The following is a 56,514-nucleotide window of genomic DNA, read 5'->3' as shown; positions in this document are numbered from 1 at the left end:
TGATGCTCTTCACCGTGCATACGTAAATGCGCGCGTTATGTCTGCAATCCCTCTAAAAGGCGTATGTGACGACTATAATTGGGCTGATGCGATCCGTGAGCTTCGCCAAGGCCGAGTTGTCATCTTCTCTGCTGGTACTGGTAACCCGTTCTTTACAACGGATTCTGCTGCTTGTTTACGTGGTATCGAAATTGAAGCGGATGTTGTACTAAAAGCGACGAAAGTTGATGGTGTATTTACTGCTGACCCTGTAGCAAACCCAGACGCAGAGCTGTATGATAAGCTATCTTATGCAGAAGTTCTGGATAAAGAGCTGAAAGTTATGGACTTGGCGGCGTTTACGCTAGCTCGTGACCACAAAATGCCAATCCGCGTATTTAATATGAACAAGCCAGGCGCACTACGTCGCGTGGTAATGGGCGAAGCAGAAGGCACGCTCATCAACGAATAAGCTTGGCTTAAGGTGCCACTCCAAAGCGTTAGGGTGGTGCTTGCTTTGCTCAACCGTTTTAGGCTTTCTTCAGGAAAGATGACATTTTTAAGGTGAAACTGTGATTAACGAAATCAAAAAAGACGCGCAAGAGCGCATGGATAAAAGCGTTGAAGCGCTTAAGAACAACCTTTCTAAAATTCGTACAGGTCGTGCACACCCAAGCCTACTATCTGGTATTTCTGTAGAATACTACGGTGCAGCAACACCTCTAAACCAAGTAGCAAACGTTATTGCTGAAGATGCACGTACACTTGCAATCACGGTTTTTGATAAAGAGCTGACGCCGAAAGTAGAAAAAGCGATCATGACGTCTGACCTTGGTCTAAACCCTATGTCAGCTGGCACTATCATCCGCGTTCCACTTCCACCGCTAACGGAAGAACGTCGTAAAGACCTAGTTAAGATCGTCCGTGGTGAAGCTGAAGGTGGTCGTGTTGCTGTTCGTAACATCCGTCGTGACGCAAACAACGATCTTAAAGCGCTTCTAAAAGATAAAGAAATCTCTGAAGATGAAGATCGTAAAGCACAAGACGAAATTCAAAAGCTAACTGACGTTGCAGTTAAGAAGATCGATGAAGTTCTTGCTGCAAAAGAAAAAGAGTTGATGGAAGTTTAATACTCCCACACACATCACTGTTGGAAAACGCTGTGCTCACAGCTCAGCGTTTTTTTATGTTAGTCTATCCAACTGATGGAACTCAATTAACTCCCTATGCAAAATTCTCAAGCCTTCTCTGATTCCCTTCCTAAGCATATTGCCATCATTATGGACGGTAATGGCCGTTGGGCTAAGTCCAAAGGAAAACCTCGCGTATTTGGTCATAAAAAAGGCGTTAGTGCCGTTCGTAAGACCGTGGCTGCTGCTTCAAAACTAGGCATTAGAGCCATGACGCTGTTTGCTTTTAGTAGTGAAAACTGGCGTCGTCCGGAGGAAGAAGTGGGTCTTTTGATGGAACTGTTTATCACGGTCCTGTCTAGTGAAGTAAAAAAACTACACAAAAATAACTTACGGTTGCGCGTGATCGGTGATACCAGTCGATTTAGTGAGCGTCTACAAAAGAAAATTGTAGAAGCAGAAAACCTAACGGCAGATAACACGGGTATGGTGATCAACATTGCAGCCAACTATGGCGGTAAATGGGACATCACAGAAGCTGCTAAAACGTTAGCGCTAAAAGCACGTAACGGTGAAATTCGTGTAGAGGATATCAATGAGCAGCTAATCACTGAGCATTTGACCATGGCAGACCTACCGGAAGTGGATCTTTTAATTCGCACCAGTGGAGAGTGCCGCATCAGCAACTTTATGTTGTGGCAAATGGCTTATGCAGAAATGTACTTTACACCAGAGTACTGGCCAGAATTCGATGAAGACAGTTTGGTAGAAGCTGTGACTTGGTTTATCAACCGAGAACGTCGTTTTGGCTGTACAGGTGAACAAATAAAGGCATTGATGGCAGCTCAATAAGGACTAGTTAGTTTGAAACAGAGAATAATAACAGCACTAATTTTAGCTCCCCTGGTTATTTTAGGCATTTTTAAATTACCGCTAATGGGCTTTATTGCCGCTTTAACTGCAATAACGCTATTAGGTTTTTGGGAGTGGACTCAGTTTACAGGAAGCAACTCTCGCATTGCTGCCCTTGTGCCGGCAATCATTATTACCGGACTTAGTTTTCTATACATCTCGCCTGATGCATATAGCCTCAATCACTTAACGACACCTCATTATGTCGTCTTGGGTATTGGTTTTGTTTGGTGGATTATTGCTAGCTTAATGGCGATTACTTACCCCAAAACGACGAAATCTTGGCAAAGTAATTTTGTTTTACGTCATGTATTTGGTTTTCTGACATTAATCCCATTCCTTTGGAGTGTGATTATTCTCAGAGCGTATGACATCACTGTAGATCCATACCACGGCGCAAAGCTTGTGTTGTACGTTTGTTTCTTGGTATGGGCTGCAGATAGCGGCGCCTACTTTGCAGGCAAAAGCTTAGGCAAACGTAAGATGGCTCCTCATGTAAGCCCCAATAAAACTATTGAAGGGCTAATTGGTGGCATTATCACGGCATTAATCGTAGCGTGGGCATTTGCTGATTGGTTCGACATCCAGTTCACTAGCCCTGTCCATATGGTGCTGATTACGCTGGTTACTGTCGTTATTTCAGTGCTTGGTGATCTGGTTGAAAGTATGTTCAAACGTGTCTCAGGCATTAAAGACAGCAGTAACATTATCCCAGGGCACGGTGGTGTGCTAGATCGTATCGACAGCCTAACCGCAGCATTCCCAGTTTTTGCTCTTCTTTACTACGTATTCTAATTTATCAGGAGCGGCGTCGTCGCTCCTGAGCTTTCTAACGGTCTTACAACATGCAAAAGTTAACGATTCTTGGTGCTACTGGATCAATTGGTGCAAGCACGCTTAAAGTGGTCGAACAAAACCCAGATCTGTTTTCTGTCGTTGCCTTAGCGGCAAGCACTAACGTTGAAAAGATGATCGGTCTATGTCGTCAGTGGCAACCTAAATATTCGGTCATGGCAGATAAAGCTGCGGCGTCTCAACTTCAAGCTGAGCTACACTCGGTTTCGCCAGGTACCGAAGTGCTAGGTGGTACTGATGCGCTATGTCATATAGCTTCGCTGGACGAGGTCGACAGTGTAATGGCTGCTATTGTAGGAGCCGCTGGCTTATTGCCTACCATGGCTGCCGTGAAAGCAGGTAAGCGAGTCTTGTTGGCAAATAAAGAAGCACTTGTAATGTCAGGCCAGCTATTTATTGATGCTGTAGAAGAATTTGGCGCAGAGCTACTTCCCGTCGACAGTGAACACAACGCCATTTTCCAATGTTTACCACAGCAAGTACAAACCAATCTAGGTCGTTGCAATTTACAAGAACATGGCATTTCTCATATTTTGTTGACTGGATCTGGTGGTCCTTTCCGTTACACTGACATCGCAGAACTGGAGCAGGTGACACCCGCTCAGGCGATTGCTCATCCAAACTGGTCGATGGGGCCAAAAATTTCTGTTGACTCTGCCACGATGATGAATAAAGGCCTTGAGTATATCGAAGCTAAGTGGCTATTTAATGCTGCTCGCGAACAACTGAAGGTGGTTATTCACCCTCAATCGGTAATTCATTCTATGGTTCAGTATCGTGATGGTTCGGTCTTGGCACAAATGGGAGAAGCGGATATGGCGACGCCAATTGCGCTCACCATGTCATACCCGTCAAGAGTGGAAGCTGGGGTTAAGCCGCTAGACTTCACGAAAGTTGGTGAGCTGACGTTTTTGCAGCCTGACTTTGCTCGTTACCCATGTTTAAAACTCGCAATTGATGCCTGTTATGAAGGTCAACACGCAACAACAGCATTGAACGCAGCTAATGAAGTCGCTGTTGATGCATTTTTAAATAACAGACTAGGTTTTACCGATATTGCTCGCATCAATGAGTCTGTGTTGAATAAAATCAACGCAAGCTGCAAAGCTGAGAATGCGAATAGCTTGGAAAGCTTGCTCGAGCTAGATAGAATGGCACGAACTATTGCCCTAGAAACCATACGCGAGCGTAGCTGATGACTGGTATATTGTGGAATCTCATTTCTTTTATCGTCGCACTGGGCATTCTTGTTGCCGTGCACGAATTTGGGCATTTTTGGGTTGCTCGCCGTTGCGGCGTTAAAGTTGAAAAGTTTTCAATCGGTTTCGGCAAGTCTATTTGGAGTAAAGTAGGCAAAGACGGAACGGAGTACAGCATCTCAATGATCCCTCTCGGCGGCTATGTGAAAATGGTTGATAGCCGTGTCGATGAGGTGCCAGAACATGAGAAGCACCTAGCGTTTGATAAGAAGCCGTTATGGAAACGAACCTCTATTGTTGCGGCTGGCCCCATCTTTAATTTTCTTTTCGCAATTTTTGCCTATTGGCTGGTATTTCTAATTGGTATCCCAGCAGTTAAGCCTGTAATTGGTGAAGTTACGCCCAATTCGATTGTTGCGGAAGCTGGAATTGAATCTGGAATGGAACTTAAATCGATATCTGGTATCAAAACTCCGGATTGGGAATCAGTAAATATGGGATTGATTTCTCATATTGGCGATGATTTGATGACGGTAACACTAACGTCAGCGAATGAAGTTGGTTCAGAAGTAACGAAAACGCTCGATTTACGTGAGTGGAAGTTCGACCCAGAAACTCAGTCAGCGATGCAGTCGTTAGGTTTTGCTCCGTATACACCGGAGGTGTATCGAGTTATCGAGCAGGTCTCGCAAGGTGGAGCGGCGGAAAAAGCCGGTGTGCTTCCAGGTGATGAGGTTGTCGCAATTGGTCAACAACGCGTGACCGAATGGAAGCAAGTGGTTGAAGCGATTCGTTCTAATCCTGATACACCGCTTGAATTGACGGTGTTACGTCAGGGTTATGAGCAAACATTGACGCTGACGCCCGGTAGCCGTGAGCTAGCTAACAAAGAAGTCGTTGGTTTTGCAGGTATTGCACCTAAAGTCGCAGAATGGCCAGAAAGTTATCGCTTCGATCTTCAGTTTGGTGTATTCGAGTCAATAGGTAAAGCAGTAGACAAAACTGGCCAAGTCATTGGTTTGACAATCAGCATGCTTAAGAAGCTGATTGTTGGAGACGTTGGTCTGAATAATCTGAGTGGACCAATATCAATAGCCAAAGGCGCAGGCGCGACAGCAGATTATGGTTTGGTCTACTTTTTAGGTTTTCTCGCTCTAATTAGTGTTAACCTAGGTATTATTAATCTCGTTCCTTTACCAATGTTGGATGGCGGTCATTTGTTGTTTTTTGCAATTGAAGCAGTCATTCGACGTCCTGTTCCTGAGAAAGTGCAGGAAATGGGCTTTAGAATTGGTGGTGCGATCATCTTCTCGCTCATGGCGTTAGCGCTATTTAATGATTTTACTCGTCTGTGATAGTTCAGAGACAAAAGCAGTAGCAAGGAATAATTAGAACAAGTATGGCGATTAAGCGAATTCTATTTGCAAGTTTACTGGCGACCAGTGTATCTGCAAATGGAGCAGAGAACTTCGTAGTTCAAGATATTGAAATCGATGGATTGCAGCGTGTAGCACTGGGTGCTGCATTGTTGAAAATGCCTGTACGTGTCGGTGATACCATTGGCCAAGGCGATGTTGCAGAAATTATCCGCGCCCTGTATGCATCTGGTAACTTTGAAGATGTGAAAGTGTTGCGTGACGGTGGTGTTCTGATGGTTCAAGTCAAAGAACGTCCTACCATTGCAAGCATCTCTTTTTCAGGTAACAAAGCAATCAAGGACGAGCAGCTACAAGAAAACCTGAACGCGTCTGGCGTTCGTGAAGGTGAAGCGCTTGACCGCACCACGCTAAGCAACATTGAAAAAGGCTTAGAAGACTTTTACTACAGCGTAGGTAAATACAACGCAACAGTAAAAGCGGTGGTGACTCCACTACCACGTAATCGTTCTGATCTTAAGTTTGTCTTTACTGAAGGTGTGTCGGCAAAAATTCAGCAAATCAACTTTATCGGTAATGAAGTGTTCAGTGATGAAGAACTGCTTTCGCGCTTTAACTTAAATGTTGATGTGCCGTGGTGGAATTTCCTTTCTGATGAAAAGTATCAAAAGCAAGTCCTTGCAGGTGATATTGAGGCACTCAAATCATTCTACCTGGATCGTGGTTACTTAAAATTTAACGTTGATTCGACACAAGTTGCAATCTCTCCTGACAAGAAAGGGGTATACATTACTCTTGGTCTAGAAGAGGGCGAGGTTTACACCGTTAAGAACGTGAAGTTCCGTGGTGATTTGATTGGCGAGGAAGCGACGTTCGAAAGACTTGTGCCATTTGAAGACAATGAGACATACAACGGCTCGTTGGTTACTTCAATGGAAGAAGGGATTAAGCGTGTGCTTGGTGAGTCTGGTTATGCTTATCCTCAAGTGAATACCATTCCAGAGTTTGACGACGAGAATCAAGAAGTTTCTTTGGTCGTTAACGTAGACCCGGGTAACCGAATTTATGTTCGTGACATTCGCTTCACGGGTAATAACTCAACCAAAGATGAAGTCCTTCGTCGTGAAATGCGTCAGATGGAAGGCAGTTGGTTGAACTCGAAATCGATTGAAACGGGTAAAACTCGTCTAAATCGTTTGGGCTACTTTGAAAATGTTGAAGTACAGACGGTTCGAGTTCCTGGTAGTGATGATCAAGTTGACCTAGTTTACTCTGTCAAAGAAGCGAACTCTGGTAGCGTTAACTTCGGTGTTGGCTACGGCACAGAATCGGGTGTGAGCTTCCAGGTTGGCCTGCAACAAGATAACTTCATTGGTAGTGGTAACCGTGTTGGTATCAACGCGATGATGAATGACTACCAGAAAAACATCAGTCTAGATTACCGTGATCCGTACTGGAACTTAGACGGTGTAAGCTTAGGTGGTAAGGTTTTCTATAACGAATTTGAAGCGAAAGAAGCCAATATCGTTGACTATACCAACGAAAGCTATGGCGCGAGCTTAACGTGGGGTTTCCCATTCGATGAGTTGAACCGTTTTGAATTCGGTGTCGGTTATACGCACAACAAGATCGGTAACTTATCGCCTTACTTACAGGTAGAGCAGTTCTTACGAGCACAAGCAGACAACATTGATTCTAGTGGAGCGTTGAACACAAACGATTTCGACTTCAATATCTCTTGGACACGTAATAACTTAAACCGTGGCTACTTCCCTACGGCAGGTAACCATCAGCGTGCATTCTATAAAATGACCGTACCTGGCTCTGACGTTCAATACTTCAAAATGCAGTACGATGTTCGTCAGTATGTGCCATTGACTAAAAAGCACGAGTTTACCCTCTTGTTCCGTGGCCGCTTAGGTTACGGTAATGGTTACGGTCAAACGGATGGCAACGATAACTTGTTCCCATTCTACGAAAACTACTACGCAGGTGGCTTTACATCGCTTCGTGGCTTTGGCTCAAACTCTGTTGGTCCTAAAGCGGTTTACCGTGATACATCTGGTTCAAACAATGGCGCAGATACAGCAACAGATGACTCTGTTGGTGGTAACGCCGTAGCGCTAGCAAGTGTTGAGTTGATTGTCCCAACACCATTTGCATCAGAAGAAGTACAAAACCAAATTCGTACCAGTATCTTCTTTGATATGGCAAGTGTTTGGGATACGGAGTTTGACTACCGCGATTCAGGTGCGGAATATGGTGACCGTTACTACTACGATTACTCAGATCCAACCAACTACCGCTCTTCTTACGGTGCGGCGTTGCAGTGGATGTCTCCAATGGGGCCACTAGTATTCTCACTAGCGAAACCAATTAAGAAATTTGATGGCGATGATGAAGAGTTCTTCACATTCACTATCGGTAGAACTTTCTAAAGAGGAAAATATTTTGAATAAAATGATCAAAGCGGCTGGGATTGGCCTTCTTGTACTGAGCTCTTCAATGTTTGCAAATGCGGCAGAAGCTGCACAAAAAATTGCTTATGTAAATACAGCTCAAGTTTTCCAAGCTCTTCCTCAACGTGAAGTTGTACTACAAAAAATGCAGAAAGACTTCAAAAGCAAAGCTGATGAACTGAAGTCAATCCAAGCACAAGCTAAAACAAAGATTGAGAAGCTACAACGTGACGGCGAGCTTTTGGGTCAAGACGAAGTTGAAAAGCTACGTATCGATATCGCGAAGCTAGACAGCGAGTACAAAGTGAAAGCACAAGCACTTGAAAAAGCAAGTGCGCGTCGTGAAGCTGAAGAAAAAGCGAAGCTTTTCAAAACGATTCAAGATGCAGTTAAGAAAGTCGCAGACAAAAATGGTTACGATCTTGTGATTGATATCTCTGCTTTGCAGTACGGCAAGCCAGAATACAATATCTCTGAAGACGTAATTAAAGCTCTAAAATAAGAAGTTATGAAGACATTAACATTAGCCGAATTGGCGACAATTACCGGGGGTGAACTGTTTGGTGACGAGTCTCTCGTTGTAAGCCGTGTTGCCCCAATGGATAAAGCACAAGAAGGTGATGTAACCTTCTTGTCTAACCCAAAATACGCAAAACACCTTTCTGAGTGCCAAGCTACCGTTGTTATGGTAAAGGCTGAGCATAAAGATCAATGCGTTGGAAATGCGTTAGTGGTTTCAGACCCTTATGTCGCATTTGCTCGTGTGGTTCAAGCGATGGATACCACACCAAAGCCGGCAAACGATATTGCACCAAGTGCTGTGATTGCCGCTGACGTTAAGATGGGTGAGAACGTTACAATCGGCGCTAACGCTGTGATTGAAACGGGCGTAGAACTCGGCGATAACGTAAGCGTTGGAGCTGGTTGTTTTATCGGTAAGAACGCCAAGCTAGGGAATAACACCAAGCTTTGGGCTAATGTCACTATCTATCATGAAGTGTCATTGGGTGATGACTGTCTCGTTCAATCGGGTACCGTCATTGGCTCTGATGGCTTCGGTTATGCGAATGACAAAGGCGAGTGGATCAAAATTCCTCAGCTTGGTTCAGTGCGTATCGGTAACCGCGTTGAGATTGGTGCTTGTACTACGATTGACCGCGGTGCACTCGAAGATACTATCATTGAAGACAATGTCATTCTGGATAACCAACTTCAAATCGCGCACAACGTGCAGATCGGATATGGTACCGTGATGCCTGGTGGTACTATTGTCGCGGGCAGTACAAAAATTGGTAAGTACTGCCAGATTGGCGGCGCGTCTGTTCTGAATGGCCATATCACTATCGCAGATGGTGTGGCTATTACAGGTATGGGCATGGTAATGCGCAGTATCGAAGAAAAAGGCCTTTACTCATCAGGTATCCCACTACAAACGAACAGAGAGTGGCGTAAGACCGCGACTCGAGTTCACCGTATTGATGAGATGAATAAGCGCCTAAAAGCGGTTGAAAAACAGCTGGAACAGAAAGAAGAAATTTAGAACAAGTTATCTTTCGCTCTGTATTTAACACGAAGGCTAACAAGCTCTAGTTCCATATTCTGTAAGAAGACTCGCGAAATGCGGGTCTTTTTCTTCTATAATGACGCGCTCTAAGTAGATTTAACTCCAAGATGGTGCGTATTTTGCTAGTATATTGCAAAGCGATTCGGCTTTACGACCTGTTGCCACGTTTGCCATCTTGGCGGCAAAAAATTGATATAGGAAGACGACTTTGACTACTGAAAAGAAAACGATGAACATCTCTGAAATTCAAGAGCTACTACCTCATCGCTACCCATTCTTATTGATCGACCGAGTGATAGACTTCCAAGAAGAGAAGTACCTTCACGCGATTAAAAACGTGTCGGTTAACGAACCTCAGTTCACAGGTCACTTTCCTCAACTACCAGTATTCCCAGGTGTTTTGATTTTAGAAGCAATGGCTCAGGCAACAGGCTTACTTGCATTTAAATCATTTGGTGCACCAACAGAAAATGAACTGTACTACTTTGCAAGCGTAGACGGCGCGAAATTCCGTAAACCAGTGGTTCCGGGCGACCAATTGGTTATTGAGGTAGAATTTCTGAAAGAACGTCGCGGCATTGCTGCATTTAGCGGTGTAGCAAAAGTTGACGGTGAAGTGGTATGTTCTGCAGAACTGAAGTGTGCTCGTCGAGAGTTTTAATATGATTCATGAAACCGCTAAAATCCACCCGGCAGCGGTGGTAGAAGAGGGCGCCAAAATTGGTGCTAACGTAACAGTAGGTCCTTTTACGTACATCACCTCTACGGTTGAAATTGGTGAAGGCACAGAAGTGATGTCTCACGTTGTGATCAAAGGTCACACAACTATTGGCAAAGATAACCGTATTTTCCCACATGCTGTCATTGGTGAAGAAAACCAAGACAAAAAATACGGTGGTGAAGACACAACTGTGGTTATCGGTGACCGTAACGTCATTCGTGAAGCGGTCCAAGTTCACCGCGGCACAGTGCAAGACAAAGCAACCACGATCATTGGTGATGACAACTTATTGTGTGTGAATGCACACGTTGCGCATGATGTTGTTATTGGTAACCACACTCATATCGGTAATAACTCGATTCTTGGTGGTCACGTTACTGTTGATGACTATGCCGGTGTGATGGCACTGTCTGCGATTCATCCGTTTTGTACAGTGGGCGCTTACGCATACATTGGCGGCTGTTCAGCTGTGGTGCAAGATGTCCCAGCTTATGTACTCGCGCAAGGTAACCACGCTACTCCATTCGGCTTGAACCTTGTTGGCTTGAAGCGTAATGGCTTTGAGAAACCAGAGATTCGTGCGCTACAAAAAGCGTATAAAGAAATCTACCGTTCAGGTAAGACGCTAGAAGAAGTGAAGCCTATTCTGGCTGAAATGGCTCAAGAGTGGCCGGCTGTGAAGCGTTTCTCAGATATTCTGGAAACGACGGAACGTGGCATTATTCGTTAATTGGCGAATGAACCAATAAATAAAAAGATCGTGACCAAATTTGAGGTTACGATCTTTTTGTGTTTTATGGATAAGGCAAACCGTTATCCATAGCGCACAGGAAAAATAGCGAAGTAGATATGGAAAGACCATTACGTATTGGCATCATTGCCGGAGAATTGTCTGGCGATACGCTAGGTGAAGGCTTTATCAAAGCAGTAAAGCAACAATATCCAGACGCAGAGTTCGTAGGCATTGGTGGTCCGAAAATGATAGCCCAAGGTTGCGAGTCTCTGTTTGATATGGAAGAGCTTGCGGTGATGGGATTAGTCGAGGTTTTAGGCCGCTTACCGAGACTTCTTAAAGTGAAAGCTGAGCTCGTTCAGTATTTTACTCAGAATCCGCCTGATGTTTTCATCGGGATCGATGCTCCTGACTTCAACTTACGCCTGGAGCTTGACCTCAAGCAAGCGGGCATTAAAACCGTTCATTACGTGAGTCCGTCTGTTTGGGCTTGGCGTCAGAAGCGCATCTTTAAAATAGAAGCGGCAACGAACTTGGTGCTAGCATTTCTTCCGTTTGAGAAAGCGTTCTACGACAAATTTAATGTACCTTGCGAGTTCATTGGTCATACCTTGGCTGATGCCATCCCACTAGAATCAGAACAAGCGCCTGCACGTGAGTTGCTTGGTTTAGAACAAGATAAAAAGTGGCTTGCTGTCCTGCCAGGCAGTCGTGGTAGCGAGTTAAAAATGCTCTCAGAGCCATTTATTGAAACCTGCAAGTTACTCCATAAAAAATTTCCAGAACTGGGGTTTGTTGTCGCGCTTGTTAATCAAAAACGCCGTGAGCAGTTTGAACAAGCATGGAAAGAGCTAGCGCCAGAGTTGGACTTCAAGTTAGTTGATGACACCGCACGCAACGTCATCACCGCATCCGATGCCGTGATGTTGGCCTCCGGTACCGTAGCGTTGGAGTGTATGCTTCTCAAGCGTCCAATGGTGGTGGGTTATCGTGTGAATGCATTTACTGCTTTCTTAGCTAAACGTCTATTGAAAACGAAGTATGTGTCATTGCCGAATATCTTGGCGGATGATGAGCTCGTCAAAGAATATCTACAAGATGAGTGCACACCAGACAATTTGTTTACTGAGGTTTCTCGCTTATTGGAAAGCGACAATAAACCGATGTTAGATAAATTTACGGAAATGCATCATTGGATTCGTAAAGATGCGGACCAACAAGCCGCAAACGCAGTTCTAAAACTGATTGAGAAATAGATATTTATCATGGCTGTTAAACCAAAAGCGACCAAAACCAAAGTTGAACTCCCTCCGTTTGAATATCCGCAAGGTTATCAGCTTGTGGCCGGAGTCGACGAGGTCGGACGTGGCCCTTTGGTGGGAGACGTCGTCACCGCTGCGGTTATCCTTGATCCTCACAATCCTATTGAAGGGTTGAACGATTCGAAAAAATTGACCGAAAAGAAACGCATGGCGTTGCTTCCTGAAATCAAAGAAAAAGCATTGGCGTGGGCGGTCGGGCGTTGTTCTCCTGAAGAAATTGATCAACTGAATATTTTACAGGCGACTATGGTTGCGATGCAGCGTGCAGTGGCGGGGTTACAGGTTCAACCTGATTTGGTGTTGATTGATGGTAACCGTTGTCCGGAGCTGCCAATGGATGCTCAAGCTGTAGTAAAAGGCGATCTACGTGTTGCCGAAATCAGTGCGGCTTCCATTATTGCCAAAGTCGTGCGTGACCAAGAGATGGAAGAGTTGGATAAACTTCATCCACAATTTGGCTTCGCGAAGCACAAAGGTTACCCAACTAAAGCGCACTTTGAAGCGATTGAGCAGCACGGAGTGATCAGTGAACACCGCAAGAGTTTCAAGCCAGTAAAAAAAGCGTTAAGCATAGAATAATCAAACGATCTAATTGGTGTTATAAACCCAACCTCTTTAGGTTAGAATCCCCAACAAAATAGAGTTACACGGTACCTGTTAATGTCAGATCCCAAATTCATCCACCTGCGTGTTCATAGTGACTTCTCGATGGTGGATGGCCTCAACAAAGTTCCGCCAATCGTAAAGAAAGTTGCTGAGCTCGGTATGCCCGCAATGGCGTTGACCGACTTTACCAACCTATGTGGTTTGGTGAAGTTTTACGGTACGGCGCATGGCAGTGGTGTTAAACCGATCATTGGTGCTGACTTTAAAATGCAGTCGGACGAGTTTGGTGAAGAGCTGACACAAGTGACTTTGCTTGCGGCGGATAATGTAGGTTATAAGAACCTGACGTTATTGATATCAAAAGCGTACTTACGTGGACATGTTCAACACCACCCAGTGATTGACAAAGCCTGGTTGGCTGAAATGTCTGAAGGCCTGATTGTATTATCCGGCGGTAAAAGCGGAGAAATTGGTCGCGGCCTTTTGAAAGGCAACCGTCAAATAGTGCAAGGGTGTGTTGATTTCTATAAACAGCATTTTCCAGATCGCTTTTATCTTGAGCTACTTCGTACCGGTCGTCCAGATGAAGAAACTTATCTTCACTTTGCGGTTGAATTGGCAGAGCAGCAAGACTTGCCAGTAGTGGCGACCAATGAAGTTGTATTCCTGAGTCCAGACCTATTTGATGCTCATGAAATACGCGTAGCGATTCACGATGGTTACACATTAGAAGATCCGCGTAGGCCAAAAAACTACAGTCCGCAGCAATATCTTCGTACAGAAGAAGAAATGTGCGAGCTGTTTGCTGATATTCCTGAAGCGTTAGAAAACAGTGTCGAGATAGCGAAGCGTTGTAACGTGACTGTGCGCTTAGGGGAGTACTTCCTACCAGCTTTCCCAACCGAAGGGATGAAAGAGACTGAGTTCCTAGTCATGAAATCCCGAGAGGGGTTGGAAGAGCGTTTAGAGTTCCTATTTCCAGATGAGGAAGAGAGAAAACGTCGCCGCCCTGAATATGATGAACGTCTTCAGATAGAGCTAGATGTTATCAACCAAATGGGATTTCCTGGTTACTTCTTGATCGTAATGGAGTTCATCCAGTGGTCAAAAGATAATGGAATTCCTGTCGGTCCTGGACGTGGTTCCGGTGCTGGTTCTTTGGTGGCTTACGCACTAAAAATCACCGATCTGGATCCACTAGAATACGACTTGCTGTTCGAACGTTTCTTGAACCCAGAACGTGTTTCGATGCCCGATTTCGACGTCGATTTCTGTATGGATAAACGTGACCAGGTTATTGACCACGTTGCGGAAATGTACGGTCGTGACGCGGTGTCTCAGATCATCACGTTTGGTACCATGGCGGCAAAAGCGGTAATCCGTGACGTTGGCCGCGTATTGGGCCACCCATTTGGTTTTGTTGATCGTATTTCAAAGCTGATCCCGCCCGATCCAGGTATGACGCTAGATAAAGCGTTTAAAGCTGAACCTGCACTACCTGAATTGTATGAGGCCGATGAAGAAGTCAAAGAACTCATCGACATGTGTCATATTTTGGAAGGCTGTACGCGAAACGCCGGTAAACACGCTGGTGGTGTTGTAATTTCACCTACAACAATTACCGATTTTGCGCCAATTTATGCAGACGCTGAAGGTCACTTTCCGGTTACTCAATTTGATAAAAACGATGTTGAGACCGCTGGCCTAGTTAAGTTTGACTTCTTGGGTCTACGTACCTTAACCATTATTGACTGGGCGTTAGGGCTGATTAACCCACGTCTAGAGCGAGAAGGTAAGGAGCCGGTTCAAATTGAATCGATACCGTTAGAAGACCCTGCCTCTTTCCGTTTGTTGCAAAACTCTGAAACGACAGCAGTATTCCAGCTTGAATCTCGAGGCATGAAAGAGCTGATCAAACGACTTCAGCCAGACTGTTTCGAAGACATCATCGCATTGGTAGCACTCTTCCGTCCGGGTCCTTTGCAATCGGGCATGGTAGATAACTTTATCGACCGTAAACATGGTCGAGAAGCGATCTCTTATCCAGATGAAAAGTGGCAACACGAGTCGCTAAAAGAGACGCTTGATCCAACCTACGGCATCATCCTGTATCAAGAGCAGGTAATGCAGATTGCGCAGATCTTAGCAGGTTACACGCTAGGTGGTGCGGACATGCTTCGTCGTGCAATGGGTAAGAAAAAGCCAGAAGAGATGGCAAAACAACGTGCTATCTTTGAAGAAGGTGCGATAAAGAACGGTATCGATGGCGAGTTGGCGATGAAAATCTTCGACTTGGTAGAGAAGTTCGCCGGTTATGGTTTTAACAAATCGCACTCTGCTGCTTATGCATTGGTTTCTTATCAAACTCTTTGGCTGAAAACACATTATCCTGCCGAATTTATGGCTGCGGTAATGACAGCCGATATGGATAACACGGAAAAAGTCGTTGGCTTGGTCGATGAGTGTTTCCGTATGAAGCTTACCGTGCTGCCACCAGACATCAACTCTGGCCTATATCGCTTTAATGTTGATGAAAATGGCGCAATTGTTTACGGTATTGGTGCGATAAAAGGGGTTGGTGAGGGCCCTATCGATGCGATTCTTGAGGCGAGAAATAAAGGTGGTCACTTTAAAGACCTATTTGATTTCTGTGCTCGAGTTGATCTAAAACGTGTCAATAAACGAGTGATAGAGAAGCTGATTTACGCGGGCGCGTTGGATCGACTAGGCCCACACCGCGCGGCGATGATGGCGTCACTCAATGATGCGGTAAAAGCAGCAAGTCAACATCACCAAGCTGAGGCGTTTGGTCAAACGGATATGTTTGGTGTGCTAACGGATGCACCTGAAGAAGTAGAGCATAAGTATACGCAGGTTCCGCCTTGGCCAGAAAAAGTGTGGTTAGAGGGCGAGCGTGATACCCTAGGTCTATATTTGACAGGGCACCCAATTAACGCCTACGTAAAGGAACTAAACAAATACACCAGTTGTCGACTAAAAGACGCAACGCCCACTCGCCGCGATCAATCTGTCACGGTAGCCGGCCTGGTTATTGCCGCTCGTGTAATGACGACCAAGCGTGGTACACGAATTGGTATTATGACACTGGATGACCGAAGTGGCCGCATGGAAGTGATGTTGTTCTCTGATGCGCTGGATCGATACGCTGAACTTCTCGAAAAAGACAGAATTTTGGTCGTTTCTGGACAGGTCAGCTTTGATGACTTCAACGGTGGCCTTAAAATGTCGGCGCGTGAAGTTATGGATCTCGGCAGTGCGCGCGAGAAATACGCTCGTGGTTTGTCGGTATCGATAGATGCAAATCAGATCAACGATCAGTTTTTTGAGCAGTTCAGCCGTATTTTAGAACCGCACAAAGCCGGAACCGTACCCGTCAATGTATACTACCAGCGTGCCGACGCCAGAGCGCGGTTAACATTGGGCACCGAGTGGCGAGTTACGCCAAGTGATACATTACTCGACGATTTAAAACAGTTGCTTGGCAAAAGCCAGGTAGAACTCGAATTTAACTAAAAATTCAGCGCAATATGTTAGACGCTGAGTAAACAAGGATTCATAGATGAGCCTAAACTTTCTTGAATTTGAAAAGCCAATTGCAGAACTAGAAGCGAAAATTGAAGCATTACGTGATGTCTCTCGTCACGGTGGTGATTCTGCGATTGACCTGGATAAAGAAATCGAACAGCTTGAGAAGAAAAGCTTAGAGCTGAAGAAAAAAACCTTCAGCGACCTAGGCGCATGGGAAACAGCTCAACTGGCTCGTCACCCACTACGTCCTTACACGCTAGATTACATCCAACACGCTTTTGAGGAGTTTGATGAATTAGCGGGTGACCGCGCGTTTGCAGACGACAAAGCGATTGTGGGTGGCATGGCTCGCCTTGAAGGCCGCCCTGTGATGATCATTGGTCACCAAAAAGGTCGTGAAACCAAAGAGAAAGTGAAACGTAACTTTGGTATGCCAAAACCAGAAGGTTACCGTAAAGCGCTACGTTTGATGGAAATGGCAGAGCGTTTCAACATGCCGATCATCACATTTATCGACACGGCTGGCGCGTATCCAGGTGTGGGCGCAGAAGAGCGTGGTCAATCTGAAGCTATCGCGAAAAACCTAAAAGTGATGTCTGGTCTTAAAGTGCCAGTAATCTGTAACGTTGTTGGTGAAGGCGGTTCAGGCGGCGCACTAGCAATTGGTGTAGGCGACTATGTGAACATGCTTCAGTACTCTACGTACTCAGTAATTTCTCCTGAGGGTTGTGCTTCAATCTTATGGCGTGATTCAGACAAAGCGCCACAAGCGGCAGAGGCAATGGGTCTAACTGCTCCGCGTCTTAAAGAGCTTGAACTGATCGACGAAATCATTGAAGAGCCACTAGGCGGCGCTCATCGCGATCATGTTCAAATGGCAGCGAATATGAAAGCGACATTACTTCGTCAGCTAGAAGATCTAGAACAATTGGATGAAGAGGCGCTACGTGAGCGTCGTTACCAGCGTCTAATGAGCTACGGTTACTGTTAATTTCGGTGATTGCTATTAAGCGTTAGCTGATATCTCAAGTGATAACAGTTAAAATAGAAAGGGTTGGATGAGAGTCCAGCCCTTTTTTGTACCTATCGGATCGCTTATGGAATCGCTTTACCCGCATTTTGCTCAAGTTCTCGACCGCTACTATCAATTAGGCACTAAGGTTGTCTTGGCGTTTAGCGGAGGAGTGGATTCACGTCTTTTACTCGAATTACTCAGTCGCTACCAACAAGCGCACTTTGTAGAGTGTCACGCTGTGTATGTGCACCATGGTTTAAGCTCGAATGCCGATAATTGGGCCGATAAATGCTTACTTTGGGCACAACAAGTGGGGATATCGTGCTCGATTGAGCGAGTGAGCTTAGACATCAGCAATGGTGAAAGTATTGAACTTCTTGCTCGTGAAGCTCGCTACCAAGCCTTAACTAAGTACATTCAAGAAGGCGATATACTGTTGACTGGTCAACATGCCGACGATCAAATAGAGACTTTTCTCCTTGCTCTTAAGCGCGGTAGCGGGCCAAAAGGGTTATCTTCGATGGCGGAGAGTATGCCGTTTTCTTGCGGATCTCTAGTTCGACCATTGCTTACTATCAAGCGGAAGACCATCGAAGAAGCCGCTACTAAATTAGGCTTGGAGTGGGTGGAAGACGAAAGCAATCAAGATACCCGTTATGATCGTAACTTTCTTCGTCATTGTGTTATTCCTGAATTGTCTGGTCGCTGGCCGAGTATCCATCAAGCGGTTCAGCGCAGTGCAAGTTTATGTGCTCAACAAGAAGCGCTATTGGATGAACTATTGAGCGCGGTGTTTGAACGCGCTTTACAAACGGATCTTAGTTTGAGTATTGAAGAACTGGCTAAGCACAGTGGATTAGCGCGTGCGCGCTTGATTCGTATGTGGCTGGCTAAGCTTAATACTAGTATGCCGACTCAGGTACAACTCAATCTTATCTGGAATGAAGTGGCATTAGCTCAGCAAGATGCCAACCCCAAACTACAACTTAAACAAGGTGAAGTGCGCCGTTTTCGAAATCGTCTCTATTGGGTAACGGAAACGGCTGATGTCACTAAGTGGCAAAGTACGATTCAAGTTGATGCGACTTTGTCGCTGCCTGAGGGACTCGGGGAGCTGACCTTAACGACGAGTTCTAGTAACGCAACGATTGCGCTACCGAGTCAGCCAGAATTGCTTCGCGTGACCTTCAATCCGGAAGGCTTATCAGCGCATCCAACCACGCGTAATCACAGTCGAAAACTGAAGAAGTTATTCCAAGAATACAATGTGCCAAGCTGGCTGCGTCGTCAAATTCCGATTTTAATGTACCAAGACCGAGTCGTTGCTGTGGCAGATCTGTTCGTTGATCAGGCGTTTAATGGTCAAGATTGTGAACTTATTTGGCGAAGGTAATGAAAATTCATGCCACAATGTCGATTATAAAATATAAAAATCCTTAAATAATAATTGATTAGGTGAAGCAATGAAGAAAACAATCATGGGTGCAATGGTGGCGTTAACCATGTTCAGTGGGCAGGCTCTAGCTGCGGGAGATGCTGCAGCAGGTCAAGCAAAGTCGGGAGTATGCGCGGCGTGTCATGGCGCTGATGGTATTGCTGTCATTCCGGGTTACCCAAATCTGAAAGGGCAAAATGAGCAATATATTATCAGTTCAATTAAAGCTTATAAAAATAAAGAGCGAACAGGTGGGCTTGCTGCTGTGATGCAAGCTCAAGCTTCATTGTTGTCTGATGAAGATATCGCTAACCTAGCGGCTTACTACGCAAGTTTGAAGTAAACGCGAGTCTGAAAAAGCTTGGACGATTGGGCATTGAGCAGTCCTCATTGGGTTTTATCAACTCACGATATTCGCTATGTTAATTTGCTCAGCCTGGATTTTCGCTGGTGGATCAGAGACAAACATTGAATGTTGCGAAACGCTAAACGATAATAAGCGCAATCGATTGAAGCTTAAGGGATGAACATGAAAAAAATTGAAGCGATTATCAAGCCATTTAAACTGGATGATGTTCGAGAAGCGCTAGCTGAAGTTGGCATTACAGGGATGACCGTCTCTGAAGTGAAAGGCTTTGGTCGCCAAAAAGGTCACACCGAGCTTTACCGTGGTGCAGAGTATATGGTGGACTTTCTACCTAAAGTGAAGCTCGAAATCGTTGTAACGGAAGATGTGGCTGATAAATGCGTAGAGACAATCATTGAAACCGCGCAAACTGGTAAGATTGGTGATGGTAAAATATTCGTCACTGATATTGAGCGTGTGGTTCGTATTCGTACTGGTGAAGAAGACGAAGACGCGATCTAAGGTTTCTTGTCACTTGTTTCGTATTTATTATGCTAAAAGGGAGCCAAGTGGCTCCTTTTTTGTTGTTTGCTTATTAGTGAAATCATTTAACCCGAGATTTGTTGTTCTAGATTTCGGGTGCCTACATTCAGGTTTGTCGTATGTTTAAGCGTTTTTTTCTGGCGTTAGCTTTTCTCGTAATGGCGGTATTGGTTGGCTTCCAGGTTATTTTCACCGTACCAGATCAGCCGCAAATTATTACTCAAACAGGTACCGAGCTGACACAAGATATCAGGTGCATCGAATTTAGCGATTCAAAAGCTCTCGATCATGACGGCAAAATCAATGTGCTTGTCTGGAATATCTACAAACAGAACCGGGCTAATTGGCAACGTGCACTCGATGAGTTTTCTGCTGATAAGCAGTTACTGTTATTGCAAGAAGCCAGCATGACACCATCATTTAAACAGTGGTTGGTGGATGGTCGCTGGGTTAGTAATCAAGTGAGTGCTTTTAAGGCGCTGGGTAGCGGTGCCGGTGTAATTAGTATTGCTCAAGGGCAACCAGAAAAAGCCTGCGCTTACACCTCTAAAGAGCCGTGGCTTCGCTTACCTAAGTCTGCATTATATAGCCAGTATCACTTGAGTAATGGCGAGAAACTCGCAGTGGTGAATGTACATGCGATTAACTTCACCGTGGGTACAAAAGAGTATGTATCTCAGTTAACGGCGCTTGAAATGCTTTTAAAGCATCATGTGGGGCCAATTCTATTTGCTGGAGACTTCAATAGCTGGAGTGAATCTCGCGTTAATGCGATGAGGCAGGCCTTAAAGGCTGCGGACTTACAAGAGGTGACGTTCTTGCCGGATCATCGAGTCCAATTTATAACAGGGTTACCACTGGACCATGTGTTTTACCGAGGTCTGACGCTTAAGTACGCAAAAGCGCCGCAGAGCGACGCTTCCGATCATAACCCATTGTTATTGTCATTTACGTTAAATGACTAGCTTAGGTTACCACAATATAAAGTGCCCAAATAACGTAGAAGAATACCCATGGCAGGCTTGCAATCACCAAAGCTTGGCCACGTTCAAACTCCGTCCACGTCAGTACAACGCCGTAGCCGAGCACAATGTACCAAGGCAGAAGCAAAGGTAACGAGCTAGCGAAATGAGACCATTCGTTAGTAAGAGGCAGCTTTAATAGACCATTGAGGCTATTTAAATCGGCAGCGTAAGTCATTACCTGACCATGCTTGAGTAGCAAGCTCGCGTAGCTTGCTACATCGCCCAATACTGCTGGGAATAAGATAGCACACGATGCGGCAAACCATTTCCAGTAACCGTATTGTTGTTTGCTTGCCTTTGTTGCAAGAAAGAACCAAAGCGCGAGCAATATTAAGGTGGCAAAGCGGTTGAATACATCATTGATGATCGCGCTTGCCATTAGCGTGTTTGGTTCTAATAGCTCAATCTGCTTCGGGTCGATTTGCTGAAATTGCGCAGCAAGTTGGTCACTGAGCCACGTGAAATCGACATTCGAAAAGTAAGCACCCCAGAATAAAAACGGACTAAGCATCAGGAAGATGAACGGTTGCCATCCCCATCCACCGCGTTGATAAAGCGCGAGAAAACAAGATGTTGGAGAACGAAAAATGTCCAACAGCATCACAAGTGGATTGCTTGATGGGTTCATACACTTACCTTCGTTACGTCAACGTACAACTTAAGCTTTTGACCTGGTTGTAAGTATTTTTTCTTGTGTAGCGAGTTCCATTTCACGATGTCGTTCGTTTTTACTTTGAACTTGCTTGCAATGCCGCTAATGGTGTCGCCAGAGCGAACGTTGTAGAAAACGGTACGGATCACAGAACCTTTGTCTGAGTCCTTCCAAATCACTAGCTTTTGACCCACACGCAATGGATCTTTAGGGCCCATACCATTCCATTTAGCTAACGATTTATACGACACTTTATTGTTACGTGCGATTGACCACAAACTTTCTCCAGACTGAACGACATGGGTGAGCTTGAGTTGACCACGAGCACGAGATTGAGTCTTGTTTAATCGGTTTTGTGCCGTTAATGCATATTTTGCATCGTCTTTTGTTGATGTCGGAATCAATAGGTATTGACCAATACGAATGTTGTTATTCGATAGGCCGTTGGCACGTCGAATGACTTTCGTGGTTGTGCCGTATTTATTAGCTAGCACGCTTAAAGAGTCACCAGATTTCACCTTGTAGCGAGCGACCTTCATCCCTTTACCGCGATTTTTCTCCACCTTGGTGAGAAAAGTCTCTTTTTTCTCTACGGGAATCAAAAGTTGGTGCGGCCCCTCAGGCGCTGTCGACCACTGGTTGTATGCTGGGTTGTAACTCTGCAACTCTTTTACGCTAATGCCGGCATAATCTGCGGCAATAGCCAGATCTAACTGCTCTTCTGGATCAACAAGCGTTAGAACAGGCTTGTTTGGAATTGCAGGAATATTAAGTCCGTACTTGTCTTGGTTTGCGATAACGTCAGCCAAGGCCAATAGCTTAGGAACGTAACTGCTGGTCTCTTTTGGTAAGTCTAATGAGAAGAAATCGATAGGTTTACCGAGCTTTTTATTCTTACGAATTGCGCTAGAAACTCGGCCTCCACCGCTGTTATAAGCGGCGATTGCATGTTCCCAGTTACCATCAAAACGCTCGTTTAGTTGTACTAGGTAGTCCAGCGCTGCATCCGTTGCTGCTGCCACATCTCTGCGACCGTCATACCAGTAGTTTTGCTCTAGTCCCATCATTTTTCCGGTGCCAGGGACAAATTGCCACAACCCAGCCGCGCTACCATGTGAGTAGGCAAAGGCATCGAATGAACTTTCCACTACAGGAAGTAAAGCTAGCTCCATTGGGAGTCCGCGCTCTTCGATACGTTTTGTGATCATGTATAGAAAAGGAGTCGCACGCTTAGATACCGTGTAAAGGTGATTTGGGTGCTTTAAATACCACGTACGGTAGTAGTCCACTTTCTTGTGGTTTGGGATATCCATGTCCAGCTGCATGGCGATACGTTGCCACACATCTTCTTGTTCTTGGGGGGAGAGAACTTTAGGCGCGTCGTTAGCGGATTTTTTTGCTAGTGACGATTTATTGCCCGGTTGAGCTTTTACTGCATTTTGCTTTGCAGTCTGCTCAGATTTATTGGTTTCTGGTGTAGAAGACGTTGAATCTGACTGAGTCAATTGACAGCCAGATAATAACAACGCCAACGCCCAAGTATACTTCAAACGCATGGATTCAGCCTATTTAGGGCCTGTTTATCTTCACCTGCCTGTCGCGCAACGTAATGTGCGTGGCAGTCGCAAGATAATAGACATCTTTTAAACACTAACTAATTTATAGAGGCAAAGAGCTTCTAATTATGCAATGGGGAGAAATTCAAATAGATTTATATCAACCCCAAACGTAAGAGAAGCGCCAGTGGCGCTTCTCGAAAAATCAGTCCCTGATAATACTGGGGTCTTGCAAACTTACAAGCAGAAAATGGTTAAAATTCGTTCTTCCACTCGCGTAAAGCAGTAAAAACCGAGCATGGATCGCTATTTTTAATGCGACTAGCAACAGATTGAACCACGTCAGGGTTAGAGGTTCGCAAGAACGGATTAATCCACTTTTCTTTGCGTATTGTTGTTGGAAGTGTCGGAATGTTGAGTGCTCGCAGTCGGTTTACATCGTCGCGATATTGGCGAAGTTGCTCATTGTCAGGTTCAACCGCTAGAGCAAACGCCACGTTACTCGCGGTGTATTCATGCGCGCAGAAGACTTGAGTTTCTTCTGGTAGAGACGTTAGTTTGCTCAGTGATTCAAACATTTGCTCAGGCGTACCTTCAAAAATACGACCGCAGCCAGCAGAAAAGAGCACATCACCGCAAAACAGTTTTCCGTCCCCAACGTAACCGATATGGCCCAAAGTATGGCCGGGTAACCCAAGTACTAAGAAAATCTCACCAAACAACTCCAGCTTGTCGCCTTCTTCCATTGGTGTCGTTAGGGTTGGAATTGGCTCTGATTTTGGGCCCACAACGGCGACGTCAGGAAATGCACGCACTAAGTCTGGAACGCCACCAATGTGATCGTTGTGGTGGTGCGTAATTAAAATCGCTTCTAAAGTTAATTCGTTAGCCTGCAGAAATTCTAATACTGGCTTCGCATCGCCCGGATCAACGACTGCGCAGCGCTTATCGCTATTTTGTATCAGCCAGATGTAATTATCATTAAATGCGGGTATGCTTTTGATCTCTAACACGATTCGTTCTCCGTCACCCATTTTAGTCAGGTGGTTAATGAAACCAGCACTCAGCAACAAAACTATACCACACCCGTCGACTTGGTCAGCAATGAACAACGGTCCGTGGGTGCTTGAGTCAATCCAGACCCGACTTGATGAATGGTGCCCGAAACTCTTCGGCTACCATATGCTCAAACTGGGCGGGTTGAGCTGTGAGCTAACCAGCTGTAATTGTAACATTCAACACCAAGTCAACGTAGATATCCAGAACCCGTTGCATAATGTGATTGCAGATGGTTACGAATTACCCTTTTTGGAAAAAAGCTTTGATGTTGTGATACTCGCTCATCAGCTCGACTATGCAAGCGATCCACACCGTTTGTTGCGTGAAGTCGATAGAGTGATGATGGATGATGGCTATGTAATTATTACTGGATTCAACCCATTAAGCTTGACTGGATTAGCGAGTTTGCTTCCATGGCGTAAACATAATTTGCCTTGGAGTGGACGAATGTTTACGTCGAACCGCATCAAAGATTGGTTAGGGTTACTTAATTATCAAGTGATTCATTGTGATCGTTATGCGCTGTTTCCGATGAAACGTTACCGTACGATGTGGACATGGTTGGAAAATAGTCTTGGTGATTGGGCATCACCCGCTGGGAGTTTGTATTACATAGTCGCGCGGAAACGGACATACCCTCTCAAGCCTATCAAACCGCATTGGCGCTTGAAGAAAAAGCTCACACCACTTGGGGTGATGAATCGAGAGGGTAACACTATGAGGAAAGAATCTCGCTAAGAGGGTTGGTAACCTGTATCTTCCTCAGTTGGGTTTTCTGCAGCAGTCCGGGCTAGCTCATCACACATTTCGTTCTCACGATGGCCCGCGTGGCCTTTTACCCAATGCCATTCAACTTGATGGCGTGCGGTTTCTTTGTCTAGAGCTTGCCATAAATCGGCATTCTTCACGGGTTTTTTATCCGCTGTTTTCCAACCACGCTTCTTCCAGTTATGGATCCACTGAGTAATACCTTGGCGCACATATTGGCTGTCAGTCGTTAAAGTGACTTTACAAGGTTGTTTTAACGTCTGTAGCGCGACGACAGCCGCCAACATTTCCATGCGGTTGTTGGTAGTTAACGTATAGCCTTTGGAAAGTGTCTTTTCTACGTCTTTGTAACGCAATACTATGCCGTAACCACCTGGTCCTGGGTTACCTAAACAAGAACCGTCAGTGAAAATCTCAACGTGTTTGGTCATATTTTTTGGTACTATTAGCCGAAACATTTAATAAAGCATAGTCTGACATACATAACCTTATGAATACCAGCAGCAATTCTGAATATAACCGCATTGTCGTTCTCGATACCGAAACCACAGGTATGAACCGCGAGGGTGGTCCTCACTACATGGGACACCGCATTATTGAAATCGGTGCCGTGGAGATCATCAACCGTAAGCTGACTGGTCGTCACTTCCACGTTTATTTAAAACCCGATCGTGAAATCCAACCAGAAGCGGTTGAAGTTCACGGTATTACGGATGAATTCTTGGTTGATAAACCGGAATACGCGAGCGTGCACCAAGAGTTTCTTGAGTTTATTAAAGGCGCAGAACTTGTTGCCCACAACGCGCCCTTCGATACCGGCTTTATGGATTACGAGTTTGGCATGCTCGATCCTAACATCGGCAAAACGGACGACTACTGCAAGGTGACCGATACCCTTGCTATGGCGAAGAAAATCTTCCCTGGTAAGCGAAACAACCTTGATATCTTATGTGAACGTTACGGTATTGATAACTCGCACCGTACACTCCACGGAGCTTTGCTCGATGCGGAGATTCTAGCCGACGTTTACCTCTTTATGACGGGTGGTCAAACGAGTCTAGAATTTAACGCGAATAAACAAGAGGGTGGGGTAGAAACCATTCGTCGTATTGAAGGAAGAAAAGCGCTAAAGGTTTTGCGCGCAAGTGCCGATGAACTAGAAGCTCACCAAAAAAGATTAGAGTTGGTGAACAACTGTATTTGGCATCAATAGGAGAAGCTATGTTGAGGGCTTTGTTGGTCGCGTTTTTAGCGATATGGAGTAGTCTCTCGAGTGCTGCGAGTGAATCTACAATGTCTTTGTTAGACAATCGCTTTCGAGTTGATCCAACCATCGAGCAGATCACGTTTTTGGTTTATCGTGAGCAAAGTTCTCAGCCAGTTGTTTTAGTCCGTCCTGACGGTAAAAAATACTATGCTTGGGGCTCTTACGACAATGTACGTTGGTATCAAGAAGCCTCACTCGATATTATTTCCGTTGATAACCCTATGCCAGGTCCATGGCAGGCTGTGGGGAAAGTTACGCCTAAAAATAACATCCGCTTAATTTCTCACCTAAAGCTCAGTACGGATCTGTTCCCAAACCGATTATATAATGGGGAAGCGCTTAAGTTTACAGCTCGCCTGACCTCCGACGGCAAACCTCTTGTACTGCGCGACTTCCTTGATCGCGTGAATCTGCGCGTGACATTTACCAAGTTTGTCGAAAATGAAGATGAGCTGATCAAAGAAGCACGTCCAGTGCCGATGGTTGTGGGTGAGTTTTCTGATGACGGCCGAGGCTTGGATGAAAAAGCAGGGGATGGAGTGTTCACGGTTCAGCTCCCAATAGACGTTGAGCCTGGTAAGTACCGTGCGCGCATCACGTCTGGCAATGGCGTATTCTTACGAGCGCAAGAGCAAGTCATCTTGGTTTATCCGAACCCAATCTCTCGTACTTTTATTCAGGCTCGTAATCCCGATAAGCCACACCAATTAGTGGTGAGTGGCGAGCAAGGTATGATTGCACCAGGCTCTATTGCAGTCACAGTGAAAAAGGACGCTCCCGATGGTTTCATTAGTTACAGCCAAGGACAGGTCTCTAAAGATGGAATGAGAGTTACGTTGAACCTCAATAACGATGCTGAGCTTGGTAAGTACGCATGGCGCGGCGAGATCTTTGCCACTGATTTTGCAACTCAGCGCTCGTTGGTGTTTCCTATCCCAGAGCAAACCTTCAGTGTTGTTGATGAAGTTGATCTAGAAGCTGCTCGAATTGCAAAAGAAGCTGAATTAGCCGAACAGCGCCGTATTGAAATGGAAAAGCAAATTATCGCTGAGCGAGAGGCTGAGCGTAAGCGCAGCATGATTATTATCGCGGTGGGTAATTTGATAATGCTGCTGATTGTGATCATTGCATGGATAGTCTGGCGCAAAATTAAAGCGAAGCGCGATGCCATGCCAGAGATGCAATTAGAAGTACCAAAGAAATAGTAGTAACACATAAAGCGAGAAACGGAGCCAATCGGCTCCGTTTTTTTATCAAGTTACCAAGTTGGAAGAAGAAAAATGGATAAATTATGAATATTTAAGTTTACTGTATTCAAATATATGTTTGGGATTTTATATAAATAATATATCATTTTTACTTTCTAAATTGGTTGCATTTTTAATGTGACTAACTTTCAAAACAATCAATTAAAGATAAAGAAATAATGAATAAAATTTTAGCTTTTTTTTGTGCAGTGATAATTGTAGGTTGTTCTTCTATTGATAATGGTGTTAATAATCCAGATTCGGGAAGTAATAATTTAAAATCACTTGATACCTTCACTTTCGATCCCTTAAGTAAAATCCAAAAAGTAGAAATACCAACTTATTATGATGGCTTGTTTGATACAGCAAGACCCTATTTAGATGAAAAGTACCCTTACACCTATGTCAGTAAACCTCAAGCATACATAATTGATGACGAGATTATTTCTTTTGCTCCTTGGTTTCCTGTCGAAGGAAGGTTTACGGTTTTTCCAACCGCTCACTATATAGTTATAACTCAAGAAACCGAGAGTGGCTTAGTCTCCGCACGATTTAATCATGAACAAGTAATTAAGCTGTTAAGTGAAGAGTATAAAATTACTGAGCATACAAGTCCGTTTTTTCATTATGTTCTAGAGGTTTCTCCAAGTGAACAAGCCAATTTTGTAGAAGATATCCATAAAAAATTGAGTAGACTTCCTTCAGAATAAGGATTGTTGGTTGAATTTTGGTCAATAAAGTCAGGGGTTCTGGCTTTATTGATTGCATGGAGTTCTATTTATATTGATTTGGGCTTTGTAATAGGTAGTACGCCATAATAACAAGAGCCGATCTTTTAGGGTTTCTGGATAAATATTCAGCTGTGCGTGATAAATAAGAATAAGTAAACGCGAGGTCTCTGATGAAATACAAAAAGCGTCAGAAGTATAAATACACTCTCCATTCTGAAGAAAAGATTGAGACTCACATTTCAGTGAGTAACGCGTATGACAGCCCTTTTCTTAGTTTGTCCAAACAAGGCGTGTTAACGATTAAAAAGGGCTATGCATGGGATGGAGCGAGTGGGCCAGCGTTAGACACAAAAAACATTATGAAAGCTTCTTTAGTGCATGATGCTCTTTACCAACTCATGAGGGAAGAGGTGTTGCCTCAAAGTGCTCGAAAGCATGCGGATACGTTGTTGAGAGAAACATGTTTAGAAAAAGGAATGTCTAGCTTCAGAGCAACTTATATCTATTATGGCGTCAGAGTTGTCGGCGGGTTCTTTTCTAGACCCGATACTTTGTGTGCTTAATGGGAACATCTTTCCAACGTATAACTGTTTATTTATACAGTTTAGTTATGTAAGCTCCAAGGTGATACAAAGGAGTAGTACATAATGACAATAAGATATGAAGAGCATGTGCCAAGCCCGAAAGAATACTGTGATATGCGTATAAAAGCCGGGCTATCACCTAAATCGTTGAAAGCTGCTGAAATTGGCCTACCCAATTCGTTATATGGCGTATCTGTTCGGGATGAAGGAAAGCTCATTGCAATGGGTCGGGTTGTTGGTGACGGGGCGTGTAACTTCGAAATTGTCGACGTTGCCGTTGATTCTGATTATCAAGGTAACGGTTTAGGTAGAAAAGTCATGGAATACATCGACGGTTATCTTTCTTCTGTTGCACTTGAAGGCTCTTACGTTTCTATGATTGCTGATGAACCGGTCTTTTACGAAAAGCTTGGTTATAGGCTGGTGGCTCCTAAAAGCCAAGGGATGACAAAAAAGTTTAAGCCAAAGGCATAACACGTATTCAGCTGTGAAGATAAGCACTAGAAAACAGGAGTTTAATTTCCTGTTTTCTATATTAAATTTGTATTTAAGCCACTTCTGGAATTGGTTTGGGTGGCTGCTCTAAATCAGGCTCTTTTTGAACAGTAGGAATTTGTCCCTCACCCACAGCACTGATGTAACAGCCACTAAGTTTAATGGCAAGGTACATATCAGCTCGCAGTAAGATGCCTCCTTCACTGGTGCTGATACCAGTAAGCTCACACCATTGACGAAGACGTCGTTTCCTTCCTGCTAGGATTAAGCGTACGCCTCTCTTTTTCAAAGTATTGTGAATATCTGCCAGTGTTGCCATCACACTGAGATCCAAGTGAGTAAAGCTCGACACGGCGTCGATGACAACGCAACTTGCGTCTTTGTGATGCTCTGCCTGCTCTAACACTCTACGTTTAAAGTAAGGAGCGTTGAAGTAAGTTAGCGGTGAGTTAAAGCGGTAAATCACCATTCCAGGAATAGGCGATGCTTTTCCTGAGTCGTCGATGGTCCGAATGGTACCTTTTTCATCCAGGCCAAGTAGCTGATCACTCGGCCGCATGACAATACGTAAAAATTGAAACAGCCCTAGCAGTACCGCCAAAGTGATCCCCGGTATTACACCCACGATCAACACAGAAATAAAAGTAATGATGGCCAGATAAAATGCATCTTTGTCACGAGATTTTAATTTCCAAATTGCTTTAAGATCGAGCAGCGATAGGGACGCAATGATCAATACAACACCAAGTGAAGCGATAGGGATGAACTGCAAAGGCTCGTAAATAAATACCGCAATAATGGCAATAGTGATTGCAGCGACAATCGAAACTAATTGAGATTTACCGCCATTTGCATCATTGACGGCTGTGCGTGAGTCAGCGCCGCTTATCGCGAAACCTTGCGAAAACGCTGAGGCAATGTTGGCAAAACCCAACGCCTGAAACTCTTTATTAGCATCAATATCATAACCGTTTTTAGCAGCGAAACTGCGGGCGGTGAGCATCATGCTAACAAAACTGACAATCGCAAGGTTGAGAGCCGGGACCACTAGTTCACGAACTTCACCTAGCTCAAACTCCGGTGTTTGAAACTGAGGGAAGCCACCTTGAGTGAGTCCGACAACCGATACGCCCATCTCTTGTAAATGGAAAAACCAAACTGACGCAGTAGTTACGAGGATCGCCAGCATGGCAGCAGGCCAAGTTGGTCGGTAGCGTTTGGTGAGCAAATAAACGACAACCGTCACGATACTCAGAGTTACAGTAGGCCAATGAAGCTCGGTTAGTCGTTGTGGAGCTTCCCATAAACGTTCCAGTAAATAACGTTGCTCGTATTTCAAACCGACTACTTTCGCAAACTGACCAACGATAATTGTGAGAGCAACACCGTTGAGTAGACCCAAAAGAATCGGACGAGAAAGGAAATCTGCAAACACCCCTAGCTTGAAACGACTTGCCAGTACACACCAAATCCCCGTCATCGCTGTCATGGTCATAACCAACTGCCAATGTTTTGTGGGGTCACCTGCGGCAAGTGGTGTCACAACAGCAGCGATCACTGCACAGGTTGCTGCATCGGGTCCGACAATGAGTTGCCGAGATGTGCCCATCATGGCGTAAACCAACATTGGCAGTACACACGAATACAGACCGACAATTGCGGATACACCAGTTAACTGTGCATAAGCTATGGCAACTGGCAGTGCAACCGCGACAACAGAAAAGGCGGCTCTAAAGTCGTTAACAAACCATTCTTTTTGATAATGCTTAAGCTGAACAAGCCCTGGGAACCACTGTGCGAGTAATATTTTAGCCAACGGATTTACCATATATGTGAGTGAGTTACTTAAAGTATACACCGCTTAGTTGGAACGTCTGTGAGTTAGTTATCACTGGAAATCGGGGAAAAGATTGGAGTGCGAGGATTTTATTGCGCAGGGGGGCTTTGTAGTGTGAGGTGTTATGAATCCGATTCTGGAAGCAATAAAAAACGGGAGCTGATACTCCCGTTTGTGGTCTCAGATTCTAGAGTTACGCGACACTATCCATCTGAGGGTATAGCGGCTTTGCGGCAAGCAGTTCCGGCTCAAAATCGTCAACGTTGATTGTATCTAGACGATGCTGTTCCGCTTCTCTGAGTAGATCGGCTTCTTCTTGCGTGATAAAGCCTTGCTCTAGCCCTTCCTGAGCAATCATATCCAAACGTAAGAATGGGCGACGCTTACCCTGCGCTTTACATACTTTGTCAAACACAGGCTCAGCTTGAAGAATGACTGATAGTGCAAGTTCAATCTTACCTGCTGCGTTGTGCTCGGTTGGTTCAAGGTATTGACCGCGACCAATGCGTGAGCGCGTTGCACTTGGCGTTTGTAGAATGCGCGCCACTTTACTGTCTAGTTTATCGCTTGGTGCTTTGCGTACGCGACCAAATGGCATGATTAATACGCGTAGCGCACGGCCAATTACTTTGTTCGGGAAGTTTGCTAAGAATTCATCTACTGCCACTTCCGCTTGTTTCAAACTGTCTTGTAGACCCCAGTGTACTAATGGTAAATCTTCGACTGGACGGCCATCTTGCTCAAAACGTTTCAACGTCGCAGAGCTCAAATATAGCTGGCTTAGAATGTCACCAAGACGTGCTGATAGACGCTCTTTACGCTTCAAAGAGCCACCTAGCACTGCCATTGAGATATCCGATAGCAGAGCAAGGTTTGCACTGTAACGGTTCAATTGTTGGTAGTAACGCTTGGTTGCATCTTTGGTTGGTGATGAAGAGCCCAGACCGTCGCTAAAACCAAACCAAATACTGCGCACTAGGTTACTCATTGTAAAGCTCACGTGACCAGCAAGCGCTTTATCAAATTTCTCGACAGCATTACTTGCTTCAGAATACGCCGCGTTCATTTCTTCAAGAACGTACGGATGGCAACGGATTGCGCCTTGGCCAAAGATGATCATTGAGCGTGTTAGAATGTTAGCACCCTCAACCGTTACCGCGATTGGCGCACCTTGGTAACCACGAGCTAGGAAGTTAGAAGGTCCCATACAGATACCTTTACCGCCTACGATGTCCATTGCATCGATGATGCTTTGCTGGCCGCGGTGCGTACAGTGATACTTCACGATAGCTGAGATTACTGATGGCTTTTCACCTAAGTCGATACCCGCAACGGTTAAGTTGCTTGCTGCATCCATCACGTAAGCATTACCACCCAAGCGTGCTAATGGTTCTTCAACCCCTTCCATATGACCGATCGGCTGTTTGAACTGACGGCGAATACGTGAGTAAGCACCGGTTGCCATTGCCGCAGTTTTGATGCCACCTGTTGAGTTTGAAGGTAGTGTGATACCACGTCCAACCGACAGACACTCAACCAGCATACGCCAACCTTGGCCCGCCATTTTTTCGCCACCGATAATGAAATCGATAGGAACAAAGATGTCTTTACCGCGCGTTGGACCATTTTGGAATGGCACATTGAGTGGGAAGTGTCGGTTACCAATCTCAACACCTTTGACATCAGTTGGGATAAGCGCACAAGTGATGCCAAGATCTTCTTTGTCGCCTAGCAAACCTTCAGGATCGCGAAGTTTAAATGCTAAGCCTAGTACCGTTGCGACTGGCGCTAGGGTGATGTAGCGCTTGTTCCAAGTCAGGCGCATACCCAGTACTTCTTTTCCTTCCCATTCGCCTTTACAGACCACACCGTAATCTGGAATAGATCCAGCGTCAGAACCCGCTTCTGGACTTGTTAGGGCGAAACAAGGGATTTCCTTACCTTCAGCTAGACGCGGTAAGTAATGATTTTTTTGATCTTCAGTACCGTAGTGTTGCAGTAGCTCACCTGGGCCCAAAGAGTTAGGAACACCAACGGTAGACGATAGAACGCCAGAAACACCCGTTAATTTTTGTAGTACCAAAGATTGCGCGTATGCTGAGAATTCCAGACCACCGTACTTTTTCTTAATGATCATGGCGAAGAACTTATGATCTTTCAGGTATTGCCAAACTTCTGGCGGTAAGTCCGCGAGTTCATGGGTCACTTGGAAATCACTCACCATGGCGCACACTTCATTCACAGGGCCGTCTAAAAAGGCTTGTTCTTCCGCACTTAACTTAGGTGCTTGAATCGCGTGTAGCTTTTGCCACTCTGGTTTGCCTTTAAATAGTTCGGCTTCCCACCAGACGGTACCTGCGTCTAACGCTTCTTTTTCGGTTTGAGACATAGCTGGCAGCACTTTCTTGAAAAGCACTAACGCTTTGCGGCTAATTAAAGACTGACGTACGCCAGGAACCGCTAGCACAGCTGCGGCGAGAACGTAAATCGCCCAACCAATAACGCCGACAGTACCAGCTACTGTAAGAGCCAGCATGGCTGCGGTGAGTAAGCTAATAGATTTCACGAGAGACATGCGGTGGTAGAGCGTAATGCCTAGCACGATCGCCATCGTGATGATTGAGAGCAAGATGTCCATATGTATTTTCCTTTTCAGACTTTATAAGTTTTGTACGTCTGTATGTTAGGTAAGAGGTCTAACCAGTTGGTTTAAGTGTAATCAAAATATTAAGGAAATGTAAAACATAAGATTGGATAAAAAGTGATCTAAGTAGAGTTAAAATTCTAAAGTTGAGATTTGAGTGATGGTTTCATGAGCAAGTTGACAAGTTTATTACCATCACTAATCTAAATCTGTTGGTTCACTATCGACACTAATTCTCGTTTGTGGGTAAACTCAGAGTAATCAAACCCGAGTTCAGGTTTATGAAATGTCCGATACCAAATTGGTATCAGAACAATTTGCTCAGTGAGTCAAGAGCTGACTGAAGCCGAAATAATAAAGAGAACGTCTTATGTACCATGATCTGATTAGAAGTGAATTAAACGAAGCTGCTGAAGTGCTCAACAAATTTTTAAGCGATGACCATAACATTGCGCAAATCGAAGCAGCGGCGAAAATGATTGCTGACTCATTCAAGCAAGATGGTAAAGTATTGTCGTGTGGTAACGGTGGTTCTCACTGTGATTCAATGCACTTTGCCGAAGAGCTAACAGGCCGTTACCGAGAAAATCGTCCTGGCTATGCTGGTATTGCTATTTCAGATCCAAGCCACCTTTCTTGTGTGAGTAATGACTTTGGTTATGACTTCGTGTTTTCACGTTATGTAGAAGCGGTTGGTCGAAAAGGTGACGTACTGTTTGGTCTGTCGACGTCAGGTAACTCAGGTAACATCCTGAAAGCGATTGAAGCAGCACAAGCGAAAGGCATGAAGACGATTGCGCTAACAGGCAAAGATGGCGGCAAAATGGCAGGCCTTGCAGATATTGAAATTCGCGTGCCACACTTTGGTTATGCAGACCGCATTCAGGAAATTCATATTAAGATTATTCATATCATCATCCAGTTGATTGAAAAAGAGATGGAATAATCGTTTTACGGCCACCGTTTCGAGCTGTGTTGTTAGGGAGTTTTTTAAACCATGTGTGAATTGCTCGGTATGAGCGCTAATGTTCCAACGGATATTTGTTTCAGTTTTACTGGGCTCATGCAGCGTGGAGGTCGAACCGGCCCACACCGTGACGGATGGGGGATCACCTTCTACGAAGGGAAGGGCTTTCGAACCTTCAAAGATCCCAAGCCAAGTTGTGAGTCTAAAATTGCAGAGTTGGTACAAAATTATCCCATCAAAAGTCGTGCGGTCGTTAGTCATATCCGACAGGCGAATCGTGGTGGTGTTAATTTAGAAAATACTCATCCCTTTACACGTGAGCTGTGGGGTAGGTATTGGACGTTTGCGCATAACGGTCAGCTCTCTGGCTATCAAGACTTGCATACAGGTCGACATCGACCTGTCGGTGAAACAGATAGTGAACTGGCATTTTGCTGGTTATTGAAGCAAATGGAAGATCGATATCCTGAGCCACCAAAGGATATGGAGTCGGTATTCTTATATGTTGCTAAATGTTGTGATGAGCTAAGAGAGAAGGGTGTATTTAACATGCTTCTGAGTGATGGTGAGTATGTAATGACGTATTGCACCAATCATTTGTATTGGATCACAAGACGCGCACCGTTTGGAAAAGCCGCGTTGCTTGATGAAGATGTGGAAATTAACTTCCAAGAAGAAACAACGCCACACGATATCGTTTCTGTGATCGCAACTCAACCTTTGACGGGCAACGAAGCTTGGCAGCGTATGAAACCTGGCGAATACGGCTTGTTTCACCTAGGTGAACTAGTCAAAAATAATGCCTCTGAACTGGTAAATGTGCCGTTTGCGGCGGCTAAGCCGGGCAATCAAGCGCCAACCGAACCGTTAGAGTGATGGTCTCTTACTCTGAATATAAAAATAAAGCTCGCTTAATCGCGAGCTTTATTTTTATGCGTTTTAAACCGAGGGCGGATACGGATGAGCATTCTTACTTTCTAGAGTGCTGGTAGTAGAGTCCTAGTCTCGCTAAGGCTTGCTGTAAAGACGTAACTGATAGAAATTTCTCATAAAACATCTCGTCAGTCTGAACGGTGAAGAACGAACCAGATTCAGAATCTACTTTCCGAGTGTTATGTTACTCAAGTGGTTATGGGATTTTTTAGAATGTTGGGTTTTAGGTTTCTAGTCTCACCATGGTTTTCTTGAATCAAGTTTATAAGTATTAAAACAACCAAGAGCAGCCCTCAGGCTGCTCTTTTGTGCTTGGAGTTTATTATTCAGGGCTACTCATCTGAGGCGTACCCATGTACGCCAAGCTCTGCGCCATCTAAATAGGCTTTACCATCCTTCATGATCAACCGCTCGTCTACCAGCCACTTAGCCACCATAGGGTAGATTCGGTGCTCCTGCGCCTGAACACGTGCCGCAAGTACACTAGCATCATCGTCTTCGAACACAGGAACTTTTGCTTGCAGTATGACAGGGCCACCATCAAGCTCTTCCGTTACAAAGTGCACACTCGTACCATGTTCTTTATCGCCAGCATCAATTGCTCTCTGGTGTGTGTGTAGCCCAGGATATTTTGGTAGAAGAGAAGGGTGGATATTGATCATCTTACCCATGTAATGAGAAACAAATGCGCTGCTCAGAATGCGCATGTAACCAGCAAGAATAATCACGTCTGGTTGGTATTCATCTATTTGACTCATTAGCTCTGCATCAAAGCTTTCACGCGAGCTGAATGCTTTAGGGTCGACAAAGTGACCGTCTACATCAAACTTTTTTGCACGTTCTAAACCAAAAGCATCTGCTTTGTTAGAGAACACGGCTGCCACTCGTGCGTTTGGCATGCTGTCTTCGCAAGCTTCCAAGATAGCTTGCAGGTTACTTCCGTTACCCGAGATGAGGACCACAAAGTTTTTTAGGGTATGGTTTTTCATGATGTCGAGAGCGCCTTGGTATTGTAGGTTGGAGTTATGTAGCTTCTAAACTACCTACTAATAGAATGGTTTTTAGTGTTCTAGATAGCAAAATGAGGACCTAGTCATCTAGTGTCCTCATTCTTCTTATCTTTTGAGCTCGATTTGCAAATTATTGGATTTCAACTTGCTCTTCGTTCGCGTCTGCTTGTGCGATTTGACCAATCACCCACGCGTTTTCGCCTTCTTCTTTAAGAAGAGCAACTGCTGCGTCTGCCTGGTCTTTCGGTAGTGCGACGATTAGACCTACACCACAGTTGAATGTGCGGTACATTTCGTGTGTGTCGACGTTGCCTTTCTCTTGTAGCCACTTGAAGATAACTGGCCATTCCCAACTGTTACCATCGATAACTGCTTTCGTGCCTTCAGGCAGTACGCGTGGGATGTTTTCCCAGAAACCACCACCAGTGATATGAGAAATCGCATGGATGTCGTGTTTCTCAATCATCTTAAGTGCTGACTTGATGTAAATTTTTGTTGGTTCTAGTAGGTGCTCACCAATAGTGCGGCCTGCTAGCTCTTCGCTCTTATCTGCACCAGATACTTCTAGGATCTTACGGATAAGGGAGTAACCGTTTGAGTGTGGGCCGCTTGAGCCAACAGCGATAAGTGCATCACCAGCAGCGACTTTCGTGCCGTCAATCACGTCTTCTTTTTCTACTACGCCAACACAGAAACCAGCTACGTCGTAGTCTTCGCCTTCATACATGCCCGGCATCTCCGCAGTTTCGCCACCAATTAGGGCACAACCTGCTTGAACACACCCTTCAGCGATACCTGAAACAACATCCGCTGCGGTATCAACGTCTAGTTTGCCTGTTGCATAGTAATCTAGGAAAAACAGTGGCTCTGCGCCTTGCACGATAAGATCATTTACACACATTGCCACTAGGTCGATGCCGATCGTGTCGTGCTTGTTCATATCCAGTGCTAGGCGAAGTTTTGTGCCAACGCCATCAGTACCAGAAACCAGTACAGGTTGTTTGTATTTAGTTGGCAATTCGCATAGCGCGCCAAAACCACCGATACCACCCATAACTTCAGGGCGACGAGTACGTTTTACCGCACCCTTAATACGATCCACAAGCGCGTTGCCTGCATCAATATCTACACCAGCGTCTTTATAGCTAAGAGAAGAGTTGTTACCACTCACAGGGAAGTCCTCGGTATTAAGTTGGATATGAAAACGGCGCTATTCTAACAGTGCTTAAACATAGATAGCAAACGTTTGCGTCTGTTTTTTTCTTTAGTGATTTATCCTGATATCCCTGTGAAAATCATGTATAATCTGAAGGTTTGTTTAAATATTGCCAACTATAGCCGGAGATGGACATGAAAGTTGTTGAAGTAAAGCACCCTCTAGTAAAACATAAAATTGGTCTAATGAGAGAAGGTGACATCAGCACAAAACGTTTTCGTGAGTTAGCGACTGAGGTCGGTAGCCTACTTACTTACGAAGCAACGTCAGACTTTGAAACAGAAAAAGTGACCATTGATGGTTGGAACGGTCCGGTAGAAGTAGACCAGATTAAAGGTAAAAAAGTAACCGTAGTGCCAATCCTACGTGCAGGTCTAGGCATGATGGATGGAGTTCTTGAGCACATGCCAAGCGCACGTATCAGTGTTGTGGGTATTTACCGTGATGAAGAAACGCTTGAGCCAGTTCCTTACTTCAACAAGCTTGCTTCAAACATCGAGGAGCGTATTGCGCTTGTTGTTGACCCAATGCTTGCAACAGGTGGTTCTATGATTGCTACTATCGATCTCCTAAAAGAGAAAGGTTGTAACCAAATCAAAGTGCTGGTACTTGTTGCTGCACCAGAAGGTATTGAAGCGCTAGAAAAAGCACACCCAGATGTTGAGCTATACACTGCGGCAATCGATGAGAAGCTTAATGACAAAGGCTACATCGTTCCGGGTCTAGGCGATGCAGGTGATAAGATCTTCGGTACTAAGTAATTCTTTGATGTATTACTATGACTGAACAGAAAAAGGCTTGGTGAAAACCAAGCCTTTTTGTATCTACAAGAGGAGAAGAGTAAGACACGCCACCTAATAAAGCGGCGCAAACGAACTATTTCGCGCTTTCTTCTTCCATTTGTGCGTTATCCACAACGTGGTTTTCACCTAAATCGTTTGGTAGCACAAGGTTAAGAATAATTGCCACGATACCGCATAGGCTCACACCTTGTAGACTGAACTCACCAATACCGAAAGCCATACCACCAATGCCAAACACAAGGGTTACGGCAACAATCACTAGGTTACGAGACTTATGTAAATCAACGTTATTCTTGATCAGTGTGTTGAGGCCTACCGTTGCGATAGAGCCGAACAGCAGAATCATGATACCGCCCATGACAGGAACTGGAATCGTTTGAAGAACCGCACCTAGCTTACCTACCAATGCAAGTACGATTGCGGTGATTGCTGCCCAAGTCATGATCACAGGGTTAAATGCTTTGGTTAGCATTACCGCTCCTGTTACTTCACTGTAAGTGGTGTTTGGTGGAGCACCCACCATCGAAGCTGCGATAGTTGCCACCCCGTCACCTGCGATTGTGCGGTGAAGGCCTGGTTTTTTCAGGTAGTTTTTACCTGTAACGTTTGAGATAGCAAGCATGTCACCTACGTGCTCAACCGCAGGTGCGATAGCGACAGGAATCATGAACAAAATTGCGTTGATATTGAACTCTGGCGCGGTGAAGTTTGGCATGGCTAGCCAAGCCGCTTGTTCTACGGGAGTGAAATCAACCACACCGTAGAATAGAGAAACAGAGTAACCAGCAAGAATACCACCAACAATAGGAACGAGCTTCAAAAAGCCTTTTGCAAAAACGCTGAGTACAATGGTTGTGAGCAGTGAGACCGCCGAGATAATGATCGCAGCATCACCATTAACTAGCTGTGCAGCTCCATCACCAGTTTTACCTACCGCCATGTTCACTGCCGTTGGGGCAAGGCCAAGGCCGATAACCATGATCACAGGGCCAACGACAACGGGCGGGAGAATTTTATGGATAAATCCAACACCGCGCACTTTGATCATCGCCCCTAGAGCCACATAAACTAAGCCCGCTGCCATCAAGCCGCCCATCGTTGCACCGATACCCCAAGTTTGGATACCGAACATAATAGGAGCAATAAACGCAAAAGAAGAGGCAAGGAAGATGGGAACAGAACGTTTAGTCATTAATTGGAAGAGGAGAGTACCGACACCGGCACCAAAGAGGGCTACGTTTGGATCAAGGCCAGTTAGGAGCGGCACAAGCACCAAAGCACCAAAAGCGACAAAGAGCATTTGAGCGCCTTGTAACGCGTTTTTCATAATAATTCCCTATTTTCAAGATACGCAGACAAATCCGGCGAATACTATCATCCTGCAATCGTTTGCAATGTTGCATAGATCAAACTTTCGATTGAATTTTTCTCATAAATAGCACTTTTGAGAGTTGCTTGCTTGCAAATTGTCCTCTTTTACGTGTCTTGCGTGAAGATGAAAAATGGACAGCCTAACTTGTTGAGATAGCTTAATAAGCAATGAGTTTATTATAAAAAATAGCACTGAAGCGCTGGTTGAGGCCCGAGTTAACAAAGCTGGTCATAATACAGACAATTTACTCAGTACTTGCCTTGCTCAAGATTTGATAGTTGCTTATTATTCGGGTTCTTGTTCAGAGGATTATAAAAACTATGCGCTATTTAGCTCTCTTACTGATAGGTTGGTTGTCCCTACCAGTATATGCATTAACTCAGGTGGATATCTATCGTGCCGAAGTGGTTATCGACAGTGAGCAGAACGACGGTGAGTCTTTGGCTCGTCAACAAGGTATGCAGGATGTGATTGTTCGAGCGACCGGTTCTCAATCCTCTTTAAGCAATCCAGTGATTAAAAAGGCACTTAGCTCAAGTGCGCGTTACATTTCTCAACTGAGCTATGGGCAGGTTGATGGAAAAGCGAGCCTAAAAATGTTGTTTAACAACGACCAAATCAGCTCTCTTTTAACACAAGCACAATTGCCATCTTGGTCGCCAAATCGTGCCAATATTTTAGTTTGGATGGTTGAAGAACAGGGTTACGATCGTAACATTGCGTGGGAACATTCTGAATCTTCAAATGTTGCAGCACTTCTTAGCGCAGCGAAATTAAGAGGCCTACCAATCACTATCCCGGTTGGGGACTTTGATGATGTAACCGGTGTTAATGTCTCTGATCTTTGGGGCGGCTTTATTGAGCCAATTGGTCAAGCCAGCCTGCGCTACCCAGCTGACGCCGTTTTGGTTGTACGAGCTCAAGGTGAACAAATTCGTTGGACACTCTACGACCAGTCGCCAACGAGAATTGTAGAAGCGCAACGTTCTCCGCGTAGCGGGTCTGCATCAGGTGCTAATGCTATTGCAGAAATGGTGGATGGCATCGCAGACTACTATGCAAGTAAGAGTGCAGTTGTGGTTTCAGGAAAGTCTTCAAAGGCGCTAGCAGTGAAAGTCCTTAATGTAACCTCTGCCACGGACTTCTTCCGTTTAGAGAATGCGCTAAAACAACTTAATTCGGTTGCGGGTACAGAGATTAAGCGTGTTCAAGGGGACGAGTTAACGCTCAACATCCACCTTTTGGCATCACAACAAGCTTTTGAGAAAGAAGCTTCTTCTATTTCTCAGTTAATGGTTTTTGAAGATCCTTTAGGTGAAGTTGATGCCCCAGCTTCAACTCAAGAAGAAGAGCCATTGGTTCAGAGTAATGAAGCAAAAGACGCCGCGACGCCAAAAGAAGCGCAGCCTGAAGTACCAGTAGATATTGTGGCAGAAGCAAGTGACGAAACACAGCCAACTCAGCCGATGATTGTGGAGCCTGTCCGAGAACAGTATGACTTGATCTACGAGTGGCGCTCGGCATCGTAATCTCCTTGGTAGCGTTCCAGGCGTGAAACGCAAGGATCAAAGACCAATGTGGTAAGCATAAAAAAGAGTCGCAATAGCGACTCTTTTTGTTTTCTAAATTCGTATTCGAACCAATGATCAGTGATTGACTGCGATTGGCGTTATTTATTGAATTTCGCTTTTTCTTCTTTTTCTACTTGAGAGAGGCGTTTCAACTTAAGACCTAGCTCTTTGCCTCTCGCTCTAGCAAACAAAATATTACCAGCGAAACCGAGTGAAGTCAGTATCAGTTCCACTGCCGCAAGCCAGCGTTCACCCCCATCCACATAAAGGATGGTCAGCGCATGCAAGAAATACAGCATAAGAACAAAGTTAGCCCAAGCATGAGTGTAAGGCTTACCAGCTAAAATACCAGGCAACGGAAGTAGTAGCGGAATACACCAAGCAATAGCAAGTGTTGTGCTGCTGAGGTGAGGGTGAGGGGATAACGCAAGCTGCCAAATAGCGACCCAGGCTAATAAGGCTAAGTTGCCAAATAAAGCCAGGTAACGATAGGTTTTAGCCTGTGTACCGAGTGGTGTTTGGTCTAAAGAGTCAGACATCGATTAACTATCCTTGATTTTACTAACAGACTTTTAGTTTTAACGCTGCAGTTGCCAGCCTTTTGCCTAATTGTTGTGCCAGGCGAATCTCTTCACTGCTCAGGGTCGCCTCATGGCCTACACTGCTGGCGCCATACGGAGTGCCTCCGGACTGCGTAGTGTGTAACTCTGGCTCGGAATAAGGAATGCCCAAAACCATCATCCCGTGATGCAATAAAGGGGTCATCATGCTTTGTAACGTTGTTTCTTGACCACCATGCATCGAGGACGAAGAGGTAAAGACACAAGCAGGCTTATCGATTAAGTCACCACTGACCCATAAAGATGTAGTCTGATCCCAGAAGTGCTTTAAAGGCGCAGCCATGTTGCCAAACCAGACGGGGCTGCCAAACGCTAGACCGTCGCACGTTTTCAGTTCCTCTAGAGTAACAATTGGATCAGAAGGGGAGTGTGAGTGAGGTGACAATTCTTCAACTGTACGCAAAATTGCTTGGCATTGAGGAGTCGATTCGACTCCTCTTGCTATTTGTCTTGCCAGTTGTTTTGTCGAGCCATGACGGCTGAAATACAAAATAAGGATCTGGCAATCCATTTATAAAATATCCAACACTTGCTCTGGTGGGCGACCAATTTTTGCTTTGCCGTTAGCAACGACTACCGGACGCTCAAACAACTTTGGATTTTTCGCCATTGCTTCGAATAATTGCTCATCGCTGACGGAGTCTTCGCCTAAGCCAAGCTCTTTATATTCACTTTCTTTAGTGCGCATCATTTCACGTACAGATGAAAAGCCAAGCTGGGCGTACAGCGCTTTTAGTTCATCCACGTTAAGTGGTGTGTCTAGGTATTTGACGACTTCCGGTGTAACACCATTTTGCTCAAGCAGTTCAAGTGTTTGACGGCTCTTTGAGCAACGAGGGTTGTGATAAATCACGACTGACATGGTTTTCTCCATTTCGTTATTGTAATGCCATGAATCGATCTCTTTGGATCATGAGTTGGTCGATACGGGCATCGTATCGCGCTTGCTCTAAGCTGCCCAACTTGGCCATTTTACTTGCTTCACTATAATATTGAATCGCTTTATTCCAATTTGCTCGCAATGCCAAAATTTCTGCTCGAGCAGCCAACTCTTCATCGCTACGCCCCAGCGCGTGGTAGCTCTTCGATATTAGGTGCCAGCCATTTGTATCTTCAGGATAGTCATGAGTGTATCTTTGAAGAACTCGCGTGGCTTGATCGTTTTTATTGTCCTCAAGTAGTGCATTGGCATAGTTAATGGTCAATACTTTATTTTGAGGGTTCCGAGATAACGCTTTACGGAGCATCTCGGTCGCTTTTTCTGGCTGCTTCTTCTCGATGTATAAATCCGTCATAGCATCCAAGTAAAACGGGTTACTTGGGTCTTGTTCCAGTAACTTTTTCAAAATTGGTTCCGCTTGAGATAAGCGTTTATTGTCTAAATGCACGAGTGCTCGACCATAATCAAAAGCAGGTGTAATGTCCGCAGAGGCTTTCTTTTGAGTTCGCTCAAACCAGCTCAGGGCGGCTTGTCCATCAATGCCAGCGTAACGAGCCACAATGCGCGCGCGAGCTAGATGATAGTCTATTGAAGGCACAACACGCATTGGAGGATAGGTTCTTGCTCGCGCACGGCTATCGGTAATTCGATCTTCAGGCAGAGGGTGAGTCAGGAGCATTGGTGGCGGTTTACTCGCGTAACGATACTCATCAGCAAGACGGCCAAAAAACCTTGGCATTGCTTGAACATCAAAACCGGCTTTTGCTAGTGTCGAAATACCAAAGCGATCCGCTTCTTTTTCGTTTGCACGAGTGTAGTTGATTTGACTTTGCATGTTGCCCGCGGTTGCTGCTGTAATTGCAGCCATCCCCGCTTCGGGTGAGGCAATTGAAAGTAGTAGTGCCCCCGCAAGTGCGGCTAATGTGGCCGGAGAGCGACGCGCTTGTTCTTCCATACTCCGAGCAAGGTGACGTTGTGTGACGTGCGCTATCTCGTGAGCGACAACAGAGGCCAGCTCACTTTCTGAACGAGCATGAAGAAACAACCCAGAATGCAGCGCTACATAGCCACCAAAAAACGCGAATGCGTTGATATTACGGTCGCGAATCATAAAGAAGTGGAACGGCGTTTTTACATCATTCGCATTGGCCACTAATTTGTGCCCAAGAGAGTCAATATATTCATTGATGACAGGGTCATTAACGATAGGTTTACTGGCTCTGAGCATACGCATATAGGCGTCGCCATAAATCAACTCTTGGTCTATTGAAAGCGTGCCACCAGCAGCTGTGCCAATGTCTGGCAAGTCAATGCTATTGGCATAAGTTGTCGGCGAACTGATGGCAGCAGCAAGACATAAGCAAACTAGCGAGCGAGTGCGTTTTAACATACGTTTACAAGGTTCTCCAAAATACATAAGCATGTGGTTACAGGTCGAGAGCCTATTAACAGCGCCACATACGTTTTGGTTATCCGTGAGGATATAAGCTAACAGTAAGACCGGAAATAAATGAATTGGTTTCGTAAATTATTTTATATCCGAGCTATTTCAGCATGTGGTTAAATCATGTCAGAAGTGCTAGCACCAGCTCAAAAAGCCGTTACAATACAACCCTATCATAAGTGCAGAGCAATACAATGGAATCCATGTTACTTGATTTGCGTGAGCAACGTTGTCCTATGGCACTGTTACTTGCAAAGCGTCATGCTGCTGAGGTCTTTCAAGGAGAAGCAAAGCAGTATCATCAACTTGTCATTCAAGTGGTGGACAACAGCTCTAAACGAGACATTGTGAACTATCTTAGTGCCCAAGGGTACTCAGTTGATTGCCAATCTACATCAGAGCACTACACATTGACTGTCTTCAATAAGGAATCCGCATAAGATGTTTGAAATGGTTAGTCGTTGGTATAAACGACGTTTCTCTGACCCTCACGCAGTAAGTCTCGTCGCGATCTTGCTGTTTGGCTTTATCACCATTTACTTCTTTGGACACTTGATTGCGCCATTACTTGTCGCGATCGTTTTGGCTTATCTACTTGAATGGCCAGTTGTCAAAATGTGTCGTATAGGCGTGCCGCGCACCTTGTCGGTTATTATCGTTATCTTGGTCTTTGTCGGGTTGATGTTAATTGCGTTGTTTGGCTTGGTTCCGACGATTTGGACTCAGGTCGGTAATCTAATTAACGATATTCCGAACATGTACAACGGGCTACAAAAGTTTATTGTCACATTGCCAGAGCGCCATCCTGAACTAGCCAATTTAGAAATAGTAGAAACCGTGGTGACGAACGCCAAAAACCAAGCACTGGGGCTGGGTGAAAGTGTCGTCAAAGGGTCGCTTGCTTCATTAGTTAGCATTGCAACGCTAGCGGTATATTTGATCTTAGTGCCACTCCTTATCTTCTTTTTGCTTAAAGACAAAGAAGAAATGCTGCGAATCGCAAGCGGTATTCTGCCGAAAAACCGTAAATTGGCGAATAAAGTTTGGCATGAAATGAACGAGCAGATATCAAATTACATTCGCGGTAAAGTGTTAGAGATTTTAATCGTGGGCGGTGTGAGCTACGTGACTTTTGCCCTTTTAGATCTTCGTTACTCGGCGTTGCTTGCCGTAGCCGTTGGTCTGTCGGTTTTGATTCCTTATATCGGTGCGGCGGCTGTTACTGTACCTGTTGCTATCGTTGGTTTGTTCCAATGGGGTTTAACGCCTCCGTTTTATTGGTTGTTGCTTGCTTACGGTATTATCCAGGCGCTGGATGGTAATGTGTTGGTTCCTGTTCTGTTTTCCGAGGCAGTAAACTTACACCCAGTTGCTATCATTGTGGCTGTATTAGTCTTTGGTGGGCTGTGGGGTTTTTGGGGGGTGTTCTTCGCCATTCCTTTAGCGACATTAGTCAAAGCCGTATGGCATGCATTACCAAGCGCGGAAGAAAACGAACCTGTCGAACAAGAGTAGTTGTTACCAAAGGTACGATGGTTAAAAGAAAGCCCAGCAGTTTGCTGGGCTTTTTGTTTGTAGAAAAACAATAGCGTTTAAGCGTTTTCGTTTAAGTAGTTTAATACGACTTCGTGGTGATCTTTGGTTTTGAACTTGTTGAACACATGTTCGATCACGCCTTCTTCATTGATCAGAAAGCTAATGCGGTGAAGACCGTCGTATACTTTGCCCATGAATTTCTTTTCGCCCCAAACGCCGAACTGGTCAGCAACGGCATGGTCTTCATCAGAAAGCAGAGTGAAGTTTAAATCATCGCGCTCGATGAACTTGCCTAGGCGCTTTACAGGGTCGATGCTTACGCCGAGTACCACCACGTTATGTGCATCGAGTTCAGCTTTGATGTCACGAAGGCCTTTTGCTTGTGTAGTACAACCCGGCGTCATCGCCTTAGGGTAAAAGTAGAAAAGTACTTTCTTGCCTTTAAAGTCTTCAAGAGAAACGGTATTTCCGTCTTGGTCGAGCAAAGAGAAGGCTGGCGCTGGCGAGCCTGCTGTCAGCGTATTCATTTTGATTTCCTTTACTTTATAGTGTGTTTTTAATGAAATTCAGAGAACCTTGTACGTTGAGCGACTTACAAAGTTCATCGAAGTCTTCTTGTAACTGCATCAAATTAAAATCCGCGCTTACAGATGCAGTAATCGCAATGTGAAACTGGTCAGAATCGAGTTGAATTTTCGACTTGCTGATGGTTTGCGCGCTAAGAGAGTCTAAACCAATCTGCTGATCAGCGAAGAACTTAGTAAATTTTTCAGTTAACCCAGGGCGGTCTTCAGACTCAATAAACACTTCCATGGTGTAGCTGTTATCGAGCAGTTCGTGCGCCGCTGTGCGTTTCATGATCGTAATAAGGTCATGTTCTTGGCCAAGCAGGGGCAATTGCGTTTCAACTCGAGTCACGCTGCTGGCGTTCCCAGTCAGGAGCATGATCAGCGTAAATTCGCTGCCAAAGATAGCGATACGGCTATCGACTATGTTACAACCAGCTTGAGTAACGAGCTGTACGACTTGGTTACAAATGCCTGGACGGTCCGTTCCAACTGCTGTAAGTACCAGATGTTGCTTCATAAATGAGCTTCTTGTCCTTTCTTCAATAGAGAGATGTTAGCACAGATATTGCGAAGAAATATCGAGCCAGTTCTTTTTAGTCTATAAAAAGCAGGAGGATGTTGAGGGGAGTGGTGGGAAATAAACAGTAAATGCAGGCTGTAGGATAAACAAAACGTTTGCATGATGTGCTTGCCTATTGTCTGGCCGTTTTATTCACTTAGATCTGACTTGGCTAACAAGACCAAAGAGTATATTTTCCTTGCTTGTGCTCTTCAGTATTTTCCAAATCACTGATAGATTCTAAAGTCACTCGAAAGCCCAACACGATTATCAATATTGCCGTTAATCAAACCAAATAGAGCAATTAAGTTGCTAGACCTCTAACAACTGGTAATTATTCATTCATTTGTACTTTGTAAGCGAGTTTACGCTCTTGTGTTTTTCAATCGCATTACAGTACCATGCAGAAAGAGTTAAATGAGGGAGATAAACATGTTTTCAGGAAGTATCGTAGCGCTGATTACGCCATTCAAAGCAGATGGCGAAGTAGACTTTGACGGTCTGCAAAAGCTAGTAGAGTACCACGTTGAAGCGGGTACAGACGGTATTGTGGCAGTAGGCACAACAGGTGAGTCAGCGACACTGACCATTGAAGAGCATGTAAAGGTCGTTAATAAAACTGTTGAGTTTGCCGACGGTCGCATCCCTGTGATTGCTGGCACGGGTGCAAATGCAACCCATGAGGCAGTAACATTTAGCAAATTACTGGCTGATTCTGGTATTGCTGGCTTCCTGAGTGTGACACCGTATTACAACAAACCAACTCAAGAGGGTTTGTTTCTACATTACAAGGCAATTGCCGAAGCGAGTGATGTGCCTCTAATTTTGTACAACGTACCAGGCCGTACTGCTGTTGATATGCAGCCAGAAACAGTGGCACGCTTGTCAAAGCTTGATAATATCGTAGCTCTAAAAGATGCAACGGGCGATTTGGAACGAATTGCAATTCATCGTGAACTTTGTGGCGAAGATTTTATCTTACTAAGTGGCGATGATGCGACAGGGCTGGATTTTGTGAAACTTGGCGGCAATGGTGTTATCTCGGTAACGAACAATATTGCAGCTAAAGACATGGCAGACATGTTCCATTTGGCAAGTGAAGGTAAGTACGAAGAAGCAGAAGCGATTAACCAACGCTTGATGACTCTACACAAAAACCTTTTCATCGAAGCAAGCCCTATCCCAGTAAAATGGGCAGCGCAAAAGCTTGGTTTGATTGAAGAAGGTGGTTTGCGTCTTCCTTTAACTACGCTTTCTGAAAAATCGCAGCCGATCGTCGAGCAGTCGCTAACAGACGCCCATATTTATTAAGATTGAGCTATTAAGATTGAGTTACTAGGATTGAAGTTCATACTGGGGGCCAAAGCGCCCTCGGTGTTTTAGGAGTATAGATGAAGCTTTCAAGCCAGTTAGTGTTAAGTTCATTAGCTGTATTCGTATTGACTGCCTGTTCAGGTGGTGCCAATCAACGTCGTCAAGCAAAAGATGACTTCGAGTATTTGAACTCCCCAAATTTGGGTGAGTGGAATGTCCCACAGGGTGCACAGCCTCAGTTTTACCCTAACTACGAGATCCCTCAGGGTAACTACGCTGGTGGTGTCGGTAAAGATGTCGACATTCGTCCACCTCAACAAGTCCTAGAGCTTATTCCCGGTGCACGTTTGGACCGCAGCAGTGATGGTGAAGTGACACTTTGGCTACTTCGTAAAGATGAACTAGATAAAGTTTGGCAAACGATGCAAAACATGGTCGCGGCTAACGAGATTCCAGTTGAAAGCCAAACAGACTCTCGCATCGAGACAGGGTGGGTGACTTGGGATTCGCCAGATGAAGAGCTAGAAATTGGCAGCCGATATGAAATCGTACGCGCTGAAGCAAACGGTCGACACGGCTTTAAGGTGAGCCTTATTGACTGGCGTGAAGGCAATCAAGTGAAAGAAGTAACGGCGACCAACCGTGAGCGCTACAATGTGTTCATGACGAACTTGGTCACCGCTCGCTACGATCAAGAAGTGCGTGAAGAAGCACAGCGTAAAGCGCAAGAGTTGGTTAAACAGATCCCAATCACAATGGGTAAAGACCGCAGCGGACTTCCAGTGATTATCGCGCGTACGCAATACAACATGCTTTGGCAACGTCTGCCTAATATTCTACCTAAGATGGGCTTTAAGATTGAAGAGCGTAGCCAGTCTCAGGGCACAATCACTGCGAAATATGCATCTCCGGATGATGAATTCTGGAACGATATCGGCGTTAAACCAGTGGAGTTAGCCGCTGGTAAGTACACATTCTTACTTGGTGATTTAGGCAACCGTACGTCTATCAATATCACCGACTCCTCTGGCAAGCCAGTAGAAGAAGAGTTTTTGAAATCACTAGCGCCTGTATTGGCTGCAACAGTGAAGCAGTAAACAAAGCGAGCTTAACGCGGCGTGTTTACTTAATGATAGAAAAGGGACCTAGTGGTCCCTTTTTTGATGTTTAGATTAAATGTGTCGAGATGAAGCTGGTGAGTAACTAACGAGGCTCGTTTTTGTTTTTATCTTCTTCAGCGTAGCGCTGTTTATCCAATGTGTTCAGCTTATCTAAATCGTTCTTACGGCTTTTATCCATCTGACCAAACTTCATTTTTGCGGTATATTTGAGTGCGGCAATATTACCAATGACCACGCTCAACACTACAATAATAATGACCCAAGGATTGGTTAGTATTTCTATCATAGAGCCTCCGGCGGCGTGATATTGTGAATAAATTTGGCAACGACGTTATCCAAATTATTCAGTATGACGTCAATCCCTGCAATGTTGTCGGTCTGATTTTGTTTAATCAACTGGCTTCTGAGTACATCAAGCGTCAACTGCTCGAGGCATTGCTGCCCGACAGCGCGGTGACTAATGTGCCAAGGCTCAATCGAAACGCCACCTAAATCATGCTGATAAGGAAAGAAGAAACCGAACCGACCAAGGTTGGCTTTTAACCATTGGTAGAACGCCTGCTGGTGGCCTTCAAGATACTCCCAAGGTTCCAACTTGAGTTTTGTGTCAGCAGGCAATAAATTGCGCGCATAGACATCAAAATCACAACCCCAATGATGACGACTTCCTCCGGGCAATGCCGACCAGCGCAAAATGGCCATCAATTTCTCTTTGTCATTTAACTCTGCTTTATTCAAAGGGCGGGAGTTGATGTCGAGAATTGGCAACTCACCAGAAAACTTCCCGTTCCAGATGGCTTTTTGGCGATTAAAGTCACGAAAACCACTGGCGATTTCCATTTTGAAACCTGCTTCTGTTGCCGCTTCAATCATCTTTAGCAGATCGTCAGCCACTTCAGGGTGGAGTAGAAACGCTTTTTGATCCACTAAAGTGGATTGAAGATGGGAATCAGTGATTCCGGTGAGTTGCTCTGGTGTCATTGTGTTCTCGCTGATTACTTCGCCAATAGGTGCTTCAACGTGTTTTCGTACATGTCCGTCAACTTTTCAAGATCGTCGACTTTCACACACTCGTTCACTTTATGAATCGTAGCGTTAACAGGGCCTAACTCTACGACTTGACCTCCCATTCGAGCAATAAAACGACCATCAGAAGTACCGCCAGTTGTAAGTAGCGCTGGCTTCGTATCATTGACTTCGGCCACAGCAGCTACAACTGCGTCTAGCAGTGCGCCCGTATCGGTCAGGAATGGGTCACCGTTGAATGTCCATTTTAGGTCGTAGTCCAGCTCATGCTTGTCCAATGTTTCGGTAACACGCTGAACAATTGCGTCATTGTTAAGCTCAGTACTAAAACGTAGGTTGAACTGAACATGGAACTCGCCAGGAATAACATTAGACGCACCAGTGCCAGCCGATACATTCGGGATCTGAAAACTAGTCGGTGGGAAGTAATCATTCCCTTTGTCCCATTCTGTCGTCGCGAGTTCATGAATCGCGAGTAGAGACTCGTGCACTGGATTGCTGGCTAGGTGAGGGTAGGCCACGTGACCTTGTGTTCCTTTTACCGTTAAATCACCAGTGATGGATCCACGGCGTCCATTTTTCACTACATCGCCAACCACGTCGGTGCTGGATGGTTCACCAACAATACACATATCGATGTTCTCACCACGTTCCATCAACGTTTCTACAACGCGAACGGTACCATTGATAAATGGCCCTTCTTCATCTGACGTAATCAAAAAGCCAATTGAGCCTTTGTGGTCTGGGTTTTCTTCAATGAAGCGTTCGACAGCAACGACCATAGCAGCTAGTGACCCTTTCATGTCAGCTGCGCCGCGGCCATGCAAGTAACCATCAATAATGGTCGGTTCAAACGGATGTGTATTCCAGTGTTCCAATTTGCCAGCTGGTACCACATCGGTGTGGCCAGCAAACGCAAATAGCGGCGCTTCTGAACCACGTCGAGCCCAGAAGTTCGTGGTGTCTTCAAATACCATCACTTCAATTTCAAACCCGAGTGCTTTTAAGCGCTCGATCATCAAATCCTGACAACCTGCGTCTTCCGGCGTTACGGACTGTCTACTGATCAGATCTTTAGCAAGTGCCAATACTGGACTGTCTGTCATCCTTGAGTATTCCTTTATTTAAGAGTTGAAAATGCTAGCGTATTGATCAGCTTTAAAACCGATATGAAGTTGATCATTCACTTTTAACATTGGGCGTTTAATCATCGCAGGGTTTTCTACCAAAAGAGCGATGGCGTTTTCCTCGTTAAGTGTGTCTCTCTGCTCTTGCGCTAATTGGCGGTAGGTTGTGCCACGTTTATTGAGCACCTGTTCCCAACCTAAAGCGCGACAAAATTCACTTACCATTTCTGCATCAATGCCTTGCTTACGGTAGTCATGGAAGTCGTAAGCAATATCCTCGGCTTCTAACCATTTCTTGGCTTTTTTGATCGTATCGCAGTTGGGAATACCAAACATGGTAATCGACATAGTGTTTCCTTTTTCTTTGTTCTATTTTTCACTGGCGCGGTTAAGACGCACTTAAGTGATTTGGGCTGTTAAAGCATCCTATCAAGAAGCAATCAAACTGACAAAATGCGGTGGAAAATATTTTCAGATAGATTGAGATAACTAATGTCACATAACTTATTTACGATGAATGCGCTATAAATCGAATAAAAATTCGTCTAAATCAAATGGAAAAGTCGAGTTATTGATCAAACGCAACACCTCGCTGAGCAAAAACGAAATAATGAATCAGCACAATTTTAGGAGGTGTCAATGGAATTGAGTCCTGTTTTTGCAAGGCGGCTATATTTGGCCTTGTTGGTGGAAAACCTAGAAAGGCCGAATGTGCCAAAGTTGATCGAAAAAACGGGGTGGCCTCGTCGTACTATTCAAGATGTACTCAAGGCGTTACCTGGGATCGGCATTGAACTCATATTCGTTCAAGATGGCCGACGTCATAATGACGGCTATTATCAACTTTCAGATTGGGGGCCTTTTGATAGCCAATGGGTTCTAGAGCGGGAGAGAGATATCGCTAGCAGTCTTGGATTTCGTGCATAAGCCAGCAATTGCTGGCTTTTTTCATATTCAGGCCTCATCCATTGCAGCGGTAGGCGGAACCCAGCACGCTAAATGAAGTGATAAAATCTTGTGGGGAAACCATAAAAACGGTGTCCGCATCGATAGCCGCTGCATTGTTTTTTAAATCGTTCATCGCGCCTTGCATCATCGCGTCATTAGTCATGAAAATGTAGTTATACCAATGGCCTTCACTTCCGGTGACTTCGCCTTTGTATTCGCATCGCTCAGGGTCGAATTGCGCGTCAATGCGAATATGAACATCTTGACTTTGAGCATGAGTAAGGTGAGAAGGCATCGTGCAACCCGTTAGAAGCACGACAAAAAGTCCAAGTAACAGGCGTTTCATTAGCTATTTCCCCAATACTATGTAAGCAGCAAAGCCAATCCAGCTCAGGACAAGTAGTGTCCAAGGCAGTTTGCTTGATGAATGGTTTGGCGCATCGTCGGTGATATTGTCTTGTTCGATAATCTCTTCATGCTGACGTTGTTTTTCACGTTGCTGTTTTTTCTTCGCTTTATCGGCTTGGCGGTTGCGCTCTTTTTGTTGTTTCTTATATTGCGCGATGCCTTTTTCGATACCTTGAGCGATGAGCTTGGTTTGCTCTTTGGTTTGGCCGGGCTTTTGCGTGGATTTAGCAGTTCTCATCGCTTCGGCTTGTGTTTCTTGAGAAGGCACAGGGGTGGCAGGAGTTCTTTTTTTCATGTTTCTCATCAACGTCGCTGTAAATCTTTGTTTAGTTTACCTGTGTAAGGTGCTGAAATGAACTTCAGTTCTCATCTTTGTTGGCTTGCAACTCTGAAACGATAGGTTAAAGTGACGTTTTTATCACATAAAGAAGAAGATGTTGTGCGCTATTCGTTTGACCAATATGACGCCCATGGATTTTTAAAGGCGCCGATCATTTTATGGGTGGGATGGATGTTTCTTGTGCGTTCATGGGTGGTGTTTGCCATGGCTGGTGTAAGTCGTGATAGTGGCAGTAAGCTACTCGCTATTGTTTACCCAGATTCAAGTACGTTGTATTTAGGTTTGGCGATGGGCATTCCAAGTTTGCTTCTTATGTGGTTAATGGGGCTTCGTCATCCCGAAAGAGGATGGGTAAACAGAATTACTCGCTATGGTCGCGAGATCACTTTGATCTTGTGCGGTATTCAACTTGCTCAGACCATGTATCATGTGTACCTAGAACATGGAGTGTTTAATTGGGCAAACGCCCTTACCATTACCTTATTAGCTTGGTTTATGATCTATCTTCTAAATGGAAGATGGGTAAAAGACTGTTTTCATGTGCCACAATTGGCGCGCGATGAACAGCAGCATTCAAAGAATTAAAAACAATAACTTCCCACTCTGGGGCAAAGTAATAGAGGAAACCTCAATGTCACAAGCTCAAACGGCGATCGTGCCAGAAGCCGGGCCATTTGCACTGTACACTCAACTCAAAGTGAACCAAAACCGTGAAAACGTATTAGAAAAACTGAAAGCACTGCCAAAGTTGGTGGAAGAGTTAAACATTACCCAGCCGGGTGCAGCGCTGACGCTTTCTATCGCATTCACAAAATCGTTTTGGGAACACCTTAATGTAGACGCGCCAGAAGAGCTTATTGATTTTACTCAACTTGGCGAAGGTGACATCGTTGCTCCAGCAACAGACGTAGATGTACTGATTCACTGTCACTCGACTCGTCACGACTTGCATTTTTACGTGTTGCGTAAGTTCCTAGAAGAGACGGCACAAGATGTCACCATTGTGGACGAAACATATGGGTACCGTTACCTTGATGCTCGTGATATGACAGACTTTATTGATGGGACAGAAAACCCGAAAGGGGAGGCTCGCGCTGATGTGGCTCTAGTAAAAGAGGGCCCATTTGCTGGAGGCAGTTATGTCATGGCTCAACGCTTCGAACATAACCTTGCCGCTTGGAATCGCTTGAATGTCAAAGCGCAAGAAAAAGTGATTGGTCGTACCAAACCAGACTCTATAGAGCTAGAAGACGTTCCTGCTGCATCACACGTTGGTCGCGTTGATATTAAAGAAGAAGGAAAAGGTCTCAAGATTGTCCGTCATAGCTTGCCATACGGGACGGTAACAGGGCCTCATGGCCTGCTGTTTATTTCTTACTGCAATACACTTCATAACATTAAAGTGATGCTAGAAAGTATGTACGGCGTGACCGATGGTAAAACAGACCAAATGCTTCGTTTCACAAAAGCGGTAACTGGTGCGTACTTCTTCGCTCCTTCACAAGAAATGCTCGCAGAGCTAGCCATCAAGTAAGTTCTCAGACTTTATTTCTTAAGCCCTCCAATTGGAGGGCTTTTGTTTTCTATTTCTATTCCAATCTCTTTTCAAAAAACACTAAACTTTTCTGTTACTTGGTCGATAAGTACTCAAAGCCTTAATTTTAGGACTCTTTATTCGTGGCGATCACCGTTAATACCAATGTAGCAGCACTTGTCGCACAGCGTCATTTGACCAGTGCAACGGATATGCTGAACCAATCCATGGAGCGTTTGTCTTCAGGGAAGCGTATTAATAGCGCAAAGGATGACGCTGCGGGTCTGCAAATCTCCAACCGCTTGCAATCACAAATGCGTGGTTTGGATGTCGCGGTACGTAACGCGAATGACGGCATTTCCATCATGCAAACTGCGGAAGGCGCGATGAATGAGGTGACCAATATCATGCAACGTATGCGTGATTTGTCGCTACAGTCAGCCAATGGTTCAAACAGCAAAGCGGAGCGCAATGCACTGCAAGAAGAAGTCTCTGCTTTAAATGATGAGTTAAGTCGTATTGCAGAAACGACCTCCTTTGGCGGACGTAAATTGCTGAATGGCACATTCGGTACATCGTCTTTTCAAATCGGTGCAACGGCTGGTGAAGCGGTACAAATTGGCCTGCGGACCATGCAGCCGGAATCTTTAGGTAGCTTTTCAATGAGCTCATATCAAAGAGTCAGTTCAGATTGGACGGTTCAAAACGGAAATAATGAAATTGTTATCAGCTACCGTGATAACAATTTTGAAGAGCAGGAAATCCGTATTGAAGCTAAAGCTGGCGATGATATAGAAGAACTCGCGACTTACATTAATGGGCAAACCGATAAAGTGAAAGCGTCTGTTAATGAAGAGGGGCAACTGCAGTTACTCATGTCCCACAAGGACGCCTTAAAATACCCTGGACCAACCTTCAGTGGTGGCCTGGCTGATGAGTTAGAACTTGGCAAGTATGTCACCGTAAATAGAACGGTAGATAGTATTGATATTAGCACGGTCGGTGGCGCTCAGATGGCGGTCGGTATTTTAGATGATGCTTTGAAAACGGTAGATGGCAGTCGTGCGGAGTTAGGCGCGTATCAAAACCGCTTTAATCACGCGATCAATAATCTAGATAATATCCACGAAAACTTAGCCGCTTCCAACAGTCGTATCCAAGACACTGACTATGCCAAAGAAACTACGCAAATGGTGAAGCAACAGATTTTACAACAGGTCAGTACTTCTATTCTGGCACAAGCAAAACAAGCGCCAAACCTAGCATTGACCTTGCTTGGCTGATGAACGGCCTTGCCCGAATTTAACGCAAAACCTGCCTGTATCGACAATTCGAAAAGAAGCTTTAGCGAAAAATGAAAGTTTTTTTGCTTTTTTATCCGCTTTGTCACGATTACCCCTCCAAACGAATTATTTTCAAAAAAATCTAAAATTTTCTCTAAAGAAAACAGGGCATGCGCCGTTAATAAAAGTAACTTTGAGAGAACTACTTGGTTTTCCGAGACGTCGGAAACCGCTACACCGGAAAATCAATTGGAGAAATCACCA

General features: G+C 44.9%; 59 protein-coding genes (1 of these 59 only partly in view). 38 read left to right on the top strand and 21 right to left on the bottom strand.

From position 1 onward, the window contains the following. From pyrH to R7Z10_RS13845, 19 genes are all read left to right on the top strand, one after another. On the top strand, positions 1 to 451 hold the 3' portion of the coding sequence (gene pyrH, locus R7Z10_RS13935) for a UMP kinase (RefSeq protein ID WP_005380329.1). The gene continues 275 nt to the left of window position 1, outside the view; the window shows 451 of its 726 coding nt (coding positions 276-726); its start codon lies beyond the left edge, outside the window; its stop codon occupies positions 449 to 451. A gap of 100 nt (positions 452 to 551) precedes the next feature. After that, positions 552 to 1,109 carry a ribosome recycling factor gene (frr, locus tag R7Z10_RS13930; protein ID WP_005380330.1) on the top strand — a complete coding sequence of 186 codons (558 nt, stop codon included), beginning with the start codon at positions 552 to 554 and terminating at the stop codon, positions 1,107 to 1,109. Positions 1,110 to 1,205: 96 nt separating this feature from the next. Then, positions 1,206 to 1,961: an isoprenyl transferase gene (locus R7Z10_RS13925; protein ID WP_005380331.1), complete on the top strand. Its 756-nt coding sequence runs from the start codon at positions 1,206 to 1,208 to the stop codon at positions 1,959 to 1,961. 12 nt (positions 1,962 to 1,973) lie between these two features. Further along, positions 1,974 to 2,816, top strand: coding sequence for a phosphatidate cytidylyltransferase (locus R7Z10_RS13920; protein WP_005385351.1), 843 nt, complete (start codon positions 1,974 to 1,976; stop codon positions 2,814 to 2,816). Positions 2,817 to 2,866: 50 nt separating this feature from the next. Beyond that, entirely contained in the window at positions 2,867 to 4,072 is a 1,206-nt protein-coding gene (ispC, locus tag R7Z10_RS13915) for a 1-deoxy-D-xylulose-5-phosphate reductoisomerase (protein ID WP_213911178.1), read from the top strand. Further along, positions 4,072 to 5,430, top strand: coding sequence for a sigma E protease regulator RseP (gene rseP / locus R7Z10_RS13910; protein ID WP_203346017.1), 1,359 nt, complete (start codon positions 4,072 to 4,074; stop codon positions 5,428 to 5,430). The genes ispC and rseP overlap by 1 nt, the downstream gene beginning before the upstream one ends. Before the next feature lie 44 nt (positions 5,431 to 5,474). Further along, positions 5,475 to 7,889 (top strand): outer membrane protein assembly factor BamA, encoded by a 2,415-nt coding sequence (gene bamA / locus R7Z10_RS13905; RefSeq protein ID WP_042521413.1) that lies wholly within the window; start codon positions 5,475 to 5,477, stop codon positions 7,887 to 7,889. A gap of 13 nt (positions 7,890 to 7,902) precedes the next feature. Continuing rightward, entirely contained in the window at positions 7,903 to 8,412 is a 510-nt protein-coding gene (locus R7Z10_RS13900) for an OmpH family outer membrane protein (protein WP_005391804.1), read from the top strand. 6 nt (positions 8,413 to 8,418) lie between these two features. Next, positions 8,419 to 9,450, top strand: a complete 1,032-nt coding sequence (gene lpxD, locus R7Z10_RS13895; RefSeq protein WP_042521415.1) for a UDP-3-O-(3-hydroxymyristoyl)glucosamine N-acyltransferase — start codon at positions 8,419 to 8,421, stop codon at positions 9,448 to 9,450. Positions 9,451 to 9,682: 232 nt separating this feature from the next. Continuing rightward, positions 9,683 to 10,135, top strand: a complete 453-nt coding sequence (gene fabZ, locus R7Z10_RS13890) for a 3-hydroxyacyl-ACP dehydratase FabZ (RefSeq protein ID WP_005380349.1) — start codon at positions 9,683 to 9,685, stop codon at positions 10,133 to 10,135. Between the two features lies 1 nt (position 10,136). Next, positions 10,137 to 10,925 (top strand): acyl-ACP--UDP-N-acetylglucosamine O-acyltransferase, encoded by a 789-nt coding sequence (gene lpxA / locus R7Z10_RS13885; protein WP_005380357.1) that lies wholly within the window; start codon positions 10,137 to 10,139, stop codon positions 10,923 to 10,925. 119 nt (positions 10,926 to 11,044) lie between these two features. After that, positions 11,045 to 12,184, top strand: a complete 1,140-nt coding sequence (lpxB, locus tag R7Z10_RS13880) for a lipid-A-disaccharide synthase (RefSeq protein ID WP_017636041.1) — start codon at positions 11,045 to 11,047, stop codon at positions 12,182 to 12,184. 9 nt (positions 12,185 to 12,193) lie between these two features. After that, positions 12,194 to 12,829 (top strand): ribonuclease HII, encoded by a 636-nt coding sequence (gene rnhB / locus R7Z10_RS13875; protein ID WP_025768249.1) that lies wholly within the window; start codon positions 12,194 to 12,196, stop codon positions 12,827 to 12,829. A gap of 81 nt (positions 12,830 to 12,910) precedes the next feature. After that, positions 12,911 to 16,390, top strand: coding sequence for a DNA polymerase III subunit alpha (gene dnaE, locus R7Z10_RS13870; RefSeq protein ID WP_005385364.1), 3,480 nt, complete (start codon positions 12,911 to 12,913; stop codon positions 16,388 to 16,390). 46 nt (positions 16,391 to 16,436) lie between these two features. Continuing rightward, entirely contained in the window at positions 16,437 to 17,396 is a 960-nt protein-coding gene (gene accA, locus R7Z10_RS13865; protein ID WP_054577592.1) for an acetyl-CoA carboxylase carboxyl transferase subunit alpha, read from the top strand. 106 nt (positions 17,397 to 17,502) lie between these two features. After that, positions 17,503 to 18,813, top strand: coding sequence for a tRNA lysidine(34) synthetase TilS (gene tilS / locus R7Z10_RS13860; RefSeq protein ID WP_318105068.1), 1,311 nt, complete (start codon positions 17,503 to 17,505; stop codon positions 18,811 to 18,813). Positions 18,814 to 18,883: 70 nt separating this feature from the next. Next, positions 18,884 to 19,198 (top strand): cytochrome c, encoded by a 315-nt coding sequence (locus R7Z10_RS13855; RefSeq protein ID WP_017636043.1) that lies wholly within the window; start codon positions 18,884 to 18,886, stop codon positions 19,196 to 19,198. Between the two features lie 186 nt (positions 19,199 to 19,384). Next, positions 19,385 to 19,723 (top strand): nitrogen regulatory protein P-II, encoded by a 339-nt coding sequence (glnB, locus tag R7Z10_RS13850; protein ID WP_005380372.1) that lies wholly within the window; start codon positions 19,385 to 19,387, stop codon positions 19,721 to 19,723. A gap of 140 nt (positions 19,724 to 19,863) precedes the next feature. After that, positions 19,864 to 20,709, top strand: a complete 846-nt coding sequence (locus tag R7Z10_RS13845) for an endonuclease/exonuclease/phosphatase family protein (RefSeq protein WP_033905505.1) — start codon at positions 19,864 to 19,866, stop codon at positions 20,707 to 20,709. Between the two features lies 1 nt (position 20,710). On the opposite strand, the gene R7Z10_RS13840 is transcribed toward R7Z10_RS13845, so the two are convergent. The 3 genes from R7Z10_RS13840 to gloB all read right to left on the bottom strand — a co-directional run bounded on the left by R7Z10_RS13840 (position 20,711) and on the right by gloB (position 23,990). After that, positions 20,711 to 21,397, bottom strand: a complete 687-nt coding sequence (locus tag R7Z10_RS13840) for a YIP1 family protein (RefSeq protein ID WP_033905504.1) — start codon at positions 21,395 to 21,397, stop codon at positions 20,711 to 20,713. Next, a complete protein-coding gene (locus tag R7Z10_RS13835) occupies positions 21,394 to 22,977 on the bottom strand; it encodes a LysM peptidoglycan-binding domain-containing protein (protein WP_017820746.1) in 1,584 nt (527 codons plus the stop codon). Before R7Z10_RS13835 ends, R7Z10_RS13840 begins: the two co-directional genes overlap by 4 nt. Positions 22,978 to 23,231: 254 nt before the next feature. Continuing rightward, complete coding sequence (gloB, locus tag R7Z10_RS13830) at positions 23,232 to 23,990, bottom strand: hydroxyacylglutathione hydrolase (protein ID WP_017636045.1); 759 nt, start codon at positions 23,988 to 23,990, stop codon at positions 23,232 to 23,234. A 37-nt stretch (positions 23,991 to 24,027) separates the two neighbouring features. Here gloB and R7Z10_RS13825 point away from each other — a divergent pair, with 37 nt between their 5' ends. After that, on the top strand, positions 24,028 to 24,774 hold the full coding sequence (locus R7Z10_RS13825; RefSeq protein ID WP_017636046.1) for a class I SAM-dependent methyltransferase: 747 nt from the start codon (positions 24,028 to 24,030) through the stop codon (positions 24,772 to 24,774). Here R7Z10_RS13825 and rnhA read toward each other — a convergent pair. Beyond that, positions 24,771 to 25,235: a ribonuclease HI gene (gene rnhA, locus R7Z10_RS13820; RefSeq protein ID WP_005380384.1), complete on the bottom strand. Its 465-nt coding sequence runs from the start codon at positions 25,233 to 25,235 to the stop codon at positions 24,771 to 24,773. The genes R7Z10_RS13825 and rnhA overlap by 4 nt on opposite strands. A gap of 59 nt (positions 25,236 to 25,294) precedes the next feature. Between rnhA and dnaQ the strand changes: the two genes are divergently transcribed. The 5 genes from dnaQ (at position 25,295) to R7Z10_RS13795 (ending at position 29,107) form a co-directional block, all read left to right on the top strand. Next, positions 25,295 to 26,017 (top strand): DNA polymerase III subunit epsilon, encoded by a 723-nt coding sequence (gene dnaQ / locus R7Z10_RS13815; protein ID WP_017636047.1) that lies wholly within the window; start codon positions 25,295 to 25,297, stop codon positions 26,015 to 26,017. Positions 26,018 to 26,025: 8 nt separating this feature from the next. Next, positions 26,026 to 27,276 (top strand): TIGR03503 family protein, encoded by a 1,251-nt coding sequence (locus tag R7Z10_RS13810; protein WP_025768253.1) that lies wholly within the window; start codon positions 26,026 to 26,028, stop codon positions 27,274 to 27,276. Between the two features lie 221 nt (positions 27,277 to 27,497). After that, a complete protein-coding gene (locus R7Z10_RS13805; protein WP_005380387.1) occupies positions 27,498 to 28,028 on the top strand; it encodes a hypothetical protein in 531 nt (176 codons plus the stop codon). A 191-nt stretch (positions 28,029 to 28,219) separates the two neighbouring features. Beyond that, on the top strand, positions 28,220 to 28,612 hold the full coding sequence (locus tag R7Z10_RS13800; RefSeq protein WP_017633769.1) for a DUF1353 domain-containing protein: 393 nt from the start codon (positions 28,220 to 28,222) through the stop codon (positions 28,610 to 28,612). Between the two features lie 84 nt (positions 28,613 to 28,696). Beyond that, positions 28,697 to 29,107: a GNAT family N-acetyltransferase gene (locus R7Z10_RS13795; RefSeq protein WP_005391824.1), complete on the top strand. Its 411-nt coding sequence runs from the start codon at positions 28,697 to 28,699 to the stop codon at positions 29,105 to 29,107. A gap of 73 nt (positions 29,108 to 29,180) precedes the next feature. Here R7Z10_RS13795 and R7Z10_RS13790 read toward each other — a convergent pair whose 3' ends face one another. Both R7Z10_RS13790 and fadE read right to left on the bottom strand, forming a co-directional pair. Next, entirely contained in the window at positions 29,181 to 30,956 is a 1,776-nt protein-coding gene (locus R7Z10_RS13790; protein WP_017820741.1) for a SulP family inorganic anion transporter, read from the bottom strand. A gap of 202 nt (positions 30,957 to 31,158) precedes the next feature. Continuing rightward, positions 31,159 to 33,603 (bottom strand): acyl-CoA dehydrogenase FadE, encoded by a 2,445-nt coding sequence (gene fadE, locus R7Z10_RS13785; RefSeq protein WP_064377460.1) that lies wholly within the window; start codon positions 33,601 to 33,603, stop codon positions 31,159 to 31,161. Between the two features lie 376 nt (positions 33,604 to 33,979). Here fadE and lpcA point away from each other — a divergent pair, with 376 nt between their 5' ends. Both lpcA and R7Z10_RS13775 read left to right on the top strand, forming a co-directional pair. Further along, entirely contained in the window at positions 33,980 to 34,555 is a 576-nt protein-coding gene (lpcA, locus tag R7Z10_RS13780) for a D-sedoheptulose 7-phosphate isomerase (RefSeq protein WP_005380392.1), read from the top strand. A gap of 51 nt (positions 34,556 to 34,606) precedes the next feature. Beyond that, the gene (locus R7Z10_RS13775; protein WP_005380394.1) at positions 34,607 to 35,452 is read left to right on the top strand and encodes a class II glutamine amidotransferase; all 846 of its coding nucleotides are present in this window, start codon (positions 34,607 to 34,609) and stop codon (positions 35,450 to 35,452) included. A 389-nt stretch (positions 35,453 to 35,841) separates the two neighbouring features. On the opposite strand, the gene purN is transcribed toward R7Z10_RS13775, so the two are convergent. Together purN and purM are read right to left on the bottom strand one after the other, a co-directional pair. After that, entirely contained in the window at positions 35,842 to 36,498 is a 657-nt protein-coding gene (gene purN, locus R7Z10_RS13770) for a phosphoribosylglycinamide formyltransferase (protein ID WP_025768256.1), read from the bottom strand. A gap of 151 nt (positions 36,499 to 36,649) precedes the next feature. Next, entirely contained in the window at positions 36,650 to 37,690 is a 1,041-nt protein-coding gene (gene purM / locus R7Z10_RS13765) for a phosphoribosylformylglycinamidine cyclo-ligase (protein WP_005389861.1), read from the bottom strand. Between the two features lie 179 nt (positions 37,691 to 37,869). On the opposite strand from purM, the gene upp reads away from it, so the two are divergent. Then, the gene (upp, locus tag R7Z10_RS13760) at positions 37,870 to 38,496 is read left to right on the top strand and encodes a uracil phosphoribosyltransferase (RefSeq protein WP_005380401.1); all 627 of its coding nucleotides are present in this window, start codon (positions 37,870 to 37,872) and stop codon (positions 38,494 to 38,496) included. Between the two features lie 115 nt (positions 38,497 to 38,611). Here upp and R7Z10_RS13755 read toward each other — a convergent pair whose 3' ends face one another. Beyond that, entirely contained in the window at positions 38,612 to 39,865 is a 1,254-nt protein-coding gene (locus R7Z10_RS13755) for a uracil-xanthine permease family protein (protein ID WP_005389855.1), read from the bottom strand. Positions 39,866 to 40,230: 365 nt separating this feature from the next. On the opposite strand from R7Z10_RS13755, the gene R7Z10_RS13750 reads away from it, so the two are divergent. Further along, the gene (locus tag R7Z10_RS13750; RefSeq protein WP_213895684.1) at positions 40,231 to 41,439 is read left to right on the top strand and encodes a DUF2066 domain-containing protein; all 1,209 of its coding nucleotides are present in this window, start codon (positions 40,231 to 40,233) and stop codon (positions 41,437 to 41,439) included. Between the two features lie 140 nt (positions 41,440 to 41,579). Here R7Z10_RS13750 and R7Z10_RS13745 read toward each other — a convergent pair whose 3' ends face one another. From R7Z10_RS13745 to R7Z10_RS13730, 4 genes are read right to left on the bottom strand one after another with little or no spacing between them, the layout of a single operon-like run. Next, complete coding sequence (locus tag R7Z10_RS13745; RefSeq protein ID WP_005380407.1) at positions 41,580 to 42,020, bottom strand: DUF2069 domain-containing protein; 441 nt, start codon at positions 42,018 to 42,020, stop codon at positions 41,580 to 41,582. A gap of 22 nt (positions 42,021 to 42,042) precedes the next feature. Next, complete coding sequence (gene wrbA, locus R7Z10_RS13740) at positions 42,043 to 42,612, bottom strand: NAD(P)H:quinone oxidoreductase (protein WP_005380409.1); 570 nt, start codon at positions 42,610 to 42,612, stop codon at positions 42,043 to 42,045. Then, positions 42,613 to 42,963 (bottom strand): arsenate reductase (glutaredoxin), encoded by a 351-nt coding sequence (gene arsC / locus R7Z10_RS13735; protein ID WP_005380410.1) that lies wholly within the window; start codon positions 42,961 to 42,963, stop codon positions 42,613 to 42,615. A gap of 16 nt (positions 42,964 to 42,979) precedes the next feature. Then, the gene (locus R7Z10_RS13730; protein WP_005394337.1) at positions 42,980 to 44,431 is read right to left on the bottom strand and encodes a M48 family metallopeptidase; all 1,452 of its coding nucleotides are present in this window, start codon (positions 44,429 to 44,431) and stop codon (positions 42,980 to 42,982) included. Between the two features lie 257 nt (positions 44,432 to 44,688). On the opposite strand from R7Z10_RS13730, the gene R7Z10_RS13725 reads away from it, so the two are divergent. Both R7Z10_RS13725 and R7Z10_RS13720 read left to right on the top strand, forming a co-directional pair. Continuing rightward, the gene (locus tag R7Z10_RS13725; protein ID WP_005380414.1) at positions 44,689 to 44,925 is read left to right on the top strand and encodes a sulfurtransferase TusA family protein; all 237 of its coding nucleotides are present in this window, start codon (positions 44,689 to 44,691) and stop codon (positions 44,923 to 44,925) included. Position 44,926: 1 nt separating this feature from the next. Then, positions 44,927 to 46,000 carry an AI-2E family transporter gene (locus tag R7Z10_RS13720; protein ID WP_318105065.1) on the top strand — a complete coding sequence of 358 codons (1,074 nt, stop codon included), beginning with the start codon at positions 44,927 to 44,929 and terminating at the stop codon, positions 45,998 to 46,000. Between the two features lie 77 nt (positions 46,001 to 46,077). Here R7Z10_RS13720 and bcp read toward each other — a convergent pair whose 3' ends face one another. After that, positions 46,078 to 46,548: a thioredoxin-dependent thiol peroxidase gene (gene bcp, locus R7Z10_RS13715; RefSeq protein ID WP_005380418.1), complete on the bottom strand. Its 471-nt coding sequence runs from the start codon at positions 46,546 to 46,548 to the stop codon at positions 46,078 to 46,080. Between the two features lie 16 nt (positions 46,549 to 46,564). Then, complete coding sequence (locus tag R7Z10_RS13710; RefSeq protein ID WP_005380420.1) at positions 46,565 to 47,107, bottom strand: glycine cleavage system protein R; 543 nt, start codon at positions 47,105 to 47,107, stop codon at positions 46,565 to 46,567. Positions 47,108 to 47,581: 474 nt separating this feature from the next. Here R7Z10_RS13710 and dapA point away from each other — a divergent pair, with 474 nt between their 5' ends. Beyond that, positions 47,582 to 48,460 (top strand): 4-hydroxy-tetrahydrodipicolinate synthase, encoded by an 879-nt coding sequence (gene dapA, locus R7Z10_RS13705; RefSeq protein WP_047102853.1) that lies wholly within the window; start codon positions 47,582 to 47,584, stop codon positions 48,458 to 48,460. Positions 48,461 to 48,540: 80 nt separating this feature from the next. Beyond that, positions 48,541 to 49,560 (top strand): outer membrane protein assembly factor BamC, encoded by a 1,020-nt coding sequence (gene bamC, locus R7Z10_RS13700; protein ID WP_318105063.1) that lies wholly within the window; start codon positions 48,541 to 48,543, stop codon positions 49,558 to 49,560. Positions 49,561 to 49,666: 106 nt separating this feature from the next. Here the strand turns inward: bamC and R7Z10_RS13695 are convergent, their stop codons facing one another. The 4 genes from R7Z10_RS13695 to R7Z10_RS13680 are packed head-to-tail and all read right to left on the bottom strand — an operon-like array spanning position 49,667 to position 52,085. Beyond that, the gene (locus R7Z10_RS13695) at positions 49,667 to 49,870 is read right to left on the bottom strand and encodes a DUF2897 family protein (RefSeq protein WP_005380425.1); all 204 of its coding nucleotides are present in this window, start codon (positions 49,868 to 49,870) and stop codon (positions 49,667 to 49,669) included. Next, positions 49,867 to 50,565 carry a M15 family metallopeptidase gene (locus R7Z10_RS13690; protein ID WP_182016212.1) on the bottom strand — a complete coding sequence of 233 codons (699 nt, stop codon included), beginning with the start codon at positions 50,563 to 50,565 and terminating at the stop codon, positions 49,867 to 49,869. Before R7Z10_RS13690 ends, R7Z10_RS13695 begins: the two co-directional genes overlap by 4 nt. A 14-nt stretch (positions 50,566 to 50,579) precedes the next feature. Then, entirely contained in the window at positions 50,580 to 51,716 is a 1,137-nt protein-coding gene (dapE, locus tag R7Z10_RS13685) for a succinyl-diaminopimelate desuccinylase (RefSeq protein ID WP_005380429.1), read from the bottom strand. 18 nt (positions 51,717 to 51,734) lie between these two features. Further along, positions 51,735 to 52,085, bottom strand: coding sequence for an ArsC family reductase (locus R7Z10_RS13680; protein WP_258634398.1), 351 nt, complete (start codon positions 52,083 to 52,085; stop codon positions 51,735 to 51,737). 291 nt (positions 52,086 to 52,376) lie between these two features. On the opposite strand from R7Z10_RS13680, the gene R7Z10_RS13675 reads away from it, so the two are divergent. Next, positions 52,377 to 52,664 (top strand): helix-turn-helix domain-containing protein, encoded by a 288-nt coding sequence (locus R7Z10_RS13675; RefSeq protein WP_005380433.1) that lies wholly within the window; start codon positions 52,377 to 52,379, stop codon positions 52,662 to 52,664. Positions 52,665 to 52,698: 34 nt separating this feature from the next. Here R7Z10_RS13675 and R7Z10_RS13670 read toward each other — a convergent pair whose 3' ends face one another. Continuing rightward, on the bottom strand, positions 52,699 to 53,031 hold the full coding sequence (locus tag R7Z10_RS13670; protein WP_005380435.1) for a DUF4156 domain-containing protein: 333 nt from the start codon (positions 53,029 to 53,031) through the stop codon (positions 52,699 to 52,701). A gap of 3 nt (positions 53,032 to 53,034) precedes the next feature. Then, positions 53,035 to 53,388 (bottom strand): DUF2956 domain-containing protein, encoded by a 354-nt coding sequence (locus tag R7Z10_RS13665; protein WP_053306707.1) that lies wholly within the window; start codon positions 53,386 to 53,388, stop codon positions 53,035 to 53,037. Between the two features lie 144 nt (positions 53,389 to 53,532). On the opposite strand from R7Z10_RS13665, the gene R7Z10_RS13660 reads away from it, so the two are divergent. From R7Z10_RS13660 to R7Z10_RS13645, 4 genes are all read left to right on the top strand, one after another. Further along, positions 53,533 to 54,018 (top strand): DUF2919 domain-containing protein, encoded by a 486-nt coding sequence (locus tag R7Z10_RS13660; protein WP_318105114.1) that lies wholly within the window; start codon positions 53,533 to 53,535, stop codon positions 54,016 to 54,018. Positions 54,019 to 54,064: 46 nt separating this feature from the next. After that, on the top strand, positions 54,065 to 54,967 hold the full coding sequence (locus R7Z10_RS13655) for a Dyp-type peroxidase (protein WP_033907102.1): 903 nt from the start codon (positions 54,065 to 54,067) through the stop codon (positions 54,965 to 54,967). Between the two features lie 143 nt (positions 54,968 to 55,110). Next, on the top strand, positions 55,111 to 56,250 hold the full coding sequence (locus tag R7Z10_RS13650) for a flagellin (protein ID WP_258634396.1): 1,140 nt from the start codon (positions 55,111 to 55,113) through the stop codon (positions 56,248 to 56,250). Beyond that, on the top strand, positions 56,243 to 56,514 hold a 272-nt coding region (locus R7Z10_RS13645), incomplete at its 3' end, for a hypothetical protein (protein ID WP_225474167.1). The genes R7Z10_RS13650 and R7Z10_RS13645, both read left to right, overlap by 8 nt.

The sequence above is a fragment of the Vibrio sp. Vb1018 genome (genome assembly GCF_033338775.1).
In the GTDB taxonomy this organism is placed as follows: Bacteria; Pseudomonadota; Gammaproteobacteria; order Enterobacterales; family Vibrionaceae; genus Vibrio; species Vibrio alginolyticus.
The sequence above is the reverse complement of the archived record's forward strand: the minus strand, read 5'-3'. Positions and strand labels throughout refer to the sequence as shown.

What these genes read in the sequence shown, in the direction of transcription:
- R7Z10_RS13925 (WP_005380331.1), top strand. Translation starts at nt 1,206, where the DNA reads ATGCAAAATTCTCAAGCCTTCTCTGATTCCCTTCCTAAGCATATTGCC.
- ispC (WP_213911178.1), top strand. Translation starts at nt 2,867, where the DNA reads ATGCAAAAGTTAACGATTCTTGGTGCTACTGGATCAATTGGTGCAAGC.
- rseP (WP_203346017.1), top strand. Translation starts at nt 4,072, where the DNA reads ATGACTGGTATATTGTGGAATCTCATTTCTTTTATCGTCGCACTGGGC.
- bamA (WP_042521413.1), top strand. Translation starts at nt 5,475, where the DNA reads ATGGCGATTAAGCGAATTCTATTTGCAAGTTTACTGGCGACCAGTGTA.
- lpxD (WP_042521415.1), top strand. Translation starts at nt 8,419, where the DNA reads ATGAAGACATTAACATTAGCCGAATTGGCGACAATTACCGGGGGTGAA.
- lpxA (WP_005380357.1), top strand. Translation starts at nt 10,137, where the DNA reads ATGATTCATGAAACCGCTAAAATCCACCCGGCAGCGGTGGTAGAAGAG.
- lpxB (WP_017636041.1), top strand. Translation starts at nt 11,045, where the DNA reads ATGGAAAGACCATTACGTATTGGCATCATTGCCGGAGAATTGTCTGGC.
- rnhB (WP_025768249.1), top strand. Translation starts at nt 12,194, where the DNA reads ATGGCTGTTAAACCAAAAGCGACCAAAACCAAAGTTGAACTCCCTCCG.
- dnaE (WP_005385364.1), top strand. Translation starts at nt 12,911, where the DNA reads ATGTCAGATCCCAAATTCATCCACCTGCGTGTTCATAGTGACTTCTCG.
- accA (WP_054577592.1), top strand. Translation starts at nt 16,437, where the DNA reads ATGAGCCTAAACTTTCTTGAATTTGAAAAGCCAATTGCAGAACTAGAA.
- tilS (WP_318105068.1), top strand. Translation starts at nt 17,503, where the DNA reads ATGGAATCGCTTTACCCGCATTTTGCTCAAGTTCTCGACCGCTACTAT.
- R7Z10_RS13855 (WP_017636043.1), top strand. Translation starts at nt 18,884, where the DNA reads ATGAAGAAAACAATCATGGGTGCAATGGTGGCGTTAACCATGTTCAGT.
- glnB (WP_005380372.1), top strand. Translation starts at nt 19,385, where the DNA reads ATGAAAAAAATTGAAGCGATTATCAAGCCATTTAAACTGGATGATGTT.
- R7Z10_RS13845 (WP_033905505.1), top strand. Translation starts at nt 19,864, where the DNA reads ATGTTTAAGCGTTTTTTTCTGGCGTTAGCTTTTCTCGTAATGGCGGTA.
- R7Z10_RS13840 (WP_033905504.1), bottom strand. Translation starts at nt 21,397, where the DNA reads ATGAACCCATCAAGCAATCCACTTGTGATGCTGTTGGACATTTTTCGT.
- R7Z10_RS13835 (WP_017820746.1), bottom strand. Translation starts at nt 22,977, where the DNA reads ATGCGTTTGAAGTATACTTGGGCGTTGGCGTTGTTATTATCTGGCTGT.
- R7Z10_RS13825 (WP_017636046.1), top strand. Translation starts at nt 24,028, where the DNA reads ATGAAACCAGCACTCAGCAACAAAACTATACCACACCCGTCGACTTGG.
- rnhA (WP_005380384.1), bottom strand. Translation starts at nt 25,235, where the DNA reads ATGACCAAACACGTTGAGATTTTCACTGACGGTTCTTGTTTAGGTAAC.
- dnaQ (WP_017636047.1), top strand. Translation starts at nt 25,295, where the DNA reads ATGAATACCAGCAGCAATTCTGAATATAACCGCATTGTCGTTCTCGAT.
- R7Z10_RS13810 (WP_025768253.1), top strand. Translation starts at nt 26,026, where the DNA reads ATGTTGAGGGCTTTGTTGGTCGCGTTTTTAGCGATATGGAGTAGTCTC.
- R7Z10_RS13805 (WP_005380387.1), top strand. Translation starts at nt 27,498, where the DNA reads ATGAATAAAATTTTAGCTTTTTTTTGTGCAGTGATAATTGTAGGTTGT.
- R7Z10_RS13800 (WP_017633769.1), top strand. Translation starts at nt 28,220, where the DNA reads ATGAAATACAAAAAGCGTCAGAAGTATAAATACACTCTCCATTCTGAA.
- R7Z10_RS13795 (WP_005391824.1), top strand. Translation starts at nt 28,697, where the DNA reads ATGACAATAAGATATGAAGAGCATGTGCCAAGCCCGAAAGAATACTGT.
- R7Z10_RS13790 (WP_017820741.1), bottom strand. Translation starts at nt 30,956, where the DNA reads ATGGTAAATCCGTTGGCTAAAATATTACTCGCACAGTGGTTCCCAGGG.
- fadE (WP_064377460.1), bottom strand. Translation starts at nt 33,603, where the DNA reads ATGGACATCTTGCTCTCAATCATCACGATGGCGATCGTGCTAGGCATT.
- lpcA (WP_005380392.1), top strand. Translation starts at nt 33,980, where the DNA reads ATGTACCATGATCTGATTAGAAGTGAATTAAACGAAGCTGCTGAAGTG.
- R7Z10_RS13775 (WP_005380394.1), top strand. Translation starts at nt 34,607, where the DNA reads ATGTGTGAATTGCTCGGTATGAGCGCTAATGTTCCAACGGATATTTGT.
- purN (WP_025768256.1), bottom strand. Translation starts at nt 36,498, where the DNA reads ATGAAAAACCATACCCTAAAAAACTTTGTGGTCCTCATCTCGGGTAAC.
- upp (WP_005380401.1), top strand. Translation starts at nt 37,870, where the DNA reads ATGAAAGTTGTTGAAGTAAAGCACCCTCTAGTAAAACATAAAATTGGT.
- R7Z10_RS13755 (WP_005389855.1), bottom strand. Translation starts at nt 39,865, where the DNA reads ATGAAAAACGCGTTACAAGGCGCTCAAATGCTCTTTGTCGCTTTTGGT.
- R7Z10_RS13750 (WP_213895684.1), top strand. Translation starts at nt 40,231, where the DNA reads ATGCGCTATTTAGCTCTCTTACTGATAGGTTGGTTGTCCCTACCAGTA.
- R7Z10_RS13745 (WP_005380407.1), bottom strand. Translation starts at nt 42,020, where the DNA reads ATGTCTGACTCTTTAGACCAAACACCACTCGGTACACAGGCTAAAACC.
- wrbA (WP_005380409.1), bottom strand. Translation starts at nt 42,612, where the DNA reads ATGGATTGCCAGATCCTTATTTTGTATTTCAGCCGTCATGGCTCGACA.
- arsC (WP_005380410.1), bottom strand. Translation starts at nt 42,963, where the DNA reads ATGTCAGTCGTGATTTATCACAACCCTCGTTGCTCAAAGAGCCGTCAA.
- R7Z10_RS13730 (WP_005394337.1), bottom strand. Translation starts at nt 44,431, where the DNA reads ATGTTAAAACGCACTCGCTCGCTAGTTTGCTTATGTCTTGCTGCTGCC.
- R7Z10_RS13725 (WP_005380414.1), top strand. Translation starts at nt 44,689, where the DNA reads ATGTTACTTGATTTGCGTGAGCAACGTTGTCCTATGGCACTGTTACTT.
- R7Z10_RS13720 (WP_318105065.1), top strand. Translation starts at nt 44,927, where the DNA reads ATGTTTGAAATGGTTAGTCGTTGGTATAAACGACGTTTCTCTGACCCT.
- bcp (WP_005380418.1), bottom strand. Translation starts at nt 46,548, where the DNA reads ATGAATACGCTGACAGCAGGCTCGCCAGCGCCAGCCTTCTCTTTGCTC.
- R7Z10_RS13710 (WP_005380420.1), bottom strand. Translation starts at nt 47,107, where the DNA reads ATGAAGCAACATCTGGTACTTACAGCAGTTGGAACGGACCGTCCAGGC.
- dapA (WP_047102853.1), top strand. Translation starts at nt 47,582, where the DNA reads ATGTTTTCAGGAAGTATCGTAGCGCTGATTACGCCATTCAAAGCAGAT.
- bamC (WP_318105063.1), top strand. Translation starts at nt 48,541, where the DNA reads ATGAAGCTTTCAAGCCAGTTAGTGTTAAGTTCATTAGCTGTATTCGTA.
- R7Z10_RS13695 (WP_005380425.1), bottom strand. Translation starts at nt 49,870, where the DNA reads ATGATAGAAATACTAACCAATCCTTGGGTCATTATTATTGTAGTGTTG.
- R7Z10_RS13690 (WP_182016212.1), bottom strand. Translation starts at nt 50,565, where the DNA reads ATGACACCAGAGCAACTCACCGGAATCACTGATTCCCATCTTCAATCC.
- dapE (WP_005380429.1), bottom strand. Translation starts at nt 51,716, where the DNA reads ATGACAGACAGTCCAGTATTGGCACTTGCTAAAGATCTGATCAGTAGA.
- R7Z10_RS13680 (WP_258634398.1), bottom strand. Translation starts at nt 52,085, where the DNA reads ATGTCGATTACCATGTTTGGTATTCCCAACTGCGATACGATCAAAAAA.
- R7Z10_RS13675 (WP_005380433.1), top strand. Translation starts at nt 52,377, where the DNA reads ATGGAATTGAGTCCTGTTTTTGCAAGGCGGCTATATTTGGCCTTGTTG.
- R7Z10_RS13670 (WP_005380435.1), bottom strand. Translation starts at nt 53,031, where the DNA reads ATGAAACGCCTGTTACTTGGACTTTTTGTCGTGCTTCTAACGGGTTGC.
- R7Z10_RS13665 (WP_053306707.1), bottom strand. Translation starts at nt 53,388, where the DNA reads ATGAAAAAAAGAACTCCTGCCACCCCTGTGCCTTCTCAAGAAACACAA.
- R7Z10_RS13655 (WP_033907102.1), top strand. Translation starts at nt 54,065, where the DNA reads ATGTCACAAGCTCAAACGGCGATCGTGCCAGAAGCCGGGCCATTTGCA.